This window comes from Virgibacillus sp. FSP13 (assembly GCF_054048505.1).
Map to the genome: position 1 here is coordinate 173,015 of NZ_JBSVKG010000001.1, position 57,671 is coordinate 230,685.

Consider the following 57,671-nt stretch of genomic DNA (forward strand, 5'->3'; position numbering starts at 1 on the left):
AAAAAAATCAGTTAGAAATACCTAACGATAAATGATATTATATTTTCGATAAATACTTACATAATAAATGAAAAACTAACATTAATTTTACTATGAAAAAGCTAATACGTAAATTAAAATTTGATTACAATTATGAAAGAAATGTATAAAAAGCTGAAAAAGGTACACTTCATGTATACTTAGAAAGGTTGCCGAAGATAATGAAGACTCGTAATACTGTAACAATAATGGATATCCCTTTTTTAAATACGACAAAAAGTGACTTTTTAAATCATTACCTTTTACCTGGATTAGCCGACAAGCACAATAGCTTTGTTGTAACAGCAAATCCAGAAATTGTCATGCGAGCAAGGGAAGACGCAGCCTATAAAAAGGCTATTCAATCAGCTGATTATGTGATACCGGATGGATCTGGCATATTAATGGCGGCAAAATATAAAAAAGAGCCACTTCAGGAAAGGGTTACCGGATATGATCTCATGCTGGATTTGCTGGAACGTGCTGAAGAAATGGGTTATAGCTGTTTTTTTCTTGGCGCTAAGGAAGCGGTAAATGAAAAAGTTGTTGACTCGGTGAAAAAACAATATCCTGGGCTAAAAATTGCGGGACACCATCATGGCTTTTTTGATATCGATGATCCGGAAATTGTTGAAAAAGTAGAGCGTACAAATCCTGATCTAATTTTCGTTGCATTGGGACTGCCCAGACAGGAGCTGTGGATTGCAAAACATCGCCACCAATTTTCCAAAGGCTTGTTTATTGGAATTGGAGGGAGCTTCGATGTCATCGCAGGGGAGGTACCACGTGCACCACAGGTATGGATTAACTTAAACCTGGAGTGGTTATATCGACTTATTAAACAGCCTACACGCTTTAAACGAATTTTGAAAGTATTTGAATTTATGGGACGGGTTATTTTAAAGAAGGATAAAGGCTAGTGTAGCGGGACATGGGGACAGGTTTGTTGTCCCGGTGTCTAGATAGGGCGGAAGTGGCGGAGTATAGCCTTTTGTCCCCGAATTTAGAGTGGGACAAGGGACCTGTCCCCATGTCCCGACTCCTACCATTTACCTACTATTCTTCCATTTTCTATCTTGGAAAAGATGGGGAATAGTTGTATTATAGATTAGGAGATTATAAGTCTATCATGATAAGGGGATACGGTATGAGTAGAAGGTCAGTTGTCATCTTTGTAGTAGTTTGCATGATGTGTTTTATGTCGATTCCACCACATTTCTCGGCGCAGGCAGGTAGTGGGGATTCGGATGTGGAAGCAGAGAAGAGCGAGAATGCTGAAACTAGTAAAGAAGAAATAGAATCAGAGGAAGAAGAGGAATACAATGAGTTAGGCATTAAAAAAGGCACAGAGGTTTATGGTGTGGATATTAGTAAATTTTCCGAGGAAGAACTTCAGTACGTACCAGAAGGTTGGCGAGATGGGGTTATTGAAAATGAACAGCATCACGCTATCCCTAAGGCCAGAAGTTTGATGCGGGCACAGAAAGCCTATCCGAACGTAAATGATTACATATTATCTCATAATCTACCAACTGCAGCAGTTGAATACGATCATATAAGCAAGTTACCACAGTTTGGTTATCGGTATGGTAGACCTGAGGGAGTTGTTGCTCATGAAACAGCGAATAACTCTTCAACTATTACACAAGAGATTACCTACATGAAGAGAAACTATCAAAATGCATTTGTTCATGCCTATGTAGATAATTCACGGGTTATTGAAGTGCACCCTACCAAATACGCTTCCTGGGGTGCAGGACCTTATGCAAATGAACGTTTCATCCATGTAGAATTGGTGCGCGTACATAGTTTTGATAAGTTTGCCCGTTCTATTAACAATTACGCTAATTATATTGCCTCGCTATTGGATAAATATGGATTACAAGTAATTAGTGCAGAGGATAACAATGGAAAAGGGACACTATGGTCGCATAGAGCGGTAACCCATTATCTAGGTGGTACCTGGCATGTTGATCCACATGGTTATTTTGCACAGTGGGGCTACAATTGGAGCGATTTTGTCGAGCTGGTTACCATGAAATATAATGCATTAACAATTCAAAAACAATCTACAAGCAAAGTAGGACATATCAAGTCAGAAAAAGATTTCATTTACAATGATCTTGCTGAATTGCAGGACTATAAACTAGCAGGTTCTGAGTATACAGACAGGGTTTTTTATATCAAACAACAAGCCAAAATGAACGGTCAAACGTATTATTTAATCAGCGAAAAACCAAGTAGCACAAAAGGAACAATTGGCTGGGTTAACAGCAATGATATAAAAGTATATTCCCATACAAGCGTTGATCGCAAGCAGAAGACCTTAACACTGTCAGGTTCTGGCGTTGCATACAACAGGGCCTGGGGCGACAAAAAGAATATCGTATATCCAGAGCTATCCCAATATGCCGGGGAAACGTTTGACGTTAATCTAACGGAAAAGGTAGGAGACAATGTTTGGTATCGTGGTCATCTGCATGGCAAACAAGTCTGGATACATGAAAATCATTTCGAAATTAAATTTACGGATGTTCCAAAAGGCTCATCACATTATGAGAGCATCTACGCGCTCGCTAACATGGAGGCTATCCGCGGGTATAGGTTAGATGATGGATCTTATATCTATCGTCCGGGAAAAGAACTGTCACGCTCTCATGCAGCGGTTATGTTTACCAAAGCGCTTAAGTTGCCAGTTCCAAATGATGTAGCAGGGGTTTTGGAAAATTTCAGTGACATCGATACTTCTCACCTATACGCCGAAGAAATCGCCGCAACGTATCAGGCAGGAATTTTCCAAGGCAGCGAGGGAAAATTTATGGACAAGGCCCTTACACGCGAACAAATGGCTACAGTAATCGCAGAAGCATTTGATTTACAAGAGACAGGAGTAGATACAGGAGTCAGATTAGATAATGTATCTCCTGCCCATCAGGATAGTGTGTCTCTTCTTGCACAGCATGGAATAACGGTTGAACTAGATAATTACCGTCCATTTGAAACTGTGACAAGAGGACAATTTGCAACGTTTTTGTATAAGGCGATGCAAGAATCGAATAAGTAGTATGAGCCGAGGGCGGGCGATTGAGGAGTGAGAGTCGCGATGTTCAGCTAGAAGTCGCGCTCTCCGGCATGGAAGACGCGGATCTTGGCGGAAAGTCGCACAACTCGGTCCGAAAGCCGCCGGACAAACGGTGAAAGTCGCCGGACGGAGCGGAAAAGTCGCCGGACAAAGCGAGAAAGTCGCCGGACGGAGCGGAAAAGTCGCCGGACAAATGCGGGAGGTCGCCGGACAAAGGGGAGAAGTTGCCGGACAAAAGCGAGAAGTCGCCGGACAAACGCGGGAAGTCGCCGGACAACCACAAAAAGCCGCACCAGAATCCGTGCACCCAGGCGAAGAAGTCACGCGCGCCAGACCAGAATCCGTGCCCCTCGCTACCCTGCGCACCCGGCATCCCCTGCGCACCCGGCACCCCGCATCCCCTCCACGCCCTCATCCCAAAACAAAAACAACCGCACGGACCACCTCCGTGCGGTTGTTCATTCCACCACATCCCCCAACTCAACAAACTCATCCCCAGATTCATTCACAGCCTGCATGATATCAACGAAACTCTCATCATATTGATATCCCACAAGAGAGCGGTACTGAAAATAAACGCCTGCTGCATGGTTAGGTGTGATGCGGTGGGTAAATGCTTGCAATGATTCGATGTCTGCAAAATATGGTCGAAAATGTACTTTGATAAACTGTATGTCTGGGCGTAGGTAGCGGGCGTGGTAATCTTCTAATGCCACGATACTACCTGTTGGAATCTCCTCATACGTCTGCTGCACCTGTTCGACTGTTTCTTCGTATGTCAGCCCAGTACTTTGCATCGCCTCATAGGAGCTAAAGCCAATATTGTGCAAAAAGGCAATCACAAGCACTATTGTTAAAAAGTCTTGCCAGCGTACCCAATTCCGTTTGTCCAGTTGTGCGATCCAGCTGCAAATGAAGAACCAGATCATGAATGTAGCTGGTCCGAGCAGGCGAAAGTTAAATGGGTCAAAATAGGCTGACCAGCGCATATAAACAATTGCGATAAAATAGACTAGGCCAACAAACAGGAACATTCCTGGGAGCAGAAGTTGATCTTTCCTCAGCTGGAATAGTGCTTTAACCTGTTTTGGACGAATGAACAATACCAATCCGACAAGCAGTACGATAATGGTTGCAGTCGGGAAATCATGGCTTGTATTGGAAAACAGGTTGAATTCTGTTGTCAATCCTTCCCATAGCATCGTCATAAATTCGGATGCTGTTTCGACTCTTGGAATACGTTCCATTCCTGTTAATTGGCCAGTTTTTAGATAATTGACGACCAGGTACATACCTGCGATCAAGATGGTTAGGCTCCCGGTTGCCCAGCAGATGATCATAGGTTTCCATTGTTTCCTGAACAGATAATAAAAGCCGACTAAGCCGATAATGCCGGCACCGATCAGTCCGATATAACGCATGAAAAAGAGAAATAAAGACGCAATCAATAGATGAATGACATAGCCAATTTTATTTGTTTCTACATACCTTACCAATCCAAATACAAGCCAGAGCATCCCTAATAAAAAAGGTACTTCAGACCATGTATAGACGAAAAGGTTTGTAAAAGTACTTACAAAAAACAGCATGGAAACAAGTACTGCGCGCTTCTTGAATAATCGTTTGATCAGAATAAAACAAGCTCCAAGACAAAGAATATTAACAAGCTTGGAGGCCCAAAAAACGCCTAGCCCGGAAACGAACGACATGAGCGCAATTAGGACAGGGTAGCCGACTGGCCAAGTGGCGAAATAGGTGCTCATGCCATTAACGTAATTCGCCGTGGTCATCCCATCCCCGTTAAGGAAGTTCTGGGCTAACTGCAAATAGTGGGCGGAGTCGGATGACAAAAAACCATTCTCGTCCAGCTTGGATTGAAAAATAATGAACATGCTGTATACCAAAAAGATAACAAGCAGCCATAAGTTGGTTGACTTTAATAACCGTTTGCTCATCCTATAGCCACCCCCACCAGGAAAATAGCATGAACAGTGCACCACTTGTGATAAAGCCGACAACCAAACCGCCGAGTATTTCGAAAAGCGTATGTCCCATGCTTTCCCGTAATGGTTGGTAATCAGCGGTTTCGGTGTTCATTTGGTTTACCACTGTCGCTTGTTTGCCAACTGCCATGCGTAACCCGGTCGCATCGATAATGACGATGAAAAGAAATGCTACTGCCAGCCCAAAAACTGGTGTAAACCATCCCTCGCCAAAGCCAATTAGAAAGACGGTAGATGAAACAGTTGATGTATGTGTACTCGGGAATCCACCATTTCCTACATATTGACGGGCATTTTCGCCGTATTTAAATTTATTTATCAAATATTTTAAACAACCTGATGCAAGCCATCCTACAAAAGGTGCTAAGAAATATGGCAATGGACAACACTCCTTGCTTTAGATGTTGAAAAATGAATCGGCGACTTTACCGCTGTTTTGGAAAAAAAGACTTCCTCTTCACCAGAAAAACGATAATCCCTAAAATAACCCCAAACCACAGGGTAACAAACCGAATAATTAACGAAATCGTTACCGCCAAGCTTCCAGCGACACCAAAATGGATCAGCAATCCTGTAATACTTCCTTCAGCGGCACCAAGCCCACCAGGTATCATGGATAGCGCCCCAGCAATTGTTCCAAGGCTAAATGTTAAGATACTTGCAACAAGCGAAACATCTACAGAAGCGGCCTTGATAATCATGTATAAACTAACACATTCCAGTAGCCAAGCCATGACACTGACCAAAAAGGCAAAGCTTAGTTTACGAAATCGCATGAAGAACAGTGTTTGGCGGTAAAACTGGTGTAACGATTCACGAAACCGATGCAATTTTTTGGGCTTCGTCACCCAATTAATAGCTTTATTGATAAACGAGCGTCGTTGCACCAAAATAAAAAAGATTACGAGCAACACTGCTAACAGAACTAATGATGTAAGGCCAAAAGGATAGACTAACAACCCGATACCCACTAGCGCCATCATCGCCAGTAAATCCGTAAAGCGATCATAGATGACAATGGGCAGAGATTCTGCATATGGAACGTTTGCCTTCTTTTGCAATAGATAGGATTTGATCAATTCCCCAGCCTTAACGGGGGTGATCGACATCATTAATCCGATAAAGAAAATAGCGGCATTGTCCTTCAACCCAATGGAAAAGTTCGACCATTTGGAAAATGCCTGCCACTTCCATAGGCGTAATAAATAACTACCACACGTAAAAAGAAACGCCAGCAACAAGTAATGTACTGGCATTTCGACAATCGCATTCATCACTTTTTTTAGATCTGCAAGCAATAAAAAGCAAGCCATCACAATAACGCCAAGAATAATTCCAATAAATAGCTTTTGGATAATAGTTTCTGGTGTTTTTCGATCTGAAGCTTCCATTAGATATCTGTCCGTTTGAAAACTTTTTCAGGAATTAATTTAATGATGAACATAATCACAATCCAAAACCATGGTGTATAGACGACATTCCGACGTTTCGCAAGCCCTTTCGTGATATCAGTTGCTACTTTTTCCGGATCGGCTAGTAGTGGGGAATCCTTCACAACGCCATAGGTCATTTTCGTATCCACCATACCAGGCTTAATCGTCAGTACTTGTACACCTGATTGATGTAGGCGATTGCGTAGTCCCTCCATATAGACACTTAAGCCAGCTTTGGTAGAGCCGTAAATATAATTGCTTTTGCGTCCGCGATCACCAGCTACAGATGAAACTGCGCAAATGAACCCGCGCTTTTCCTTTTCAAAATAATTGGCAGCGATATTCAAGATGGATACTGCTGATGTATAATTGACATCAATCATATTCCGGGAAAGGGAGAAAGATTGCTCCGCTTCTTTCTGATCGGCCATTGCCCCATACATAAGGAGCACGCCATCAATGCCTTGATTTTCATCCACGACTTCGGAAAAGAATCTTTCATGATGATCAAAATCAAGGGCATCGAATGCTTTTACCTGAATATCGACACCATACCGGATCTCTAAATCACTCTTAATTGTTACTAGCTCATCTGTTCTTCTGCCTGTTAAGATCAAGTTCATCTTTCGTTCAGCGAGCTTATGAATCGTTTTTTGTGCAATGGTTGAACCAGCACCTAAGACTAAAACCGTACTCATAAAAAACACCTCATATCGTATCGTTTATTTTACGTCAACCCGAGCCTTCGAGACATGGAAGAAGAAAACCGGCCATCGGGATCTAGTTGTTGTTTTACCTCCATGAATTTCTTCCAATTTGGATACATGCTTCTGAACGTCTCCGGGTTGATTGTAGAGTCTTTGGCTAAGTAAACACGTCCACCGTGAGCCAGAACAATGTCATCCAATTCCTTTAAAAATGAAAACAAACTGTTGTTCTTAATCGGGATATCAAGCGCTAGCGTATATCCCTCCATTGGGAAAGAAAGCAATCCATTATTGGCTTGTCCAGAACTTTTTAGTACGGCTAAGAACGATGAACGTTTTTCACTGCTTAATCGTTCCAGCAATTTGCGGATTCCTTCTTTTGGCTGATTCGCCTTTGGAAAAACAGCCTGGTATTGGACGAACCCGTTTTTTCCATAAAGTTTATTCCAGTCCGTAATCGCATCTAACGGATGGAAAAAGGAAGTCTGATCAACAATTTTCGTTTCGTCTTTATAAGAAGCATAATACAAGTTATTAAATGCAGAAATACTCCAGTAATTCAACGCAAAAGATGGAGCATTGATTGGCATTTTTAAGTGTAACTTCCGTGAGTTGGGAAAAGGGTCATGGATTTTAGCAGGTAAATCAAGTTTATTCGCGTGCTCTCCCCGCATTAACACGGATCTACCGAGGGAATCTCCTGAACTCAGGCAATCAATCCACGCCACCGAGTACTTAAAGTTTGCATCATTTTCCGAGAACTTATCAAACGCCTCATCCAAATTTTTTGCTTTTTCATACGTTGCTTTTATATAGGAACTTTCAACGGGAATTAGTTGGATAGTGGCTTGCAAAATGATACCCGTTAGCCCGATGCCACCAACTGTAGCCCAAAATACTTCTGAATGCTGATCCCGGCTGCACGTTATGACCTCACCTGAAGCAAGTAGCAAGTCAAAACAAACAACAAATTCGGAAAAGCAGCCGTCCACATGATGGTTTTTCCCATGGACGTCATTGGCAATTGCGCCACCAACCGTAACAAATTTGGTTCCCGGGGTGACAGGCAAGAAATAGCCCCGTGGTAAAAACACATCGATAATGTCTGCTAAAGAAACGCCAGCCTCACAAGTTAATGTTCGTGTTTCTTCATTAAATGCTAGCATATGGTTCAATTTATCAAAGCGGATGACAGCCGCATCTTTATTCAGAGCTGTATCCCCATAACTTCGTCCAAGTCCGTATGCGATCTGGCTGTGTGCGTTATCTTCCTTTAAAATGGCTTGAATATCCCGACTGGTTTCCGGTTGATACACAAAGCATGATTCCCTTGGGAAGTTCCCCCAACCAGAGATCACTTTTTTCATTGGCTTTACCAAGAACATCACGTCCAATCTAAATTAATCAAAAGGCGGTAAGAATGATGACAATACTAACGACATACAAGATGACTGTAATCAAGATGTGCCGATCCTCAAATAAAACTTTCTCAGGCGCGCCACCTTGTTTTTTAATATGAATCAAATATAAATAACGAAACATGCCATAAATAACGAACGGAATGGTCCACATCAGATGGATGGAGTCACCAGCAGTAAAGGTAAATACCGCATAACTAACAATAGTTGCCGATGTTACGATACTCGTTAGTTGATCTAAAAACGGCAATGAATAGTCATCCAACACTTTTCGGTGCGAGCTGTCGCTTTCCAATGCTAATGTCAGCTCATGCCGACGTTTGCCAATCGCAAGAAATAAGGATAATAGCATCGCACATAACAGGAACCAAGGCGTAAACGGCACATTAATAATAACTGCCCCGCCAACCGCCCGCAGTACAAAACCAAAAGCAATGACCATCATGTCCACAATCACGATATGTTTCAGGTAATAACTGTACAATACGTTTGTAACGAAATAAATCAACAAGATAAGAAAAAATATTTTATTTATTAAATAGGAAAGAACTAGTGATAAACCAAGTAACACAACACCCGTGGTAATTGCTAAGGCAGGATTTAATAACCCCGATGCCATTGGCCGATACTTCTTCGTTGGGTGGTTACGGTCAGCTTCCCTATCTTTATAATCATTTAGGATATAAATACTACTTGCAGTAAAACTGAATGTAATGAATCCGAAAATGGATAGCAATACAGCGTCAAAATTTGACAATTGAAATGAAAATAATAAAGCAGCAAACACAAGGAAATTCTTCGCCCATTGCCTTGATCGTACCTGCTTCCACAGTAAATGAATGATTGAATTGCTTCCCAAGAGATATCTCCTCACCTACATAAAAATTCCTCATTTATTATAGCACATCAAATCAACATTTCACTAACGCAATTCATTTTCATGGTCTAGATTAAAATTTGCCACATATAATGGAAATTGTGTGATAAATAATGATGGAGTCTTTGGTACCAGAAAGAGTCTTTTTTTGCGGAATGACAAAGATGTATCGTAGAATTTAATTTAGGTGATTATCGGAGTAATTTATTTTATTTATTCTAGTCTTATTATACTTGTGAATCAACAAACGATTTAGTATAATATACTTATCTAGTAAGTTGTAGTTTTTATCTATCTATTATTCTATTTATTGCTGTTGACAATCATCACACCAGTAACTATACTAGATAAAGAAACTATGTGTTTAGTAGGTTCTCATCTTGATTTCCAGGCCTCATGTAATCATTTCTATACATATTGGGACGTAGGAAAAAAAGATGAAAATATAGACAACCTTAAGGAGGATAAAGTTTTATGCAAAACAAAAAAACTTATCGCAAGTACGCTGTTTCGACAATGGCAGCAGCTGCTGCAGTTGCAGGTGTAGCTCCTGTCGCATCTGCAGCTGAATCGACAAACTTCCCTGATGTGACTCAGGAATCTGTTCCAGACCATTATGATGCAATTATGGAGTTGGCTGATCAAGGTGTCATTAAAGGATTTGAGGACGGAACTTTCGGTCCTTGGCAAAATGTTAGCCGTGCACAGGTTGCAGCTATGTTGACAAAGGCTATGGATCTTAATGTACCTAGCGACTTAGGAGAAGCTTTAAATGACTACAAGGACATTAGCGCAACTCATCAGTATGCAGAACAAATTGCAGCTGTAACAAATGCTGGTATTTTCAAAGGAAACCTACAAGGAAACTTCCAACCATACACAGACATTACTCGTGAGCAAATGGCTACAGTACTTGTTGAAGGTTTAAACCTTGATGAATATGAAGCTGAAAAAGTTGACATTAATCTTGATAATGTGACTCCAGACCATGCTGATAATATTCAAGTTCTTGCTAACTTGGGAATCACAGTAGAAACTGAAGATTTCCGCCCATTTGAAAAAATTACTCGTGCTGCTTTCTCTACAATGATGGTTAAAGCGATGGATGTTATTGCACCATCAATTGAAAGCTTGGGATCTGTATCCGATGTTACAGTTGACCAAGGAACAGCTGTTGAAGATGTAGAACTTCCTGAAACAGTTGAAGCTACTTATGACGATGGTTCAACTGCTGATGTTGCTGTAGATTGGGATACTTCTAAAGTAGATACTTCTGAAGTAGGAACATATGCAGTTACTGGTTCAGTTGAAGGTACTGATGAAACTGTATCTGCTAACGTTATTGTTAGAGCAACAGAAGTGACAGTTGAATCGGTAAGTGCGATTAATGCTGAAGAGATTCTAGTAACGTTCTCAGATGATGTTACAGAGACGGCGGCTAATCAAGCTAATTATGAAATCTCTAAAAACGGTACTAAATTAACAAGCGACAAAATCGCTGATATCAAAGTTAATGGTAATACAGCATTGCTACGTTTGAAAGATTCCGCTAAAACAGGCGACCGTTATGTTGTACAGACTAATGACTCTATCATCTCTAAAGATGGCAAACCTGTAGAGAAGTTTGCATCTGAAGAGTATGTTTATGCGGATGGTCCAGCACCATCATTAGAAAACACTAGCGTTGTTCAAGGCGAAGACAGTGTTAAACTACGTTTACAGTTTGACCGTCCTGTACAAAAAATTGACAACGACCAAGGTGAAGAAGGTACTAAAACACTTATTAAAGTAGATGATGTAGAAATCGATAGTAATGACCTAACTGAATCTGTTTTCGCAGGAGAAGCGGGCAACTACTTCTACGACGTTGATATCAATAATGAAAAAGCTCAAGAACTAGCTGTTAAAGAAGGTAAACATAAAGTTGTTATTTTTGACATCCAGGATACTGCGGCAGAAAACCCAGTTGTAAGCAGTGTTCTAAAAGGATCATACGAAATTACTAAAGACGCTACAGTTCCTGAAGTAGCAGGAATTCAAGTGTTGAACGGTAATAAGTTCTTCATCAAAACTAACCGTCCGGTAGAAGTGGGAGATGGCGGGCTGAAGGTTGAAAAAGGCGTCCATCAATTTATTGAAGGAGATTTATCTTCCTCATCTAGCCTAGTATATGAAGAAGGTAGCTTACCAGACGGAACACCTGGTGTATACGTAGTTATTACAGACTCAGCTGACGATGACGCCAACCCATTGTATAAAAACAATGAAACATCTGTTGATTTAAAAGTTACACTGGAAAACTATAAGGCTGAGGGAAGTGACCTAGTAGGAACTCCTGTTACGGAAGATGTAACGGTAAGCAAAGACGACACTAAACCATCAGTTAAGACAACAACAATAGCTGAAAATGGTAATATTAATGTTACGTTTAATGGAACCATTGATGAAAAACCAGAGGCAAATGACCTTGTTATTAAAGATAAAGATGGTGTAGTTAAGTCTGTTGATGATGAGAATATCACCCTTGCGGATTCTTCACAAAACAAAGTAGATGACGTAGTTACAATTTCAGGTGACTTCAACGAAGATGCACCGTACACAGTTGAATTCAAAGATGGCGCATTACGTTATGAAGGTAATAGTAGCTCAGTTTCAGCTTACGACGTACCAAGCAAGAAAAATGATGCTATCACAGTAACTGCTGAACCGGCAGAAGGATTTAAATATGTTGCGTTTGGTGATCTAACAGATGCAACAATTGATTACGTGGAAAAAAATGTCATTAAAGTAAATTATGAAACTGAAATGACAGACTCTGCACGTGAAGTATCCAACTACAAACTTGATGATGAAGAATTGCCAGAAGGAACAAAAGTTGAATTTGTCGGTGATAAAGAGACTGTTCATATTACAATTCCAGAAGGTACTGTTAAATACGATGACAACAGCTACAAACTTGCTATCTCAAGTGACGTTACTACAAAAGATAACAAGCATGTTGTTAAGAACCTTCAAACTAAAGGTGATTACGACCAGAACGTTACTCTTTACGACAATGTGAAACCTGAACTTGAAAAAGCGGTTTACCTTGTTGAGTCCGACGATGCAGAGTCAAGTGAATATATCAAGCTGACATTTACGGAAGGTGTTGAAGTTAAAGATGATCAGTTAGATGCTGATGATAACTTTACAGTTGTTGTAAATGGATCTACACAAACTGCTTCTGTAGCAGATGATGTGACTCCTGAAGATAATGAGCTTGTTCTGAAGCTCGGCTCTGAAGTATCTGTATCACAAGAAGCTACAATAACACTTGTTGAAGATTCAAAAGGTAATATGAATATTACTGATGTTTCTGATCTGAAAAACGAGGCTAAAGTAGATTCTTTTGTTAAAGCATCAACGACAAAAGTTGATAAAACCCTTGAAGAAAACTAAACGAAATGTTACTTTATAAGCTAGTTTACTAGTGAAAGAAGTTGGAGAAACACCCTCATGTTTGACTGTGAGGTCGAACATGAGGTGTTTCTTCAAACTATTGTTTTACCATTTTGTGGGTGAAATTCCCACACTTGCTAAATAGTTATAAGCAAGTGCCTAATCCTCCTGCATCCAGTGAGGTTCTTACCAACCGAAGGGATGAAGTCAGGTAAAGTCGTACTCATGAAATTGAGGCGGGGTTCCATAAAAGGTGACTATGGTTAGGAGACGAATCCATGCTTAGGCAGGGTGAGGTAGTGAATGCTAAGAATTGCTAGGGGTTTAGTATTCACTCTTTCATTTGAAATAGTGGAATGGGGATCAACCAATTAACTATTAAACTGGTCTTTCTCATACCTGAATAGTGGAGATCTAAGGTTATCAAAAAGAGGGATGGAGACAATGGAACGTTTGAAGTCTTATTAGAAGAGGTGGGTTAGCACCAGTGAAGCTAGTAAGATGGCAGCGGGTTCATAGTAGTGTTGATAGCTAGCCGCTTGGACTTGTATGGTAACATACGAGAAGGATAAACCTAGTAGGAGCGAAGGAACCCAGTCAGTAGCAGATTCTTATACGACTTATTTCCCCAAAAGTAAGATCGTTGGAAGTAAATAAGCCAATCGCTAGAAACGATTGGTCTTATTTACACCATACATATAGGTAAAAAGAATCAAATTGTTATTGATGGCACGCCGTATGCGGTGAAAGCCGCTTGTACGGTGTAGGCCCGAATCGAAAGCTGCTGAGAGAGTGGTATAAGACGGGAATAGCGAAGAAGAAGTAGCAAAGGGTAATGTTACAGAAGCCATCACAGACCTAAATTTAGGTAATAATGTTCAGGTTCCATCTTTAACATTTGAGGATACAGGAGCAAATTCTGATCAAATTCAAAAGGTAGCAGATGAGATTAAAGATGCTAAAACTGCTTTAACAGCTAACGGAATGGCTAGCGCGATTAATAGTTATGCTAAGGATGAAGCAACATTAAAACGACATCTTCAATCACTATTGGATAATAACACTACAATTCCAAATGAATATAAGTCGCTTGTTGATGCTTTAAATGCTGCTTATGGTCTTACTGCAAATACAAATAGTTAATAAGGGAAGTGGGGCATGTTCCTCATCCCACACTATTTTGTAAATGAAAATTAGAGAGAACTTTCCTTTTTGGGTTGGTTCTCTCTTTTGCGAAACACGGGGACGGTTCTCTTGTTTCATCAAGAAAGTCTCGTTGAGCAGAAATGCTTTGCGAGGCTTTTCTTTTTTCGTTTTATTCTCTTCAAGTTCCCTCCAAGTAAACTTATTTCATAGCATTCCCGCTTCATGAAACAAGGGGGGAATGCGAGAACCGTCCCCGTGTTTTTCTAGAGCATTCTAATTCCTTAGTTTAAGCTTTTAGTTCAGAAAGTTGTTGCCAAATTGGTATATCATTATCGAATAAGATAATGTACCCATGGTTCGGATAATCTTTTTTAATTGCTTGAAGATAATCCTGGTACTTCGGCATGACCTTTTCAAAGATAATAGTACAAGATATAAACGATGCATTACTTCCTCTTTTAATATTTTCTAAACGAAATAAGTCTTGTGCAAGGTTGTTACTTCCGTATTTTTGTTTAAGTGACTGACAATATTCCGATTCCTTTTCGTGTTTTTGCCATGTTGTTCCGCCAATTTCATTTTTAATTGAAAATCCAGTAACTATCTTAGGTTGGTTTAAACCAGGAACCCAGTTATCAGAATCAACAAACGCGATATCCACTTCATTCTCCCGACCATTTTCCCCTCTTCTTCTTGCATTGTTTTCTATATTAAAAGGTAGGTCTCTTTCAATTTTATAACGAGTAAGATACATAGTTACCAGCAATTCTGTAATTCCAGTAAGATTTTTTGAATGTCCCATGAACTCAACACTTTTTTCATAGAATCCATTTTTTAATTCGTACAACTCCATTCCTGTAAGCGTATGTAAATTTGAACCGATATATTGATATAAATCGTCTAACAAATTTCTAAACATATTTCATCCCCCCTTAAATTATTTTTATTTTACCATGAATATTCTAAATATACTATATATAACAAAAGAAACACAGGGGGATCAACACGGGGACGGTTCTCATGCTTCATTATTGGCAAAATAACTGTTACTTTTAGGTGTTGAGTAAATAACAGGAAAGGACTGGCCTTCGGGTTGGTTCTTTCTTTTTTATTTAGTAGAATGGGGGGAGAGGGTTGGAGGTGAAATGGATGAATTCTTAAGAATTAAAAGTTGCTAAAAGGCTTGTTGCAGCAATGCCTTTAAACCAAGTCATGGAGCTAAAAGAAATTTATGGTTCAAGCTGGACCAATATTTCCTCTCCTAATACTTTTGGCAAGGATTTTAAAGCGGAGTACGACAATTATTTTAAATTGCAACCATTAATCAACTTTTTTTAATGTAAATTTAGCTTAATAATGTGAATGGGCGCTTAATCTTATTAGATTAAAGCACCCGATTGCGTTATAGGTATGGGACCAATATTCTCTAAAATGACCCACCATTTTTTTATTGTACAACGAATCAAAAATAGATTTATTAATCATTGCATATCCCCCCAAGCCAAGCGTTTTGCAACAAAATGGTTATACAGAAAAATAGCCTACCACTCAGTATGGCAGGCCATTACAAATATTCACTCTTACCAATTAGTTTGGAAGTTGTGTTAGAGTATTAGTCACAGAAATCAATGTAACAACTATGGCGAAAATTATCCCTCCTAAATAAGGGTTCAAGCTTGCTCTGAAAATTTTCCTTGAAATTATCGCAGCCACAGGTAAGATGACTAGGAAACTAATTAGCCAAATGCCTACGATAGCCGATACAGTTTCAAAAAATACATGTCCCGTAATAAAGAATGTGATATATTGAATGGCGAGTACTACTATTGGCCCAAGTGTGTTAAAAAGAGCTAGTAAAGCCGTATTAATCCATTCTTTTTTTCCATTCCTGTAATAATTAAAACTGTTTATCACTACGGAATTGGCTACAAAGTATATTAAGAAAAATGGAAGGTATTTTAACGCGATAATAAGTTTATCGGGCGTAAAGTCCGTAACCGCTATAAACCAGATTCGAAAGTCTGTATTAAACAAATAGTCGCTGATAAAAACCAAACCAAAGGCAGCTGCACTTACAATGACAGCCAAAAGCACCGTTTTTCCAAGTGCTTTGAGGCTAATGGATACACCTATATCTTTCAACGTTGATTTATGCTCACTATCCGTAAATTTACGGGATAGGAACACTAACAGTATAGCAAATAACCCATTTAATGCAGCCCATGTTCCAACATAAAATGTATATGCCTGTGGAAAGAAATCCGGACGATTCACCATCACCCAGTTAAATAAGGCGATGTAGGAAACTCCTGAAAAGATAGCACTTGCCACAAGTCCTCCCCAAAACCACCCTTTTTGCTTATTCGTTGCGAATTCAGCTGGTGACGGGTCTTGTGGTGCACGGAGCCCTGCAAATGGCCGGGTAAATAGCAATACCTTTGTAAAACTTACAAGAAACATCCCAAAACCGATAAGGCCTAATAAGTTAAAGAACTCTTTGAATTGCCATACTTGATTATCTGCTGGTATAGGCTCTGGATTTCCTAGTGTTTCGTCAAAAAAGTTTATACTCTGGGTTGCTACATGACCGGAAAAGTGATTCCACGGATGTGTTTGAGCCGGATTGTAAATCACGCGTATAGCTGATTCTCCATTTATTTTTTCTTCATACATCTCATAACTAGAGCGAGTTGATTCAATATTGTCAGGTGATTCACCAAAATGGAGAAACGATTGTGCATTATCCGTGCTCATAAAATCTCTTGGTGCAGTCATTGTACCGTCCGGATTTTTAGTTCGGAAAAAGAATTCATCATATTGGGCTGCTACAATTCCGACGTCTCTGTTTCCGTATTTATTATAGTATTCTCCAGTATCCGGGTTTATATAGTCCGCATCATTTGCTACCAATAGTACCGAATCTATCAATGGATTCTCTTTTTCATTGTCCACATCAATAGACCAGTTGGCAGCTCGAGCACCATTAGAATGACCTGTTATTCCAATCCTTGAAGTGTCTACATATGGGAGATCAGCCATTAATTCAACAGCATCATACATACCTGTTCCTCGTTCTTGCCACTCATCGGGCCTAACAGCTTCGGACTCCCCATGTCCATACATGTCTATTGACATAACAACATAGCCTCTTCTGGAATATTCAACGAAATTCATATCCTGCATTTCCTTGTTATTATACCAGCCATGACTAGTAACTATGCCCGGCGCAGGGTTATCTTCGGACACACCATCAGGTACAAATAAAAACGCACTCATCATATGGCCAGATGGAGTCTCCCATTGCATTTCTTTGACCTCTACTTCACCACCAGAAGTCTGAACCAAAGATGCACCAATCATACTAACAACAACTAATATTAATGATATTATTAAATATAGCTTAGATTTCCTTTTCCCCTTTTCCATGTTTTCCCTTTTCCTCCTTATTTGTAACTTAGTCTATATGGTCCTCACCGGGATCCGCCACCTGCTAAAACTTCGGACGTGCGCAACCCCTCCTTCACTTAATTTTTATTAAACAAACAATTATGTGAAAAGACAAAAACCCACACCGAAATAGACGCACTTCAAGAAAGAAGTACTATTACAGTATGGGTCTCCATAACTCCACCATTACTTTAACTTGTTGAATTTATTATAGCCTTTGATGCAAACGCTGTCAATTCCTTCTTTTCACGTGAAACAGGCGGAAACACGGGGACGGTTCTCTTGTTTCATTTTGAAAACTTTTATATTTTTTTATCTTTAAAGAAGGATTTTCTATTATTTTGTCGAAATATAAATTATAGAAGCTAAATGGTAGTGTTTTCTTCTTGTCTTATTCTTTTTATGCCTTTTTCCTTCTTTGCATGTGATGTCTAAAATCTAAATACAGCATCTACTCTTTAAGCTTTGTTTTATTCATTGCAATCATCCTGTTTACAGTAAGTTCAGATCCCCTGTGTTTGAGATGTTCCTACAGTTTTTCTTAATAATTGGTTCTTCATTTTTCGGCTTTCCTAACAAGTGTGCAGTAATAACTAAATAAAACTTCTATAAGAGTGGTGATGTCATGCCTCGTAAAGCTAGAGTGAAAAGTAATAATGGTATTTATCATGTCATGCTTAGAGGTGCGAACAGGCAGGAAATATTTCATGATGAGGAAGACAACGTGCGATTTCTAGATACAATAATGAAATACAAAAAGAAATCGGGAATAAAAATTTATGCATGGTGCCTAATGAGTAATCATGTCCATTTGCTATTAAGGGAAGGAAGTGAAGGGCTTTCTGTAACAATGAAGCGGATTGGTGTAAGTTTTGCTCAATACTATAATTGGAAGTACAGGACGACATGTCATCTGTTTCAAGATCGCTTTAAAAGTGAAAATGTTGAAACAAAGAGGTATTTACTGACTGTTGTCAGGTATATTCACCAGAATCCAGTGAAAGCAGGAATTGTCAAACTAGTGGATGAATGGAAGTGGAGTAGTTGTCTTGGTTACTATGGTAGGGAAAACGATTATGGAGATTTACTTGATGGAGATTTCATTTTAGTTATGTTTTCTAATGATTTGAACGTTGCAATGAATAGATTTAAAGAATTTAATGAGAGGAAAAATAATGATCAATGCTTAGATGATCAAGTGAATAGGAAGAGATTAACAGATGAAGAAGCAAGAGAAAAGATTAGACAGGTGCTTGGTCCATTTGAGATTGCACAAGTAAAAAGTTTACCGAGGTTACCAAGAAACGAGCTGCTGCGAAGCGTGAAAAAGATAGGTGGCTTATCACAACGTCAAGCTGCAAGAATTCTAGGAGTTTCGCTTAGTCTTATACATCGAGCATGAACTACCCCTTATTTCATCTTCAAATTCCCTTGTTTTAGATCAGAGACAGTAAAATTCATCCCACGGTTGATCCACCGATTTATGAAGTGTATTACATTTCTTTTCACAAACTTTCCATTTCCCATTCTTACTCCAAACAAATAATATTTCCCCTAAAATTTCATTAAAAACAAGAACAAGGAGGGCATTCATTTGACAGTAAAAGTTTCAAGTATTGGTCTGAAAGGTTTAGAAGGTTACACTGTTCAAGTTGAAGTTCAAATTTCACAAGGAACAGAGTCTATGGTGATTGTTGGACTTCCAGATGCTTCAGTAAAGGAATCAAAAGAGCGCGTGTTATCTGCCATAAAAACATTAGACTGTGATGTCACGGATCAAAAAATTGTGGTTAATTTATCCCCATCAGAGCAAAAGAAAAATGGCCCATTATTTGATTTGGCAATGGCAATTGGTGTATTGAAGGAAAGAAAACATATGAAAGAGGAAATTCCGCTAGATACGGCGTTTTTTGGAGCGCTATCTCTTGATGGAACAACAGTGGTGAAAGTGGAAGGGATGCTGCCAGCTTTGATTGCAGCTAAGGAGTTAGGGTTTAAGCGTATTTTTCTTCCATATGATCCACTGATTCCTATTGATATGTTAGAAGGCATCGAGTGTATGATTGTTCACCACATTAATGATGTATTGCAATTGCTAAGTGGACAAGCTACTCTGCCATTACATGAGGTAAAACCAAATGTTGAAGTAACAGAAACTCATGATGAATTCCAGAAAGATTTCATGCATATTATTGGTCATGAACAAGCAAAAGAAGCATTGGAAATAGCAGCTGCTGGTGGTCATAACCTGCTAATGAGCGGTCCTCCTGGCTGTGGCAAAAGCTTGCTTGCCGAAACATTTCCATCAATTTTGCCTTCATTAACTAATCAGGCACAGTTAGATGTTATGAGCCTGTATCAGCTTGCACAAGAAAGACTACTGACCCCGAAAATTCCTCCATACAGGTATCCACATCACTCCGCTTCTTCTGTCTCTATTATCGGTGGTGGAACGCATCCTAAACCAGGTGAAATATCCCTAGCACATCATGGAGTCTTGTTTTTAGATGAGATGGCTGAATTCACTAAAAAGACGTTAGATATGTTAAGACAGCCTCTTGAATCAGGAAAAGTAACGATTAGTCGGGTGCAGTCTACTGTCACTTATCCAGCTTCTTTTATTCTTATCGGTGCGATGAACCCTTGTCCTTGCGGGTATCTTGGTTCTAATTCACGCTATTGTACATGCACACCCAAACAGATTCAAACCTATCGGAATCGAGTGTCAGGCCCTGTTTATGACCGGATGGATATTCTACTCTCATTAAAATCAGTAAATTTGGATCAGCCTTCCAAGAACAGAGAGACATCTTTAGAGGTCAGACAGAGAGTGGAAAAAGCAAGAGAACAACAATATACTCGCTATCAGGCTGAAATCTGTAATGCTAAAGTTCCTTTTGAACAATTAAGTGCTGCAAGTCCATTAACAGAGAGTCAGCAAAAAATGATTACACAAGTTTCTTCCAAGCAACAATGGAGTAGCCGTGTACAAATAAAAATAGTGCGTCTAGCAAGAACTATATCTGATTTAGCGGGCGAGAGGAACATAATAGATGAAAGTATTTGGCAAGCAATTACCTTAAGACGAATGCATTACCAAAAAACGCAATTGAAAGCGAAGGGGAACTAGTGCTTCGTTTGATAAGAATCTGTCCTAAACGGGGACGATGCTTGCGTTCCCTCCTTGTTTCATGAAGCGTGAATGCTATGAAATAAGTTTACTTGGAGGGAACTTAAAGAGAATAGAACGAAAAAAAGAAAAGCCTCGCAAAGCATTTCTGCTCCACGAGACTTTCTTGATGAAACAAGGGAACCGCCCCGTGTTCCCTTATGAAGCCTGGTAGTGAGTCATACTAATTCCTCCCTCAAATAAAAATAGCCCTAACTCCTTGAAAGGAATTAGGGCTTAGGATATCTTTATCATAAAAATAATATATATTTGTTATTCTATTTAATTCAATTACTAGCAAAAAGAAAAGCCCTACAGAGATTTCTTTAAAGTGGACCCCATGTCAAGGACACTTTGAAAAAAACCACTAACTTTTTTTGTTTCTACCTCTTATGCTTTTTCCATAGGAGGAGTGGTGACATGTCAAAGCACACGCTCAAAACTTAGAGTGTGTGCTTTTGTCATCCAATAGAATGATGAATGATTTTAAAAGTTTAAAGACACTAGAGTTCTCCATTTTCCGGGAAGAGCACAGATTTGGAGTTTACCCTAATTGGATGGTAAGATATTTTGAATCTCTAACGGAAAAAAAACAATGGAATTACTTTGTCTCATATCGAAAAGTTGCCGATCAAATGCTATCCGAATCATACCTTATCGATCAATTAAAATGGATATTAAAGCATCCATCCGTTGAATTAGAGTATGATCTATATGTACAGGCCCTATTCGATCCTGATTTCTACGAGGGCGACGTATTTCGACCAGGGAAATGGGACAAACTACATGAAAAATATGCAACACGGTTCCAACAAGAAATTATTCTTGTAGAGGAACAACAACAGAAATATCTGGCGTCTTCACAAGAGGGGCCAAAGGATACACTCCCGTTTTAAGGAATTCCGCATATTGATTGGGGGATAACTTCGCGAGATTCCACTGATAACGATCGTTGTTGTAGTAATCCATATAGTCATCGATTTTAATAGATAGAGCTGCAAAAGTAAGTACGCCGCTCAGATTCCCTAGCTCGTCTTTCATGTGGCCAAAGAAAGATTCTTGCGGTGCATTGTCCCAACAATTCCCGCGACGTGACATGGATTGCCGTAATTCTTTATTATTCAGTAATGATTGAAATTGCATACTGGTATAATGTACGCCCTGGTCGGAATGGATCAGGGTTTTCTGTTTTTTAGGGATTGCATGATTCTTAACTAATTGTTCGATTGTTTCCAATACAAAATCCACTTCCAACGATTCACTCAGTGCATAAGAAAGAATTTGATTGGTAAACGCATCTTTGATTGTAGCTAAATAGGCTTTCTGACCCCGCCCAAAGTAGAGATAGGTAATATCCGTAAGTAGGACTGTTTTAGGACCATGGGCTTTAAATTGGCGTTTTAAATGATTAGGTTTCGTTGCATGTTCTTGTCTGGCTTTAGCCATTCGTTTGTAAGGATTCGGTTTTCTAATTGGACATACGAGGTTGTATTTATTCATCAGTCGCTGAATCTTTTTGCGGTTCATCACGATTCCTGTTTGAAGCAAACGCATATAGATGCTTCTGGATCCCTTGGCATATCCACGATATTGATAGACTGCTAGAATCAATTCAAAATCAGTACGATCTTGTTTCTCTCGTTCCTTACGCTTCTCTTCCTGCCCTAGCCATACATAATAGCCTGAACGGGAAACCTGAGCAATGTCACAGAGCCACTTGATATTCAAGAGGTTATGGTCTCTTTCCGTTAATGTTTGGATGAGTTGATATTTTTCTTGGGCAAAGCTTTGGCTATTTTGCGATTGATAAAATTCATTTTTTTTAAAGCATCAATTTGTTGTTTTTGTAAAGCGACTTGATGTTTGAGATAGGCGATTTCTTCATCAGTTGTGCGCTCTTTCGTTTGGGGGCGTCCAGAATGTTGCGTACGTAAATCCGTAAAACCTTCTATTCTATCCGCCATTTTTCGTATCCTGCGAGAAAAACTCTTGATTCTTTCTTTCCCTACTACTTGTGTATCAAACCCTACCTCTCTAAAGATTTGTGTTGGAAACTTCCCGTGATTTAGTTCATCAATGAAATGTTGCTTAAAGACTTCAGAATACGTAATAGCTTTGTTGGAGACCTTATCCACATAAGGATTCTTTCTTAGTTCTTCTACCTGTTCATCCGAAAAATAATGCACACCCATGTAATCAACTCCCGCTTCTAATCATTATAAAATAAGTATACGACAAAGAACCCTATAAAGTAGGACGGATAAGTAGTTTTTTATCCGTGTCTATTTTATAGGGTCCAGTTTACTTCTCCACAGAGCCTTTCCTTGTAATGAAACGTTAGAACCGTCCCCGTGTTTTCCACCCGTGTTTCCCAGAGTGAATTTCGAAAGGATTGGGGGAGTGACCCAAAAGAAAATAGAAAAGCCCTGTAGAGGTTTTTCTCCACAGGACTATCTTCTTGTCAAGAACTTTCGTTCGACATAATTCGGGAAGTGATAGTCGCAACGAGTCTTAAACTAGTACCTTAGTTGATACTACGTTGGATATTATAAGCAGCATCAAGCGCTCTAATCAGATCAGTAACCTCAGTTCCTACCATTGACTCTAGACTTGAATAACTTGTACTAGAAACACTTTCTAGATGATTTTTAAGTTCCATTTCCGATAACTTTTCATCTTCTCCAGTGTTTATATTACCTATCCATGATTTAACATCATCCATCTTTTGAGCAGTTACCACTTCGTCTAGTGATTTAGAAATATTCTCAGCCACGGAAGGTTCTGCTTCTCCAAAAGTAAAGCTTTCAGCATCTATTTTTGGGCTATCACCAACAACACTTTGCAATTTTTCAACCGCTTTTTCTACTTCACTATTCCCGTCTTATACCACTACCACAGTGGCTTTCGGTTCGGGCCTACACCGTACAAGCGGCTTTCACAGCATACGGCGTGCCATCAATAACTTCGTGATTCTTATGACTTAAATCCTTATACCTAGATGCCGGTTGTAAATAAGCCAATCGCTTCTTACGATTGGCTTATTTACTTATGCAACACCATTTTTAGATAAAATAGTCGTTTAAGAATCTGCTACTGACTGGGTTCCTTCGCTCCTGCTAGGTTTATCCTTCTCGTATGTTACCATACAAGTCCAAGCGGCTAGCTATCAACACTACTATGAACCCGCTGCCATCTTACTAGCTTCACTGGTGCTAACCCACCTCTTCTAATAAGACTTCAAACGTTCCATTGTCTCCATCCCTCTTTTTGATAACCTTAGATCTCCACTATTCAGGTATGAGAAAGACCAGTTTAACAGTTAATTGGTTGATCCCCATTCCACTATTTCAAATGAAAGAATGAATACTAAACCCCTAGCGATTCTTAGTATTCACTACCTCACCCTGCCTAAACATGGATTCGTCTCCTAATCATAGTCACCTTTTATGGAACCCCGCCTCAATTTTTTGAGTACGACTTCACCTGACTTCATCCCTTTGGTTGGTAAGAACCTCACTGGATGCAGGAGGATTAGGCACTTGCCTATAACTATTTAGCAAGTGTGGGAATTTCGCCCACAAATTGGTAGGACAATAGTTTGAAGAAATACCCCATGAGTGAACTATAGTACAAACATGAGGTTATTTCTCAACTTCTTTCGCTAGTTTTCTAGCTTATAAAGTAACGTTTCGTTTAGTTTTATTGAGGAGTAATAATTTCTGTTGCAGATTCAGCTATTAATGCTTTTCCGCCAGCAACTAATTCATTGCCTTTTCCATCTGTAACATACATTTTTCCTTCATCATCTTTTACAACTGTAACAGTTGCAGATTGGTCAACGTTTACACCATCACCTACTAATGTGATGATTAATTCGTTATCTTCTAATTTGTTATTGTCAGAACTATCAGCTACACTAGCAACTTTCTGGTTACCTTCACCGACTTCTACATTAAAGTTTACCTCTGCTCCTTCAGCATCTCCAGTGACATCTGTTACTTCAACTGATTCAGAGAAAGTAAGCTTGATTTTATTTGTGATTTCTGCATCTTTATCATCGATAACATATACTGCTCCACTTTCCAGTTCTGGTGCAACGTTATCTTTTAAAGTGATAACCTCTTCATAAGGTTTCTGTGTAACAATATCTTTCACCACATGTAACCCAGATACTGTCTTGACAGCTGTGTCAATTGTGAATTTATATTCCTCTTCTGATTGGACAGTACCGTCTGGTAAAGTAATACGAACTTTCTTTTTATTATCATAAAAGTCCACTTCTGTTCCTTCAGGTAATGCTTCACCATCCAATTTATAATTAGCTACGTCAATGGCGGAGTCATCCATTTTACGTTCATAGTTAATTTCAATTATGTTTTCATCTGCTTTTGAATAATCAATTTCACCTTTTTCATCAGCACCAAATGCAACATATTTAAATTTGTCTTGATCTGCAGATTTAATTGTTACAGTCAACTTGTCATTTTTTGCGCCAACTAATTGATATTCTTTAACTGTACCATTTGTCTTAGAAGCATACTGGAACTTTTCTGCTTTCAATTCAACTGTGAATGGTTCGTTATTTTTAACGTAATCCTCAAGATCTTGGCCAGTGAATTTAACTTGTAAACGTCCGTCAGTCACAACAACATTTTCCTCTGAATCTTTAATATCTACAATAGACAAATTGTAATCTTCAGAAGGAATCACTACACCTTCTTTATCACGGACTACGACATCACTCTTATCTAAACCTTCTACTGGTTTAATGGATTTTTCAAAATCAACATACAATTCATTAAGGTCAGTATTTAAAGACGTATCGTCGATTTCTGGCTTATCAGCTGCTTTATTCAATGTAACTGAGCCAGTATAAGTTTTACCAACTAGTTTGTCAGCATCCTTATAGTTCTTAAGAGTTACATCTAACTTAGCTGATGTTTGATTCTTACTATAAAGCGGATTTTCGCTTTCATCACTATAATTGTCTGTTATAGCAACATAGTATCCATATTTACCATTCCATGTGTCCTTTTGATAGAATACTGATGAAGCTGCTGTGCCAATACTGCTATCACCGCTAATAGTAGTAAATACATGATTACCTTGTGAAACAACAAGTGAGGCAGCACTATCTAAGTCTGCTGGTTTATTCAATTCAACAAAAAACTTGTTACCGTTTAATGCATGTAAACCAACAACTTCAGGGGCTACTTTAGCATTATCAACAGTGTAAGTAGCGTTCACAACACTTGCAACTGCTGGATTAGTAGTTGATGTTTCAGCAACGTCAAATAAAGTTACTTCATGATTTCCTTCTTTTGAAACAGCATCTGTTTCATCATCACCTGTTAGTTGTACATTGTATGTGTAATTTCCAGCTACATCACCTCTAATGCTTGGATCACCAGTGAAAACTAGATCTTTATTATCTATTGAAGTGCCATCCACTTTTACAAGTCCAACTGTTTCATCAACTGGCTTATCGAAAGTCAATTGTACAGTAGATCCATCAAAAGCAGCATTTTCTACTTTCGGTGCAGCTACATCACCAAATACCATTGTTGACGTTGCATATGCTTCTAATTTCATGCCATCTGTAGATTTAACAGCATCTTTGACCTCAACTGCAAACTTATCAGATGGATTGAATGCCTCATCAACTCGAAGCAAAGCAGTATTACCTTCAACAAGTACATCTTTAACATCTACTTTCTCATCACCAGATGCACCAGTATTTTTCTTAATGTTATAGTTTGCTTTGTCGCCTGCAGTTTGTGCATCAACATCTGTGTTATATGTTACTAGGATTTCAGAAGCATTAATCGCACTTACCCCCATATCTTACCTCAACGTATACCGATCACCCCTAATGCAAACAATAAATGTTGAAACGAAGGGGGAGTGAAAAGACATGGATTCAAGTAAATACAATTTTTCTGAATGCAGATTCAAATTCCTTGCACATTTAAATAGAATGGAATACTCATTCGAAACAATTAAAGGCTATGAAAAGGATTTGCAATTTTTTCAAGAATACATAGCTTGTGATAAGGGATGGACAGATTTTGTAATGGAGGAGGTCTCCAAGAGTGATTTGATAGCGTTTATAGATTATGGGAAGGAAAAGGGACATAAGCCAAATACGATAGCTAGAAGATTATCAACTATAAAATCTTTCTATAAGTTTATGGTCAACGAGCTGGACTATCCTATTGATGTTGCCGCAAGGGTTAGACTTCCCAAGGTATATATTCCTCTACTAGATATACTAAATAAATACGAAATAAAGCTGTTATTGAATCAGGCAGCGAAGATGGATGCTTTTTATCACATGTTGTTCAGTCTTATCTATTATACGGGATCACGATTGACACCAGTTCGCACATTGGAAAAGAAAAATGTGCGTTTGGAAGATAGAGTTTTATATTTTCCAAGGGTTAAGGGTGGGAGGGATTTATATTTGCCCCTGCATGATAAGTTAGTTCATTTGTTAACACAGCATTTCAATTGTGACTTTATATGTGATAATCGTTACGTGTTTCCCTCTAGAAAGTTCCCAAACCAACCAATAAGCGCTGCAGATGTTCGTTTGAAACTAAAATTGATCACTGATCAAGCAGGGATTAGCAAAAGGGTAACACCTCATCAAATAAGGCATTGTACGGCGACACATTTAACAATAAATAAGGTTGATCAAAGAAGGATAGCAAATATTCTTGGCCATACAGATCTTCGTTCAACCGCAAGATATCAGCATTTATCGATTGAGCATTTGAGGGAGCCGATTAATGTATTGGAGTGAGGTGGTAATATTGGTTGATTGATTACTATTCTTATACGTCTTTAAGATATGACAAAAGGCAAAAGGTCATGTGAGTTCCGTTATATTAGGTATAGAAGCAGAAAAAAAGGAGGTTGGAAAATGCTAAAACATACATATATTGTTGAAATTGAAAATAACAGTATTTGGCAAGAATTATTTTCAGAGGAAATTCCAATTGTGGATTATGAAAATAAGCGCCAGACCCATAGGAAAATACTAGTTCCTTTTTATGAAAGTCATCATTGGTCGGAATCGGTTATCAAGTGGGCGATGAAGTTTAATAATCGTCCGATTCGTATAACAAAAGTTATTGGAGATGATACAAATTCTTTTTTCTTTTTCACAGAGGTTTGTTGCACATTGGTTAATTGGATGATAGATGAGGATGGAATTAAAGGAGCGACAAATCTAGCATGAAGAAAGTGCAGCATCAATATAGGTAATTCTAATACGTTCGATTGCTTGTACCATTCCTTAGACGTTGATCGCTTAAAGGAATGTATTAATTATGATGCAGGGACCTAGGATGGTTCTTTTGTTCTCCGGGTTGGCAGATTTACAGCGAGACAAAAGAACCAGGTGTTCCTGTTAATCCTCAATTTGATTTGCGTCGATTTTATTCAAATAAATTATTCAAATACCGTATGATTCCTATCAGCTTCCCATCTTTTCGCTACCCGCATCCACTATGCTAAAAGTCATACAATTACTACTAAGGTAGTGCACTTTTTTGTAATAATCTTACTACCTAGGTAGTATACTGTTCCAGGAGGTGAAAAATATAGAAGAAATTATTAGTACCTTAAAGGAATTAGGCCTAACAGAATATGAGTCCAAAATTTACGTTTCACTTATACAAAATAATCCAGCCAATGGTAATACCATCGCTAATTTATCGGGAGTTCCAGCACCAAAGGTATATGAAGCCCTACGAAAAATGAAGAAACAGGGATTGGTATCTACTGTGGCAGGGGGGAATAAGGGAAAACAGGTTCGTTACTTTCCTATTCCTTATAAGGAACTACTGAAAACAAAACAAGAAGCATTCATGGATAACATGAATTTCCTTAATGAATCCCTTGCTGAAATTACTTCGCATAGTGATACCGATTGGTCAGAATTGTTTGTTATACAGGGGTACTCAGCCTCAATCGAAGTTGTTCAAGCTGCTATAGATGAAAGCAAATCTGAAATCGTTATTAGTTGCTGGAAGAAGGAGTTAAAGGAACTTAAAGAATTGCTTGTAAAGGCTCACCAACGTGGGGTTAAGATTATAACTATGATATTCGACGAAAGAAAAGTTGATGTTCCTTGGACTAACTTTAGCCATTATAAAGAAGAACTCGCGCTTGGGCGTCATACAGGAGAACTTTCTCTTGTTATAGATAACAAAAAAACAATTTTACTTTACTCGTTAGACGAGTTACCCCATTCAGTAGTATCCAGTCATCCAGTTATGATATCAACAACCCGAAATTATATTAACCATGATATTTACGTAAATAGGATTATCTATGATTTTGAAGAAGAAATGATAAAGCATTATGGCAGTAGGTTAGAAGGACTAATTAATGATTTTTAACTTATCATTTAAAAAGTAACAGATACAAGAAATTGTTGTGAGAGAAATTATAGGAATATTTAAATAAATATTGTGGGGGGGATAAGATGGAAAAATTAATTATTACAATAGCAACAACGGGTGCAGTAACAACAAAGGGAAATACACCTTACTTGCCTACGACACCAACTGAAATAGCTGAGGAAGTATACGAATCATGGAAAGCTGGAGCATCAATTGCACACATTCATATACGTGATGATGATGGTAACCCTTCAATGAACTATGAAAAATTTAAGGAAACCGTTAAATTAATCAAAGAGAGATGCGACATTATTATTAATTGGATTTCCATTCAACATACAAAACGGGCTTATCCATATTCCTAACGGTGCCTGTCACTACCCGAATTTTGTCGAATGAAATTTATTGACAAGATGGAAGCCTTGTAGAGAAAAATCTCTATAGGGCTTTTTTTAATAATAAGCAGAGGTGGGACATGGGGACAGGTTCCTTGTCCCACCCAAAAACCCTGTGTTTTCAGGCAAAGTCAGCTGGGACAACTAACCTGTCCCCACGTCCCAGAGATTTTCTCCCCACAGTCATTCCGAATTTCACTCGTGGTTCATAAAACAAAACTATTATCCCTTTAGTATTTCTGTTATTTTTTCTTCAAAAACTGGTCCAAAGCTTTCTGAATACGTATTTGTCATATGATTGCTATCCCGATAAATGATAATATTACCGATAATGGGTTGAAATTTTCCGTTGACTTTAAAGTAGTCTGTTAAGTCAATTTTATGCAATGTCTCGTTTTCTTTTTCGAATTGCCTCCAAAAACTTTCATCATTTTGATTATCTTCCTCTAAATTCATCTTTCTAGTAGTTTCATCAACACCATTAATTTCTAACGATTCCAGTACATTAAAACTATATCTTGGATTATCACGTACAGCTAATACTTCAATATCATAAACATTTTTCACATACTGCAACTGATCAATTATTTGTTGATGTACTTTTTTAGTTGGAGAATGAGAAGCTGTGGCTTGAGAAATGACAAGATCCACATCAGCATCTTCTAGATAATCCAATACATTATTCACCCAGATACCATACAAATCATCATCTGGATAAGCTGTTGTAAAGCGTGTTCCAGAGCGTGTTATATTCAATACACGATATTTATAATCCTTTGTTGCTTCTAAAATTGCTCCTAACCATTGCTCTGAATGGGAACTGCCTACCAGTGCAATAGTAGCATCATAATTTTCCATTTCACCATATTCACCAATTTTCAAATCACTTTTCTTTAGTCCTTGATTACTACCGTCTAGATGAGCAAGTGGTAAGTCGTCAAAAACCTTTGAAAGTGCTGGTATTGGTTCCAAATCAGGGATGTCAATTTCTGTATTTGCAGCTAATGCACCGGGATAATCTGTATCAGTTATCTTATTTTCTAGCTTATCTTGTTCTGTGTGTATCCCAAACAAAAGGGCCCCCATTAAGACTAGATTTAAACCACTTATCATCCCAAGTCTCTTAAATGAATAACTATTATTATCTGAACTTCGAATTGGTTTTTCTATAAAACGTGTCGTTAAAAAGGATAGAATGATAGATACGATAATAATAAGCACTCCAACGGCGATACCTGGGGTTTCTTGGACATTGTAACGATAGAACTCCAGTATTACCCAATGCCATAAATAAATAGCAAAGGAAATTCCGCCTAGTTTTACCATTATTGGCGAACCTAGAAAGCGTTTGACACCGTATTTTGTATCACGCGTTCCAGCTAAAACAATGAACAATGCACAAACCATTGGCCATATGGCGATGTATCCTGGAAACATTTCGGATACATTAAAAACTATTCCTGTTAAAATTAAGCCAACTAATCCAAGCCAGCCAACCACTGTGGCAAAGATTTTATTCACTTTAATATATGATAAATTAACACAAAGCAATCCACCTAACGCAAACTCCCAAACACGTGTGAACGTAATGAAGTAAGCCCATGGTTGGTTTACAGCAGTTAAATAAATGGAGTATATAAAAGAAGAAACAAATAATAGTCCTAATACAACATTGATTAATTTTCTAGCATTCCTCAATTTATATTTTTTTATCATAAGTAAAATGAAAGAGAATACTAAGAACCAGATGATATAAAACTGTCCTTGAATTGACAGAGCCCAAAAGTGTTCAACGGGTGTTTTCATTTGGCTGGCATCTAAATAATCAGTGCTTGAAATAGCTAATTGCCAGTTCTGATAATAAAACATGGAAGCAAATACTTCCCGTATTGTTTTACCCAAGATTGATTGTGGCAATAAAAATACACTTGCAATTAGAATGACTCCAAGAATGAAAAATGTAGATGGAAGTAATCTTTTCATTAACTTTGAAATGTATGGCCAAAAACGATATTCACCTGTTCGATTAATGGTGGAAATAATAGAAGTGGTGATAAGAAAGCCTGAAATTACAAAGAACACATCAACCCCACCGGAGACACGATTAAACCATATATGATAAATCGCTACAAGTAGTGCTGCAACAACACGAAGTCCTTCAATTTCTGGCCTGAATTTACGCTCAATATTGATTATCTGTTCGTTCATTTGATTTTATCCCCTAGATGTTAGTAGTACCATGGGGAATTATAACACCGGGGTAGAGTGCCTGTCACTACCCGAATTTTGTCGAAAAAACAAATAGAAAAGCTATCTTAGGCAATCTCCTGTAGTGACAAATTGAGTAATATAAACCAAGACAATTGGGCTATTATACCGATTGAAATTATTAGAATTTTACTATAATATTAATGAACCTAGATTTTAGCTTACTAGAATAGAACGTCAACTAGGTTCAAACAAAACTAGCACATTGCTTAAAAAAGGAGGAAGGATTGTATGTTAAACAAGAAATCTCACTGTAAGCTTCTCACATCGTCATTGGTTGCAACTGCTGCGGTTGTTGTAGTTGCTCCTGTTGCATCAGCGGCGGAAAACGTAGAATATGACGATGTAAAACCGGGTGATGTCCATTACGATGGAATTATGGCTTTAACGGAACAGGGTGTAGTCAAGGGTTATGAAGATGGTTCGTTTGGTGTGTATGATGATGTGACACGCAGGCAAACGGCGGTAATGCTTGCTAAGGCATTAGATCTTGATATCCCTGCTGATGTTGATGACGTCTTAAAAGAGGCATACAGCGATGTTGATGGAAATAGTCTATATGCAGAACAAATTGCTGCTGTGACAGAGGCGGGGGTATTTAAAGGTAGTGATGGCGCATTTGAGCCAGGTGGTCACCTTACACGAGAACAAATGGCAACACTACTAGTTAAAGGGCTAGGGCTAAAGAATTACAATACAAAAGATGATGTGAAGGTTAACTTAGATAATGTTAGCGATTCACATAAAGAAAATGTTCAAATTCTAGCAAATCTTGAACTTACAAATCAATTAGACGACTTCCGACCATATGAAGGTATTTCCCGCGGTGCCTTTTCAACCATGTTAAATGATTCACTTCAAGTTGTTAAGTCTAATGATAAAAATTTTGAACTCTCTATCATGCACACGAATGACACACATGCACATTTAGACAATGTAGCAAAACGTGTTACCGCAGTTAAAGAAGTGAGAGCGGAAAAGCCGGATGCACTATTAATTGACGCTGGGGATGTTTTTTCCGGGACGTTGTATTTTAATGAATTTAAAGGACAAGCTGACATTGAGTTTATGAATCTAATGAACTATGATGTGATGACTTTTGGCAACCATGAATTTGACCTGGGATCAAGTGAGGAAGGACACAAAGCTTTAGCTGATTTCGTTCGTGCTGCTAAGTTCCCGTTTGTTAGTGCGAACGTGGATTTTTCAAAAGATGCTAATATGGGTGATTTGTTTAACGATAAACTATCTGAACACCCGGAGAACGGTGAGGTATATAACGGTATTGTGAAAGAAGTTAATGGAGAAAAGGTCGGTATTTTTGGTTTGACTACGGAAGAAACAGTTGATATTTCAAGTCCAGGGGATGTTGCATTTAAAAACTACATAGAGGCGGCAGAAGATGCGGTAGAGGGCTTTGAAAAACAAGGAGTCAACAAAATCATCGCTGTTTCCCATATCGGATATGATGATAACCCTGGTTATGATAATGATCAGCTACTTGCGGAAGTAGATGGAATCGATATTATCGTTGGGGGACACAGTCATACAGAATTAGCGGAACCCGTGTTAATGGAAAATGAAACGAAAGATCCTACCATTATTGTCCAAGCCTTCCAATATGGTGATTTTCTTGGAACATTGGATGTTGAATTTGATGAAAATGGAGTTATCGTTGGACACGCCGGGGAATTAATTGAAATTGACGAGCAAGAAGAGGATGCAGAAGCTGCAGAAATTCTTGAAGAATATTCATCACAAATTGAGGCCATTAAAACGGAAAAAAGTGGCGGGGTTGCTGAAAAAGCATTACCAAATCCACGTTTAGGCGATGGTGATGAAGTAAGTGTTAGAAACAGCGAAACAGCATTAGGAAACTTAATTGCAGATGGAATGCTAGAAAAGGCGAAAGAATTTAATAAAAAAACTGTGGCAGCCATGCAAAATGGTGGCGGAATTCGTACTTCCATTGACAAGGGTGCAATTACACTAGGGGAAATCCTAACTGTCCTACCATTTGGTAACACGCTTGCGACAATGGAACTTACAGGTGAAGAAATTAAAACAGCTCTTGAACATAGTGTTGGTCAGGTACCGAAAGAAAATGGTGGATTTTTACACGTATCTGGCATGAAATTTACGTATGATAGTTCACAACCAGCTGGTGAAAGAGTTAAATCCGTTGAAGTAAAACAAGGTAAAAACTATGTTAGTGTGGCTGATGATAAGACATATATCATCGCAACAAACGCATTTACTGCTAAAGGTGGAGACGGTTACGATGTATTTGCAAAAGCTTACGAAGGGGGGCGAGTAACAGACCTAGGATTAGCTGACTGGGAAAATCTTCGTGACCATGTAGCAGATTTAGGCACAGTTAATCCGCAAATTGAAGGACGTATTATTGATATCGCTAATGAAAAAAATGATGGAAGTCAAGGCGGTAGTCATGGAGGTTCGGATTCGGGTGATAATCATGAAAGCCCCGGGGATGATGAACTGACTGTCGTTGAACCTGAAGATTTTAGTGATAAAACACACAACACGTCTGTCAAAGTAGATGTAACCGGAGCAGTGGAACTTAAAAATGCGACTATCAAGGGTGATCTAATTTTGATAGGATCTCCATCAGAAAATATGACGTATTCTAATATTACAGTTGAAGGAGATTTGGATCTTTCACAGTTAGAAGGGGAACAAATTACTCTTGATGGAATAACGGTTTCAGGGAATACAGCAATGTAATAGAGGGGTTCTACTAATTTTAGTTATAGTGTTAGATAAATCTAGATAGGAGAGGATGAAATGAAGCAAATGAACTGGAAAAAGCTTTTCAATATTGGTTTAATATTCATTTTAATCTTCAGCTTTTTTACTCCTATGACTGGCAGCATGGTGGAAGCGGCGGATGATGGCATTTCGGTGTCAGAAGCTATTGAAAATAATAGCGGAGAGGCGACAGTAAGGGGTTTTATTGTTGGGTATGCCAAAAGTAAAACGAATGTCGTAACAACAGCGAATGGTGACACAAATATTGTTATTGCTGAAAGCCCAGATGAAACGGATACATCTAAAATGCTTTTTGTGAAGTTACCAAGTGAATTACGAGCTAAATGGGGACTTGCCTCAAACCCAGATAACATGGCTTTAGAAATTGAAGTGACAGGTAATTTAGAGGCCTATTTCGGCGCACCTGGACTAAAATCTACTAGTAATATAACTGCGGTAGATGATTCTATCACGGTGTTAGAAGCCATTGAAAATAATAGCGGGAAAGCAACCGTAAAAGGTTACATTGTAGGACATGTTAAGAGCGAAAACAATGTAACTGATACAGCAAATGATGATTATAATTTTGCAATTGCGGATACTGTCGATGAAACAGATACGACTAAAATGCTTTATATTAAGATCCCAAGTAGTTTACGTGCTGAATGGGGATTACAGACAAATCCATCTCTAATTGGAAAAGAAGTTAAAGTAACAGGTGATTTAAAAGAATATTTTGGCCCTCATCCAGGTCTAAAGGAAACGTCTCATATTGCATTTGTAGGTGAAGGGCAACCGGACGAACCGGGTGAACCAGGCGAAGTTATCCCAATTGCCGATGCCCGCACACAAGGAGACGGTGATGTAACGGTAAAAGGAACTGTTACAGCAACATTAAAAAATACGATTCATATTCAAGATAAAACAGCAGGGATAGCTGTACGCCCAACATCATTGAACGTTCAACTAGGTGACGAAATTACAGTAAGCGGAACATTAGATGAATATAGAGGTCTTTTGCAATTAAGTGGTGCAGATCTTGTGGGTGATCCTAAACAAGTGGGAGTACCTGATCCAGTAGAATTAACGGGAGATCAACTTAATGAAGATAATGAATCAAAGCTTGCTACTGTAAAAAATGTAACTTTGGAAAGCGTACACGAAGGTAATGGGTGGGCGAATTACACTGCTACCGACGGAACAACATTCATAGTACGTGATGAAACCGGGCAGCTTGGACTTTCTGAAAGTGCAACCTATGATTCTATTACAGGTATTGTTCAAGAGTTCGATGGCGAGTATCAAATAATCCCACGTGATGGAGCGGATATTGTTGCAGATGCATCTGTTGTCCAACCAGTAGTAGCAACACCTGAAGCAGGTACAATTGCATCGGGTACGGATGTTAAATTTTCAACAACTACTAAGGGAGCAAAGATATACTATACAACAAATGGACAAGACCCAGTGGATCATGGTCAATTGTATAGTGAGCCTATTACTGTTAATGCGGAAATGACGATTAAAGCATATGCAGATAAGGAAGGGCTTGAATCAAGTGAAGTAAAGGAATTTTCTTATACAGTATATGATGCAGAAGAGGGAATAAAAATTCATCATATTCAAGGTGAATCACATGAATCACCATTAAATGGAACATTCGTGAATGATGTTGAGGGCGTTGTCACATATGTTTATGAGTTAAATGGCGGAAACTACTTTCATTTTCAAACACCAGATGACATGAAAGATGATAATCCAAATACGGCAGAGGGTCTTGTTGTCTATACAGGAAGTAAGGCAGCGGATGTAAGTGTTGGTGATTTAGTTAAAGTAACGGGAAAAGTTAATGAATACCAGATTGATGGTTATTCCGATCGATTTGATACAGATTTACCTGTAACCCAAATCAATGCACGTGATGACCAAGGTGGAGAGGTAAAGATGTTGGAGTCGAATGTCAAGCTTCCAGAACCAATCGTTATCTCGGACAACCTTCCAACAGATGTGATTGATAACGATGCATTCGCGGAATTTGATCCTGAAGAAGATGCTATTGATTTCTGGGAAAGCCTTGAAGGCATGCGTGTCAAAGTTGGAAACACAAAAGCAGTCGCACCTCAGGAACATGGTGATCTCGTTGTTGTTCCTGAAGACGCGGAAACAGAGACAATTCATGGTGGAATTCGATTTACAGAAGATGATAAAAACGCGGAACGAATTCAATTCAAACTTCAACCTAACGGACCAGCAAGAGATTTTGCGGTGAAAACAGGAGACAAATTTAATGGGCCAATTACTGGGGTAGTAAACTATGGGTACCAAAATTTTAAAATCTATGCTGATTTAGAAGACTTAGAGGATGCAGTTGTGGCAGGTAAAGCAGAACCAGAAACAACAACGATCGAAAAGAATAAAGAGGAGTTAACCATTGCTTCCTATAATCTTGAAAATTTCTCAAACAATAGGGCTAGCGATGAATCACCAGATGAAAAGGCAGAGAAACTGGCCCGTGCGTTAGCAACTGATATGGAAAGCCCTGACATTATTGGTGTAACAGAAGTTCAAGATAATAATGGACAGAATTCAGGTCCCGATGATGCGGATGCATCGGAAAGTTATGAAAGATTGATTGATGCTATCGTGGAAACCGGCGGGGTTAAGTACAAGTACGTTAATATTAATCCGGAATATAATCAAGATGGTGGAGCACCGGATGCGAACATTCGAGTAGGTTTTCTATACAATCCTGATCGGGTGTCGCTTACGGAAGGGGCAGAGCCTGGCACTGCAACACAAGCGGTTGGATTTGAAGACGGCAAACTAACACTAAACCCAGGAAGAATTGATCCAACAAATGAAGCGTTTGATGACAGTCGTAAGCCATTAGCTGCACAGTTTGATTTTAAAGGGGAAAGTGTTGTTGTTGTAGCAAACCACTTTAATTCAAAATCAGGAGATACAGCATTATTCGGATCAACACAGCCACCTAAGTTAGGCAGTGAAGACCAACGCATGGAAATTGCAAAAGCTGTAAATGGATTTGTAAAAGATGTGTTGGCGGATGATGAAAATGCGAATGTAGTCGTTCTTGGCGATCTAAACGATTATGAATTTTCCAATCCAATTCAGACCCTTAAAGGTAACGAACTGACAAATATGATTGATGAAGTACCTACTGAAGATCGTTACACTTATGTATATCAAGGTAACTCACAAGTACTTGATCATATTTTAGTAACAGATAACTTAGCTAGTGCAACGGAGGTTGATATTCTTCATATCAATGCTGATTTCACAGATATGCATGGACGTGCAAGTGATCATGATCCAGTACTAGTTCAAATTGATTTAGCCGGTGATGATGAAGCATCCATCATACCAGAAAAATCATATGACCTTACAAACTTTACGACAAATAAGCTTGTAATTAAGTCACCGAGCGTGTCCATTAGCCTTGATGATTCATCAGAAATAAACGAAGGTATTCTGTTGGCAGGGGATTACGCTGAATTAGATGGAGAAGGTTTGGCAAACACAAAAGTTATGATTGAACCTAAAAATGCTGGTGCGATAGTTGATTTTAAAGGTAATGAAGTATCGGATGTGGTCATTGACGGAGAAAATGTTAATGAAATCAGAGGTGCTGAAGGTATCCAAAATGTTACGTACAAAAACGGTGCAAGCTCTGACTCGATTAAGTTTACAGATTCAAAAGGAGACTTAATTAGCTCTCCTACTTTCCCGCTCAATCGTAAACCTATTGTAGAAAAGGAGTTTACCGATCAAACAGTTAATGATGGAGAAACGATTTCACTTACTTTATCGGATTATTTTTCAGATCCTGATCATGATAAGCTAACCTTTACATCTACGCTTGGTACTATTGAGGGTACAACACTTACACTTCAACTTGGTGAAGGGAGTCATATCGTTGGTGTGACTGCTTCTGATGGAGAAAAGAGTGTTACGACCAGCTTCAGCATAACGGTGAACACTGGTGAATCACCGGTTGACCCTTATTATGAGGATGCATATGGTAAAGAAGGACAAGGATTGAAATCAGCGTTGCACGAGATAATAAGTGAACAAGAGGTACTTTCCTATAGCGAGGTATGGGAAGCTTTAAAGGAGACAGATGAGGATCCGAATAATCCAGACAATGTCATCCTATTTTACTCTGGAGATCCACGTTCAGAAGATAAAAACGGGGGTCAGACAGGTGATTGGAACCGGGAACATGTTTGGGCCAAATCACACGGGGACTTTGGCACACGTAAAGGACCTGGTACAGACATTCATCATTTACGCCCAACAGATGTCCAAGTAAACAGTTCAAGAGGTAATTTAGATTTTGATAATGGTGGAAGTCCTGTTAAAAATTGCGATGAATGTAAACGTGCTAATAATTCATGGGAGCCACCCAATGATGTAAAAGGTGATGTTGCTAGAATGCTGTTTTACATGGCTGTCCGCTATGAGGGTGAGGATTATGTGGATTTAGAGTTGAATAATCATTTAAATAACGGTAGTAATCCTTACCATGGTAAACTCTCAACTCTATTAGAATGGCATGAACAAGACCCAGTAGATGAATTTGAATCAAATCGCAATAATGTTATCGAAGAATGGCAAGGAAACCGCAACCCATTTATTGATCACCCTGAATGGGTGGAGGATATTTGGTAGAAGTGGTGTCCGGTGGGTGCCTGTCACTCCCCGATATTTGTCGAATGGAAGTCCTGATTAAAGTAAGTCCTATGGAACAAGATCTTTGTAGCGCTTATTTTTTATAAAACTTGGACACCAGGCAGCTACACAATTCTAAAAATAAAATTATATTAAACCAATAATAGGCTCTGCTAGTTAGAAAATCTTCTGCGGGGCCTTTTTTTTTTTAAATTTGAGCATTTTATATTTTGGTCAACAAGATTATTCTTGAATTATTCAAATCAACAACCAATTCAATAAGCAGAAAGGTGAATTAACTAAGTCAGTTCGGAGTTTGCTCATGGTTTTAAACCCTCCAATAACTTGGTCAAAGTTTCTAGTTGAAGATCGACTATATGAAAAATCTGAGGATGGGGAAAACTTGGATCACTGAAGATCGCAGCTTATTGTAATAGAGCTTAATGCTCAATAAGGTAGGTTTCTAGGGTCAGACCTCCACTTCTGAAGGGGAGGATTCATTTTACTTTTTTAAGCTAACAAAGGCTTGGAGTATTACAAAAACAATCAAGTTATATTTCCGCAAGGACGCATGGGGGAGAATCATTCCCGTGTTTCACTCGTGTCAATACACCATATGCTTGGATCGTCTATTAACAAAAGACCCAGCGATGCCGATATATAAAAGGGATTGATTAATGCCTTGTCTCAATACGCATAACCTTATACTGCCATTATTTCGGACGGTAAAACTAATATTATAGAAAGGAGGTAAACAAAGAGGCTAGTGAATCAATTTCATAATAAAATTTGAAGGGAATAACATCATGATAAAGAGAAATTATAGTTGGCTATTTATTGCGCTTATTTTACTAAGCACCTCCTTTTTTCCTTTACAAACTGTCAGTGCAAGTACAGATGCATTAACATTCGGTGAAGAGGTATCCGGGAACATAACTGAGGAAACACCGACTAAAACGTATAAATTTGTAATAGACCAGACTGGTAAAATTGATTTAGCGGTTTCTTCTTATATGAGATCTTTGAACGTTGAAGTAGTTGATGAAGACGGCAATAAGGCGATTGGGAAAAGAGTTTCAGGTGGAGATAGTAATACCCCCAGCAAATGGTCTGGCATTCAGTATCTAGAGGCTGGTACATATTATGTAAATGTATTTGATAGTTTTTATCACGATACAGGGAATTATAAGTTTACGATTAACTATACAAATACTAAAAATACAGAAGTAGAATCCAATAATGGTACTGTTATTGCCGAATCATTAGCCTTTGATCAGCTTGTTCAGGGGCAACTTAGCTTTAATGATAATCAAGATGTTTTTAAATTAACGGTACCTTCTACTGGAAAAATCAATATTGACTTATCTTCTTATATGAGATCATTAGAACTTGAAGTAGTCGATAAAGATGGGAAAGTCGCTATTGATAAGCGAGTTCATGGGGGGGATAGCACTACCCCTAAGCAATGGAGTGGAACACAATATCTAGAAGCGGGTACGTATTACGTAAAAGTATATGACGATTTTTATCATGATACTGGGCTATATACGGTTAGTGTAGGTTTTACGGATACGAATAACACGGAAATGGAACCGAATAGTGGTACGGAGATTGCTCAGAAGCTAGATTTCAACAAACTTATCCAAGGACAACTTAGCTTTAACGATAATCAAGATGTTTTTAAAATAACGGTACCTTCTGCTGGAAAAATCGATATTGATTTTTCTTCTTATATGAGGTCATTAGAACTTGAAGTAGTCGATGAAGATGGGAAAGTCGCTATTGATAAGCGAGTTCATGGGGGGATAGTACTACCCCTGAAAAATGGAATGGAACACAATATCTAGAAGCTGGTACGTATTACGTAAAAGTATATGACGACTTTTATCATGATACAGGGCTATATACGGTCAGTATAGGTTTTACGGATACAAATAACACGGAGACAGAGCCGAACAATGGTACTAAAACTGCGCAGCCTATAAACCTAAATCAGTTTATGGAAGGGCAAATTAGTTTTAATGATGCTCAAGATGTTTATGTTGTCAAACTAGCAAAAGCCCAAAAAGTTACGTTCAATCTTTCATCCTATTTCCGATCACTAAATATTGAATTAGTTGACAGCAATGGAAAAACTGTTATGAAAGAAAGAGTTACTGGTGGAGAGAGCAACACACCAGAGAAGTGGAATACGACTGAAACTCTAGAAGCTGGTACTTATTATGTTAAAATCAATGACAGTTGGTATCACGATACAGGTCTATATTCTTTTGGCCTAATGACCAACTTAAATTTTTCTGATGTGAAAATTGGCGACTTTTACTATAATCAACTTGCGGAACTGTATTTTAGAAATATAATTCATGGCTATCCTGATGGAACATTTAAACCATATCAAAAACTGTTGCGTCAGCATGCAATTGTTTTGTTATATAACGCACTGGATTTAGAAGCCCCATCGAATTATAAAGAAATAGCAAACAAATTCTCTGATGTAGGGGAAAATCATCAATATGCAAAACAAGTTGCAGCCTTATATGAGGAAGGAATTTTTCACGGTAAACCAAATGGTAAAATGGGATTGAATGATAATTTAACGCGTGAACAGATGGCAACTGTATTAGTTAATGCATTTAAGTTAAAGGACACGGGGAACGATATTGATGTATATTTAGATAATGTATCTGAATCACATAAAAATAATGTTTATATCCTTGCTCAATACAATGTTACCAATCAATTGGATAATTTCCGTCCACAAGAAAGTGTAACTCGATCTCAATTTGTAGTATTTTTGCATAAGGTACTATGATTTTTGCTGTCGCTTGCTGAATTACTGAGAGAATATGTCGAAAACTCTGTAGAGAAGAAATTCTTTGCAGAGTTTTTTTTTGGGTGCGCCCGGCATGGGCTATGATTTGGTGGTTCGGGAGATCAATTGGAAAAGAGGAGAAAGTATAGGGATTTTGTACTCGGGGTGCCTGTCACTTCCTGAAATCGAACGAATATGGATAAAACGGTGCGTCTTTTGTTATATAGCTTTAATCTTTTTCAAAATTCCTTGTTACAATGAATCTAAGGGGGTGAAAAAATGCCTTGTAACATTGTTTCCCTCTTATAATTAATTCTAACGGGTTATTCGCTGCTCTACGTATAACAAGCATTGTGCATCTCCTCCTAACTAAAAGAGCTTTAGTCCTTGGTTTTGCGCCCTTCATACAATAAGTTTGTCATTATCAATAAACCATATAACTGGTTCAAATGAATTGTGTTTATTCACCTATTTTATCAACGGAAGTAGCAAGCTATAAAGTACTTTCCAATCCTGATATTGTTCCATATTCGTCCCAGAATCTTTGAGGAAGGTTGTTGTATAAAAACCATAACCCCTGTGTTAACTATTTCTAATCGTATATTCCTTGCATCCGGATTTAGTATTTTTGTCGCACTCTATACTTTATAAAGCAATCTGGCGCAATTGCTGAAGAACAAAGGCCTGATTTCAAGCTAACAGGAGGAGGAATGAGGCCTTTTTATCTTTCATTAGTTTAAATATTACCCTAATGTGGTGGCCAACAAGTGGTAAGTTTTGGGTGAGAAAAAGTGTTAGACCTCCACTGTTTCTGTTCACTTTTTTTCTTCCATCGGACAAAGGTTCACATTAATCTGCGAGCCACAGCGAGGGCAGATCGATCCAACAATCGTGACATTTGGGATCTAGTATAAAGAACGATTAGAAACGCGTACCTCATTACCGCTCCAAATTTATACACCCCCCTTCAATATAAAAATATGTTAAACTAAGTTTAATAACTAATGCCATCGGCTAAGAAGGAGATATTCTCATGCCATTGAATTTGAAATATGATCAAGGCCGTATTCGAAAATACCATTACTTTATGTTGCTAAGCCTCATTCAAAAACATAAAAAAATCTCTAGATCTCAGCTTGCTCAATTAACGAAAATGAGTAATACAAGTGTGGGAAAAATAATTAAGGAGCTTATTAATGATGAACTAGTTGTTGAAGTCGGACAGACTGAGGGAGAGGTTGGAAGACGCGCGACACTCTTGGAAATAAATCCAACTGGGTCGTTTATCGTTGGTGTAGAACTTGATAAGAGTGGTATTCAAATAGCAGTTGTTACTTTAACAGGTGAAGTCATCGAAAAAAGGCAACTAGCTTTTGATATAGATAAATCTGCCTACACTATACTAGATGAGCTTGCAGAGGAAATCTTAATATTACTGGACCAAGTGGGGAGTGATATCAAGGAAAAAATCATAGCGATTGGTGTAAGTATTCCTGGACTTATTACATGGCCGGAGGGAAGAGTGTTACGGGTTCCGCAATTTCATTGGGAGAATATTGATGTTAAGGCTTATTTGGAAAGAAAGCTGGACTATGTAGTATATGTGGATAATCATGTCAGAACTGTTCTTTTAGCGGAAAGTTTATATGGAAGTATGAAAGATTTCAATGATTCCGTTTGTATTTATGTTGGTAGTGGGGTAGGCGGTGCAGCGATGTTGAATGGTGAAATTTTACGTGGACATCGCAATATGCTAGGAGAAATCGGCCATATGACATTAGATCCTCAAGGGGTGATGTGTGATTGTGGTAGGCTTGGATGCTTGCAGACGTTTGTTTGTTCATCGGAAATAGAAAAGCAGGTACAACAACCAATACAAGAGGTGTTTGCCGCATTTGAAAGGCAAGAGGATTGGGCAGTAAGGATGATTAGCAGAGCACGGACTTATCTTGGGCTGGCTATTTCAAACGTCATTTGTATTTATAATCCTGAGGCAGTGTTACTTGCAGGACCCATGATACAAGAATTCCCTTCTCTAGTTCAAGATGTGGCCATAGAATCAGATAAGTACGTTTGGAATCCTTTTAAGAATTCCTTTCATTTAATTTATCCTGAGATTGGCAAGGACAGTGGAGTAATTGGTGCCAGTGCGCTTGTACTTAATGAATTTTTAAGGTTTTCCAATGATGAGATTTAATGCTAGAAATGAAAATGTTAAGGATATGGGTAAGTTTCTATTTTAACTTGATTGTTAAACATCATTCAATAAATATTCATGGTATGGATCTGCTTGCCAATCGTACTTTTTAAACAAAATAAACAGAATGCAAGTTGTTTGTAATGATAAAAATCTAGTGCTAGGTATTGCGTCTTCATTTAGTTGGTGCTATACTTTAATCAATTATTAAATTAAGTTTAACAATTAATTGGGTGAATATGATAATCACGTATTTTTGTGTTGTCTTAATCAGTATTTTTTTATCAATAAATAAACTTAGTTTAACTATAGTCAATGAAAATATATTAAAACAAAGGTGGGGTAATGATGGAAATTATTCAAACTAAAGATTATCAAGCATTGTCTCAAAAAGCATTCGAAGTTCTTGCTGATACTATTAAACAAAATGAAAACGCTGTAGTCAATACTACTACGGGGGCCAGTTATGATGGTCTATTTGATTTGCTTGTCCAAGCAATCAATAACGATGAATTACCAATTGAAAATACTGTCATGCTGAATCTGGATGAATATATAGCCGATAGAGATAAGAAGTTTACTGTTCATACCTATATGCATGAAAAGTTATATGACTTAATCAAAAAACAGCCAAAAGTAGTAGAATTGCTTGATGGTAGTCTTGCAGATTTAGATTCGGAAATAGAACGATATAATAAGGTTCTTAAAGAATATCCACGCGATTTACAGATTCTGGGGTTAGGAGTGAATGGTCACCTGGGAGCTAACGAACCGGGAACACCTTTTGATTCACGACTATTTCTTGCGGATAGTGATGAATCAACCATTCAAAGCACCATGGGATACCAAAATCTAACACGAGACGAAGCACCAACGCAAATGCTGACACTAGGTTTGGCAGATATGATGGATGCTAAAAAAATTCTGCTTGTAGCTTCAGGGACAAGAAAAGCAGAAGCTGTTAAAGCGACAATTGAAGGTCCAATTAATGAAGATTGCCCGGCTTCTATTTTGAGAAACCATCCGAATGCAATCTTTATCATTGACGATGCAGCGGCATCTCTTCTTGATAAAAAATATTAATCGATTGGGTTTATTTTTTGGATAATAGGATTACTCCCAAAAAGGAATGCCAGAAGATGTTCCTTTTTGGGCTTTTCCTAACTAGGAAGGGGAAGTTTTTTCTGTGGAAGATTTGATTATTGGCTTGGATATTGGCGGGACCTCGACGAAAGCAGGTCTGCTAAATGTGAGTGGTGAAGTGATTCATAAGTGGGAAATCCCGACAGATAAAAAAGATCATGGTAGCCGTATCATTGAATATATATGGGAGTCTATTACGAAAGCATTAAAGGAGTTACAGATAGACAATCAAATTTTAGGTATTGGAGTAGGTGCACCAGGCTTCGTTGATAAAGAAACAGGTATGGTCTACGAGGCTGTTAATATAGGTTGGAAGAATTTCGATTTGGGTAATAGGCTAAAGAATTTGTCCAATTTACCGGTCTTTGTTGAAAACGATGCCAATTTGGCTGCATTGGGTGAAAACAAAAAAGGAAGCGGTAGCAATGCGAAAGATCTTATAGCAATTACTCTGGGTACAGGAGTTGGCAGTGGAATTATTGCAAACGGTGAAATATTAAGTGGAATGAATGGAACAGCAGCAGAGATCGGCCATATCATTGCCGACCCTAATGGTTATCCATGTAATTGCGGAAGGAAAGGTTGTTTGGATACAATTGCTTCGGCAACAGGGATTGTGCATCAAGCAATGGATTATATTACAGAAAACCCGGATAGCCCATTAGCTTTATACTATAGAATGCATGGAGCACTGGATGCTAGGGATGTGTTTGAATTGGCAAGGGATGGCGGTGAAGCAAGTGAACATATTATTGATCATACAACAGATGTTCTCGGTTTTATGGTAGCGAGTGCGGCGACTATCATCAATCCTTCTACTATTATCGTTGGTGGAGGGCTTTCAAAAGCTGGAAATCTATTGCTTGATAAAATAACCCATTATTTTAGAAAATATGCTTTGCCAAGGATTAGTGAGAACTGTGAAATAAAGCTTGCTCAATTGGGAAATGATGCGGGGATGATTGGTGCAGCTTATTTGGTCAAAAGTGGACTGAAACAAGTACTAGCCTGAATTTGTGAAATTCGCCATGAATGAAGGCGGTTAATTTATTAATAATGTAAGCGGTTTAAACTTTGTACCAGAAATTAAGGGAGTGAATGAATTGGGTCTAGCCGTTAGGGAAGAAAATGCAAAATTGCCGAAATTAACTCTAAAGGAAAAGATAAGCTATGGTTATGGGGACGTTGCTTCCAACTTTGTTTGGGGAATGGTCAACAGTTACTTACTATTTTTTTACACCGATGTCTTTGGGATAACTGCTGCTGCTGCAGGGACACTATTTTTGATCACGCGTATTTTTGATGCAGTAAATGATCCATTGATGGGGATCATTGTTGATAAAACAAAAAGTAAACATGGAAAAACAAGACCATATTTATTATATATTGCGGTTCCATTTGGTATATTGAGTGTCATCACTTTTATTACTCCTGACTTGTCTATGACTGGGAAGGTAATTTATGCCTATATCACCTATGGACTGCTTGGTATTGTTTACACGATGATTAATATTCCATATGGTGCGCTTATGCCACTGATGTCAAGGAATTCTAAAGAAAAAGGCGAATTGAATAGTTACCGAGCTATAGGAAGATCTGTAGGTGCGATTATTGTGGCCTCCCTTACTTTACCGCTTGTGAATTATTTAGGAGGGGGTAATCAACAGCTTGGATTTCCAATAGTAATGGGAATCTATTCTGTAATCGGTATCATTTTCTTTTGGTTGACATTTAAGAATTGTCATGAAAGGGTAGTGACTCCGAAAGAGCAAAAGGATACTGAAATCAAAAAGTCGCTTGCCCAAATGTTTAAGAATAAATACTGGCTTCTCGTATCTGCCAATTCATTCCTTTGGTTCGTCAGGATGGGGATCATGAATGGTGTGCTCATTTACTACGTTAAATACGTATTGGAGCAACCAGGCATGGCACCGTTTTATTTGACACTATTAAATATAGCAAATTTAGTGGGTGGGTTTTTTGCTTTATCCATTTTACGTAAATATAGTAGTCGTAATTCAAGTATGCTCATGTTTACCATAGCTGTTGTTTTGCTTGCCTCTCTATTCCTTGTTGAAGGACAATCAATGATCTTGTTTTCTATTATTTTCTTTGTAGCTAATGTATTGATTGGTTATGGTGACCCGGCTACATTGACTATGTTAGGGGATACAATCGACTATCAAGAATGGAAGTTTGGTACTCGCCCAGAAGGCTTGCTCGTATCGAGTTATAGTTTTTCGACAAAGTTTGGGGTTGCGATAGGTTCGAGTTTACTCGGATATGCGCTTAGCTGGGCAGGTTATGATCCGTCGGCTGTTACAGAAGGTGCCAAAACGATGATCCGCACCTTGATGCTTAGCTTGCCAATAGTGTTGACCGTTTTACAAGTAATTATTTTGTATTTCTATAAATTGGATAAGCATCACGCAGATATTGTCAAAGATTTAAATTATTAGTTCATGGGGGAATTTACAATGAAAATTATTACTGGTTGTTTATATCATGAAACAAATACATTTAATTCATTTCCTACATCTGTAGAAGATTTTGTTCTGGTTGAGGGAAATGAAGTGGAAAAACGTCTTGCCAGCACAGAAGTATTTAAAGATAATGGGGTGGAAATTGTACCGAGCATCTACGCGACCGCATTGTCATCAGGTACTGTGAAAAAGGAAGCGTACAGATATTTTGCTGATAAATTCTTATCTGTTCTTGAAAAAAATAAGGATATCGATGGTATTTGGTTACATTTGCATGGTTCAATGGTTGTTGAAGAGATTGGTTCTGGGGAATTGGCATTATTGAAAGAAATCAGAGCATGTATCGGATATGATATTCCAATTTCGTTAACACTGGATATCCATGGTAACCTAGCGGAGGATTTCCACCAATATGTCAACATTGTATATTCGTATCGTACAGTACCACATGTGGATCAACCGGAAGTGGAACGTATTTCAGCCCAGCTATTGGTAAATGCAATTAAAAGCAATGCCAAGATTAGACCATCTTTTAAGGGCTTACCAATGATTATTCCTGGTGAAAAAGCTGTTGCTGCAAGTGAGCCTCTACGTTCGATACTTGATAAGTTGAAAGAATTCGAACAAAGAAAAGGGATTATCAGCGCTAACTTCTTTATTTGCCATGCATGGAATGATACGGAAAATACGAGATCTTCCATCTTTGTAGTCCCTGAATCTGAAGAATATAAAGCGCTTGCTGATGAAGTTACGGAAGAATTGGCGAACTATGTATATGATAGGCGCCATGAATTCGAATTTAACGCAACGGTTCTTGAACCACAAGAAGCTATCGAACAGGCGCTTGATGAACCATCCAAGCCTGTCTTCATTTCTGATTCAGGGGATAACTCAACTGCCGGCGCACCGGGGATGAGTACCTTGCTATTAAAATCGTTGAAAGATAGAGATTTGCAGGATAAGAAAGTATTGATTTCCGCTATATATGATCCGGATGCCTTCCAACAGTTGAATTCACATGAAGTGGGAGATCAAGTAGCTATCAAAGTTGGGACGAATATTGACAAATATAGTACGCCTGTTGAATTGGAAGGAACACTTAAAGCAAAAGGGGACCTGCTTGGATACTTGAATGCAACGAATGATAAAGTAGGGGAAACATGCACGCTGTCTATTGGAAACTTGGATGTGATTATTGCAAACCGTGGTGATTCGTTTATCACGATTAACCATTTCACCCGTGCAGGTGTCGATGTTAACGATTATGATGTGATTGTAGTTAAGCAAGGCTATCTATTTGATGAGTTAAGTGCCATTTCTAAATTGGATATTCTTGCAATGACACCCGGTGCGACTTATCAGCGGATTGAGAAAGTTGAGTATGAGAATATTCCTAGGCCTATCTTTCCGATGGATATGGAATAAACTTTAGGATTTAGGGTCAGAACCCCACCGCAGTAAAGCATTTAAAGTAAGCATTATTGTAGAATTTGATTTAAAATTATTTTAGCTTTACCGAGAGATCATTATTTTTTTATACTGGAAATTGATTTTCTTGTTAGCAGAAATCGAAATTCTGTAACTTCTTTTATTAAATTACAATTTCTGTAAAAGATATTGCAAACGAACTTTCATGACTTCCTTTCTCGTTGGGGATTATTTAACCAATAGAGATTAGTAAAATTATAAAAGAAAAACCCTGTCATCTATTCAAATTTTAGTTTGGATCAATGGCAGGTTTCTTGGCTTTAATATTATATTGATACTGATGCATTACATAAATTAGAAATAGTTAATAACCAATCTTCTACTTCTTTTTCATTATCTAATGCAGATAATTGTTCATAAGTCATTTTATTGTCTTTTATCTTTAATAGCATCCTTACATACCGTTTTACTTCCTTTGGAAAAATAAATATCAAGTTTTAAAAGCAAAAATAATCTCATAGTATTAAATTTATATACCTAATGATGTTTGCGGTGTACTATTTAGTTAATTTTACGTATAATTATATATAAAGGTATATAAAATGAATACTAAATGATTTGGAGGTGTAGTGATGAGTGAGACAAAAAGGATAATAGGTGAAAATATAAAGAATTATTTAGAAGCTAAAGGTGTTAAACATAGCTGGGTTATTGACCGATTAGGTATTAGTAAAGGTGCTTTCTATAATTTCCTAAGAGGTGAAGGAAATGTAGATCAATTTGAGCAGAAAATTTTGAAGCTATTTAGAATTAAAGATCCATTTTATTTTCATCGTAAAGAAATTGAATTACCTAAGAGTATAAAGGAGAAAAATGAAGAGCAAAATTTTATGGACTTTGCTGCCCTGTCATTTCATGGTGCGGACAGTGAGGATTTTAAAGAAGGTATGAGAGCTTTTCGGGATATTGTGGAATTGATTGATGTTCTTAAACCTTTATCTAATCCACCTGTAATGTTGGAGGGTGATAAATTTGATCAATAAGGATAATTTAGAACAAATTATTTCTTTTAACAAAGGATATTTGACCAAAATTAAATCAAATATAGAGTTATTAAAGTCCTCGGCTGATCCACTTATTGCTTCAAAACCCTTAGAATACATGAAAACGTATTTATATGAAAACGCACACGTTATTGAATTTCCAGTGAAGAATTTAGATTATGGTGGATTGGTCTTTTATTATAATAAGAATTTCTATATACAGATTAACTCTGCCCAACCAAAGATTTATGAAAACTTTATGTGGGCCCATGAGTTTTACCACTTTTATTTTGACAAGGAAAGAATTATGAAGAAGGAAGAAAACTTCATTTTAGTCGATAGTATTTTTGATGAAAAGGAACGTTTGCCCAACCTTTTTGCTAGCGAATTTCTAGTTAATGATTTCATATTGGAGCGTAAATTTAACGCCTTTAAAAAAGAAGATAATCTAAGTTTGGTTGATATTGCAATTCGATTAATACCTGTGTTTGAATTACCTTATAAAGCAATGGTGATTAAATTGGCACAGAATGAGTTAATTGGCAATCAGGAAGCAAAAGAGATTATTGATTACGATTATAAAAATAATTTACCGGATGAAATTGATCGGACACTATTTTCAGCTAGCTGTAAAATTAAACTCGATAATTATCAAAACCTACTTACAAATGCATCATATAATATGAATGATGATGATTATCAATCCATTATAAAAAAACATGACAACGTATATAACTTACTATTAGAATGGCGTGAAGATTTAAGCGGAGGAAGTAAAAATGATAATTATCGAAAATCCTAAATTAAATTCGATAGCGCCTTTCCTAAAGTTTAGACCGGATGACCTGAAAAATGCCCTTACCGATAACCAAAGCTTGTATATAATCGATAACATGATGCTCACAAAGATAAGGAAAGATTTTGTGCATAATCCGACAATGGCCAGGGCTTTATCATTTTCGAATCTAATTATTATTCCTGACATAATCCTAGAAGAGGCATCAAAGAATTTACCCAATGAAGAATCCTTCAGAAGATACTACTATGATTTATTTCGGATTCTGTCTGAAGAGAATGAAATATATGTTGTGAATTTAGAGACATTATTAGAATTATTACAGAGCATGGCTGGGAAGAAAAGTGCTATTACGTTATTAAAGAATATATCCCTAGAAGCGGTTAGGATTAATCAAACGATTTTCGAATTAATAAAAGGTATTGACGTTAACTCCGCAACTGCATTAGAAGAATTTAACAATAAGATTATCCATAATGGAAAAAATGCTGGAGAACGGTTTATAACTATTTTTGCACTTGTTTTATTGAGTATGTATTATAGTCCGGTTTACATTTTTAGTGAGGATGTAAAGGGGATTTATGGTGCCTTTAGAACTTTTATTAATAATGAAAGATTAATGGATTTGATAAACATTAACGATACGGTGGAGCTTATTGAACAGTACAGATTTCTGTCTTGCGAATCCTTGATACAGTCTGTTTATTTTGAGGAAACTTTGAGTGAAGACGAATTGCTGGATTTAATTACAAAAAGTAGTAGAAACCAATCGAGGATTATATTGTATAGTTTGGATGGACATTCTTGCTATACATCGATATCCAATGAAAGTTTAGCTACGTGGATTAGTCAAGGAAGAATCAAAATTCAATTTTAAAATTCACACGAATAGTTTAACCTATACTTTTATAGTCTATCTAACTACTGCATAGTCATTCTTGTTTGGGAAATCTGTAAAGTACTTAATCAAAAACAGTAAGCGAAGAAGCAGGCATGTGCATATAAAGAATATAAAGACACCCCTCAAAAAATACTAAGAGGGGTGTCTTTCCATTTAAGAATATGGATATGCACGTTTGGTATGCTGAATGGAAATCCATTTTGTTGTAGTAAATGCATCTAAGCTCCATTCTCCATTTAGTCGTCCGATTCCGGAGTTTTTGACGCCACCAAAGGCAACGTTAGGTTCATCATTAATCGTCCCATCGTTGATATGGATCATACCAGTGTCCATTTGTTTCGCAAGCTCGGCACCGCGTTCCACGTCTTTTGTATGGATAGCTCCGCTTAAATAAATAAAGATTTGCACCTTGTCACCTTCAAAAGGTATATCCGGACTCGAAGTAGGTAGATATTTGTTCGACATATTCCGAGGAGTGACAGGCACCACTCCGCCCAATTCCGGATAGGGACGTGGGGACAGGTTAGGTGTCCCGGCCTGTATCCCTTGTCATACGTGGGTTTTGTCTTGGGACAAGAAACCTGTCCCCATGTCTCGCTGCTATATCCCGCTGCAAATATGTCACCAAAATGTCGAAATTTGGCCCTTTTATGATATTTGTTGTTTTTAGTGACATAAAACGACATGCTTCACCAATATTTTCTATTGTTCAATAAAATACGAGTTGTTTTGCTATGGATTTCGTGTAGTTTCGTCAAATAAAACACACCTTTCCATAAACTTGTCGCCTTGACACTGTTTGCGATAATAGAAGTAGAATAGCTATTACTTTTGCAAAAAGCCGGCTTTTTAGAAAGAGGCTGCTGATGAATCCAGCAATTAGATTATCCTTTGAAGAAATTGTTAACCAACATGAGGGGAGAATTTACTACTATATCCACAAACTAAACATCAACGATCCTCACAAAGAATTTTATCAAGAAGGCCTTTGTGCATTGTGGAGCGCCTGTGAGACGTATCAGCCTGAAAAATGTTTGCTTGATACATACCTCAATTACACCATCCGCAATCGTTTAGTCGATTTGCTACGGAAAAAGCAACGAGAGCAGAAAAGCGATGAATATTTTTACCAAGAAGAAACGAAAATGATCGAAAGCGGGAATCGGTGCAATCAGATGAACCTGCCCGTTGATAAGGATCCACCAATGCCTAACGAAAATTTGGAACTATGGGGGCAGGTAAAGGCACAGCTAACGGTAAATCAATGGAAATGGATTGATTTCTATATATTGCGGGATTTGTCTATCAAGGAAATTGCCGAGCAGGAAGGTGTCACCGTTGATGCTGTTAAAGGCTGGGCGCGGCAAGCTAAGCGTAAATTGAAAAACAATCGGATTAGAAAGATGCTGCTACATTGTCTCCATTGCGATGATATTGATCGTATAATAGCCGTTTAATAGGGAGGTGTCCGTTCTTGTGAGTCTGTTTCCACAGGGGCGGATGATCCCCTTTTTTATTGTTCACAAATTTGTCACAGAAAATTGTTACTTTTTTAACAAAAGATGACACCTAACTAGGTACTTCGTTCGATTATAGGAGTAGAGGGGATACTGAAAATAGTTCAAAAGTCACTTTGAAATATGGAGATGTTTTTTATGTAAGCGATTTATAGTCGTTGCTCCTTCCCTAAGGATTTCTTCTACACCGTTAATTGAATTTGTTCGTTCTTTTACCACGTACGACAAACATAGCCTCATTTACGTCTTAGTTTTATTCGGCTAATGAACTATGGCAATAATCGGTGTGGAAAATATTCTAGTATCATTTGAAAGCGGGCTTTTGAGAAAAGAGGAGAAAATTGAATAAGGATAACAAGGTAACATTTGAAGAAATTTTCAAGCAAAATGAGCGACGGATTCATTATCAGATTCACAAGTTACGTATTCAGGATCCGCATCGGGAATTTTACGTAGAAGGGCTATATGCCATGTGGTTGGCTTACAAAAAATATAAACCTGATCAGGGATTGATGTCCACCTATTTCAATTACACGATACGGAACCGTTTAATTGATATGATCCGCAAGAAAACGAGAGAACAAGACAACAATGAATTTTTTACCCAAGAGGAAGAGCGAAAAGCAGGAAATGGTAATCGTTCGCGCAAGGATCATCTTCCTCTTGTGGATACTTCCGGTATTACGGTGAAGGATGATGCGCTGTGGCAAGAGATAAAAGCGGTGCTGACGGAAAATCAGTGGAAGTGGGTAAAATGCTATGTCATTGACGGCATGCCATTAAAGGAAATTGCCGAACAAGAAGACGTCACGATCGATGCAGTGAAAAGCTGGAGTAGAGAAGCTAGAAAAAAGCTGAGGAACGCGGGAGTAAAAGAAGCACTGATGTGAGGGTGGGCCGGTGGGACGTGGGGACAGGTTAGGTGTCCCAGGCAAATTTGGCGCTAGGCATGGCTCGGCGGGTGGGACAAGGGACCTGTCCCCATGTCCCACGAACGGGACAATAGCCCCCACGTCCCAATATTTTGAAGGGATGGATAAGGATGAATTATATTAAAGAGATTAATGCGTTTTATGATCGGGTGGAACGTACTCCGTTATCAGCATCGGCAATTGTTTTGTGGTATACCTTGATGCATATTAACAATAAGGCGATGTGGATAGAGGAATTTACGGTAGCTGCACCTGTATTGCGTTTGAAATCAGGTTTAACGGAAAGTTCGTTCAAGCGGGCGAGAGCGGAATTGAAGGAGAAAGGCTATATCACTTATACGTCACGTGGCCGGAATCAAGCACCAGCTTATCGGATGATTCGACTGGATTTGGCTGGAGCTGGTTGTGGTGCAGGGATGGTGAACACTGATGGACGGGATGGGAGCTGCTTGAAGGCCGAGCAGGTGGCCGGGAGCGCGGACTTAGTTACGGATAGTGGGACAGGCCAAGTTGCGACAGGGAAGGCGGACCAGAATATGGACGTTGGGCTGGACCAGGTTGTGGATGGAGAGGCGAACCAGAACGTGAACCGGGAGATGAACCAGAACGCGGACCACTTCACGGACCACCAAGCGAACCGAACTGCGAGCACATTAATTAAACATAAACAAAACGTAAATAAAACGAAACAAGACGAAACAACTGCTGCTGAAGACGCGTTTGTTTTTTACCAAGAAAACTTTGGCGTGATTAGCCCATTTGTATCGGATTCGTTGTTGAATTGGGTAAATGACAGTGGGGAATCATTGGTTATGGAAGCAATGAAACGTGCGGTGGAGCGTAATAAATTGAGCTGGCGATATGTGAAAAGCATTTTGCAAGCATGGGATCGTAAAGGGATATCCAGTGTGGAAGATGCGAAGGCAGAGGAAGTGGCTTTTCAGAATGAACGGAAGCAGCAGGGACGTGGGAATGGAGGGCAGCAGAATGTGGAAGTAGTGCCGGATTGGTTCTGGGAGCGTCAACGAAAGGAGAAGTTAAAGGCGGAGAAAAGAGAACAGCAACAGTCTGAAGATGATCCAGAAACGGAGGCGGAAATAATGGCCTTGCTTGAGAAACATCGCAATATTGGGTATCAGGCGCCAGTGCCCGGAAGAGTGCCTGTCACTACCCGAATTTTGTCGAAAAAGATGGGACCTGTCCCCCTTGTCCCGGCCAAAAACCCAGTATTCTCAGGCAAAGTCAGCCGGGACAACAAACCTGTCCCCATGTCCCGCATTGAGTACTAGGCACTCGATGTAAACCTCCCAGCTTTCATATGTATTAATTATATTTATTTTGGAATTGATTTGGTGATTATAACCAATTATTGGGTCTATAGAACTAAACTTTCTCGAAAACTTGTCGATTATTAAAGTGGAGCCGTTTAATTGTAGATCAGAAATAAAGGGTGGATGTAGTGATTTAAATTGTCGTTCAACTTTTAGTCAAAAACAATGTCATTTTTGGCTGTAATTCTAAAAACGGTACATCACAAAAGTCCTGGAGGGTTAGCATTGACAAGAAAGCATATTTTTGGTTTTTTAATTCTTACATTTATTTTAATGGTTACATTTACGAGTGGAAGTACATCGGCATATGCAGCGTCTAAGCCTGTATACACGATTTCTCCGAGTGATAACACCTATCATAACAATATGATGAATTATTCAACCTACACTAATAAAACCAAACATTACTATTTAATTCGTTCATACTTGGAACAATTGGAGAAAACAGGTGGAGGAACACTGGTATTGACGAAAGGAACATATACCGTAACAAATGCGTTGTATGTACCTTCTAATGTAACGATAAAGCTGCAGGATGGGGTAAAGATTGTTAAGGGCACAGAGACAGGCACAAGTAAGATGAATGCAGCTAAATCCTTATTTCAGCTCATTCGACCATCCCAATCACAGAAAAAGGGTGTATACGGTGGCTATAGGGGAGACAAGAACATAAAAATTATCGGAAGTGGAACAGCGACGATTGATTTGAATTATGTTAAGAAAGCTATTGCTGTTGTTGCTGGGCATAACCAAAATATCACGATTCAAAATATCCATTTCAAGAATTCGAACAGTTCTCATTTTATAGAGATAGATGCTACAAAGAATGCGGTTATTAAAAACAACAAATTTACCGGTTCAAAACCTTCTAAAGGATTAAATGCAGAAGCGATAAATATTGATACACCAGATGCATTAACAAAAGGTTTTAACAGCATTTGGAGTAATATGGACAAAACTCCCAACGACAACATGAAAATTGTAAACAACACTTTTTATAACCTGGATAGGGCAATAGGTACACATCAATATTCAGGGGGGAAATATCACAATAAAATAGTTATTCGAAATAACAAAATAGAAAAAACCCGCTCGGATGCTATCCGTGTAATGAACTGGAGTAATTCCGTTATTGAAGGAAACACGTTTAAGGATGTCGCACCGGGGCCAAATAACGACAATCGCGGCATATTGGCTAGCGGCGCCATCAATCCAACATTCCAAAACAACATATTTGTCAGCATACCCCGCGCAATGCAATTTACCGTGTGGAAGAATAATGGAACGGGTTCACAATATGATGTGACTTATAATAAGCTAAGTGCGAAAAACAAGAACGCCCTCAAGACAAATACAATTGTTGATTACCAAGAGGATTTTATTCGTATCAATAAAGAATATCTCAAATATGATAAGCAGCACACTGATTTTATTGATATTAAAACATCCCGTTTTTCCGATTTAATCGAAGGGGATTCTGGATATGAGGAAACGATCGATCTTGTAGACAAGGGTATTATTAATGGGTATCCGAATTTCACATTCAAACCCTATCGTTCCATTACCCGTCAGCATGTGGCTCTCATGTTAGCAAAGACGCTTGATTTGACTCCAAAACAGGGTGTAGAAAATGTGCTGAAGGAGTACGAAGATGTAGACAGAAATCACCCATATGCCGAACAAATCGCTGCAGTTACAGAGGCGAAGGTTTTTAAAGGTAGTGATGGAAGGTTTAATCCAGATGAAAAGATTACCCGAGCTCAAATGGCTACTGTTTTGGTAAAAGCATTTGCGTTACAAGAAAAAGATATCGATGTG

40 protein-coding genes and 1 pseudogene (1 of these 41 cut by a window edge) are annotated in these 57,671 nt (G+C 38.3%); 26 read left to right on the forward strand and 15 right to left on the reverse strand.

Features of this window, described 5'->3' with window-relative positions:
- Positions 1-200: 200 nt before the first annotated feature.
- Complete coding sequence (locus ACW2QC_RS00830) at positions 201-938, forward strand: WecB/TagA/CpsF family glycosyltransferase (protein WP_457542077.1); 738 nt, start codon at positions 201-203, stop codon at positions 936-938.
- 227 nt (positions 939-1,165) lie between these two features.
- Complete coding sequence (locus ACW2QC_RS00835) at positions 1,166-3,082, forward strand: S-layer homology domain-containing protein (protein WP_457542078.1); 1,917 nt, start codon at positions 1,166-1,168, stop codon at positions 3,080-3,082.
- Positions 3,083-3,125: 43 nt separating this feature from the next.
- Here ACW2QC_RS00835 and ACW2QC_RS00840 read toward each other — a convergent pair whose 3' ends face one another.
- The 7 genes from ACW2QC_RS00840 to ACW2QC_RS00870 all read right to left on the reverse strand — a co-directional run bounded on the left by ACW2QC_RS00840 (position 3,126) and on the right by ACW2QC_RS00870 (position 9,535).
- Positions 3,126-3,383, reverse strand: coding sequence for a hypothetical protein (locus tag ACW2QC_RS00840; RefSeq protein ID WP_457542079.1), 258 nt, complete (start codon positions 3,381-3,383; stop codon positions 3,126-3,128).
- 175 nt (positions 3,384-3,558) lie between these two features.
- Positions 3,559-5,055, reverse strand: coding sequence for a hypothetical protein (locus ACW2QC_RS00845; protein WP_457542080.1), 1,497 nt, complete (start codon positions 5,053-5,055; stop codon positions 3,559-3,561).
- 1 nt (position 5,056) lies between these two features.
- On the reverse strand, positions 5,057-5,482 hold the full coding sequence (locus ACW2QC_RS00850) for a divergent PAP2 family protein (protein ID WP_457542081.1): 426 nt from the start codon (positions 5,480-5,482) through the stop codon (positions 5,057-5,059).
- A 46-nt stretch (positions 5,483-5,528) separates the two neighbouring features.
- Positions 5,529-6,494 carry a lysylphosphatidylglycerol synthase transmembrane domain-containing protein gene (locus tag ACW2QC_RS00855; RefSeq protein ID WP_457542082.1) on the reverse strand — a complete coding sequence of 322 codons (966 nt, stop codon included), beginning with the start codon at positions 6,492-6,494 and terminating at the stop codon, positions 5,529-5,531.
- Positions 6,494-7,234, reverse strand: a complete 741-nt coding sequence (locus tag ACW2QC_RS00860; protein ID WP_457542083.1) for an SDR family oxidoreductase — start codon at positions 7,232-7,234, stop codon at positions 6,494-6,496. Before ACW2QC_RS00860 ends, ACW2QC_RS00855 begins: the two co-directional genes overlap by 1 nt.
- A gap of 29 nt (positions 7,235-7,263) precedes the next feature.
- Positions 7,264-8,622: an FAD-binding protein gene (locus tag ACW2QC_RS00865; protein ID WP_457542084.1), complete on the reverse strand. Its 1,359-nt coding sequence runs from the start codon at positions 8,620-8,622 to the stop codon at positions 7,264-7,266.
- Positions 8,623-8,647: 25 nt separating this feature from the next.
- Positions 8,648-9,535: a decaprenyl-phosphate phosphoribosyltransferase gene (locus tag ACW2QC_RS00870; RefSeq protein WP_457542085.1), complete on the reverse strand. Its 888-nt coding sequence runs from the start codon at positions 9,533-9,535 to the stop codon at positions 8,648-8,650.
- Positions 9,536-10,012: 477 nt separating this feature from the next.
- Between ACW2QC_RS00870 and ACW2QC_RS00875 the strand changes: the two genes are divergently transcribed.
- Both ACW2QC_RS00875 and ACW2QC_RS00880 read left to right on the forward strand, forming a co-directional pair.
- Entirely contained in the window at positions 10,013-12,976 is a 2,964-nt protein-coding gene (locus ACW2QC_RS00875; RefSeq protein ID WP_457542086.1) for an S-layer homology domain-containing protein, read from the forward strand.
- A 984-nt stretch (positions 12,977-13,960) separates the two neighbouring features.
- On the forward strand, positions 13,961-14,119 hold the full coding sequence (locus tag ACW2QC_RS00880) for a hypothetical protein (RefSeq protein ID WP_457542087.1): 159 nt from the start codon (positions 13,961-13,963) through the stop codon (positions 14,117-14,119).
- Positions 14,120-14,408: 289 nt separating this feature from the next.
- On the opposite strand, the gene ACW2QC_RS00885 is transcribed toward ACW2QC_RS00880, so the two are convergent.
- Positions 14,409-15,041 carry a hypothetical protein gene (locus ACW2QC_RS00885; protein ID WP_457542088.1) on the reverse strand — a complete coding sequence of 211 codons (633 nt, stop codon included), beginning with the start codon at positions 15,039-15,041 and terminating at the stop codon, positions 14,409-14,411.
- 668 nt (positions 15,042-15,709) lie between these two features.
- Positions 15,710-17,548 carry a CocE/NonD family hydrolase gene (locus ACW2QC_RS00890; protein WP_457542089.1) on the reverse strand — a complete coding sequence of 613 codons (1,839 nt, stop codon included), beginning with the start codon at positions 17,546-17,548 and terminating at the stop codon, positions 15,710-15,712.
- A 646-nt stretch (positions 17,549-18,194) separates the two neighbouring features.
- On the opposite strand from ACW2QC_RS00890, the gene ACW2QC_RS00895 reads away from it, so the two are divergent.
- Entirely contained in the window at positions 18,195-18,971 is a 777-nt protein-coding gene (locus ACW2QC_RS00895; protein WP_457542090.1) for an REP-associated tyrosine transposase, read from the forward strand.
- A 192-nt stretch (positions 18,972-19,163) separates the two neighbouring features.
- The gene (locus ACW2QC_RS00900; RefSeq protein ID WP_457542091.1) at positions 19,164-20,699 is read left to right on the forward strand and encodes a YifB family Mg chelatase-like AAA ATPase; all 1,536 of its coding nucleotides are present in this window, start codon (positions 19,164-19,166) and stop codon (positions 20,697-20,699) included.
- Positions 20,700-21,557: 858 nt separating this feature from the next.
- On the opposite strand, the gene ACW2QC_RS00905 is transcribed toward ACW2QC_RS00900, so the two are convergent.
- The 4 genes from ACW2QC_RS00905 to ACW2QC_RS00920 form a co-directional block, all read right to left on the reverse strand.
- Positions 21,558-22,466, reverse strand: coding sequence for an IS3 family transposase (locus ACW2QC_RS00905; RefSeq protein ID WP_457542092.1), 909 nt, complete (start codon positions 22,464-22,466; stop codon positions 21,558-21,560).
- 20 nt (positions 22,467-22,486) lie between these two features.
- Positions 22,487-22,930, reverse strand: a complete 444-nt coding sequence (locus tag ACW2QC_RS00910) for an HTH domain-containing protein (RefSeq protein WP_457542093.1) — start codon at positions 22,928-22,930, stop codon at positions 22,487-22,489.
- A 332-nt stretch (positions 22,931-23,262) separates the two neighbouring features.
- Positions 23,263-23,583 (reverse strand): hypothetical protein, encoded by a 321-nt coding sequence (locus tag ACW2QC_RS00915; protein WP_457542094.1) that lies wholly within the window; start codon positions 23,581-23,583, stop codon positions 23,263-23,265.
- 854 nt (positions 23,584-24,437) lie between these two features.
- The gene (locus ACW2QC_RS00920) at positions 24,438-26,579 is read right to left on the reverse strand and encodes a hypothetical protein (protein WP_457542095.1); all 2,142 of its coding nucleotides are present in this window, start codon (positions 26,577-26,579) and stop codon (positions 24,438-24,440) included.
- Between the two features lie 73 nt (positions 26,580-26,652).
- Here ACW2QC_RS00920 and ACW2QC_RS00925 point away from each other — a divergent pair, with 73 nt between their 5' ends.
- From ACW2QC_RS00925 to ACW2QC_RS00940, 4 genes are all read left to right on the forward strand, one after another.
- Positions 26,653-27,543: a tyrosine-type recombinase/integrase gene (locus ACW2QC_RS00925; protein ID WP_457542096.1), complete on the forward strand. Its 891-nt coding sequence runs from the start codon at positions 26,653-26,655 to the stop codon at positions 27,541-27,543.
- Between the two features lie 120 nt (positions 27,544-27,663).
- Complete coding sequence (locus ACW2QC_RS00930; protein ID WP_457542097.1) at positions 27,664-27,981, forward strand: hypothetical protein; 318 nt, start codon at positions 27,664-27,666, stop codon at positions 27,979-27,981.
- Between the two features lie 355 nt (positions 27,982-28,336).
- Positions 28,337-29,146, forward strand: coding sequence for a TrmB family transcriptional regulator (locus ACW2QC_RS00935; protein WP_457542098.1), 810 nt, complete (start codon positions 28,337-28,339; stop codon positions 29,144-29,146).
- 86 nt (positions 29,147-29,232) lie between these two features.
- Entirely contained in the window at positions 29,233-29,514 is a 282-nt protein-coding gene (locus ACW2QC_RS00940; protein WP_457542099.1) for a 3-keto-5-aminohexanoate cleavage protein, read from the forward strand.
- Between the two features lie 252 nt (positions 29,515-29,766).
- Here ACW2QC_RS00940 and ACW2QC_RS00945 read toward each other — a convergent pair whose 3' ends face one another.
- On the reverse strand, positions 29,767-31,752 hold the full coding sequence (locus ACW2QC_RS00945) for an acyltransferase family protein (protein WP_457542100.1): 1,986 nt from the start codon (positions 31,750-31,752) through the stop codon (positions 29,767-29,769).
- A gap of 291 nt (positions 31,753-32,043) precedes the next feature.
- Here ACW2QC_RS00945 and ACW2QC_RS00950 point away from each other — a divergent pair, with 291 nt between their 5' ends.
- The 12 genes from ACW2QC_RS00950 to ACW2QC_RS01005 all read left to right on the forward strand — a co-directional run bounded on the left by ACW2QC_RS00950 (position 32,044) and on the right by ACW2QC_RS01005 (position 52,049).
- Entirely contained in the window at positions 32,044-34,557 is a 2,514-nt protein-coding gene (locus ACW2QC_RS00950) for a 5'-nucleotidase C-terminal domain-containing protein (RefSeq protein WP_457542101.1), read from the forward strand.
- 60 nt (positions 34,558-34,617) lie between these two features.
- A complete protein-coding gene (locus ACW2QC_RS00955; RefSeq protein WP_457542102.1) occupies positions 34,618-39,270 on the forward strand; it encodes a DUF6359 domain-containing protein in 4,653 nt (1,550 codons plus the stop codon).
- An 806-nt stretch (positions 39,271-40,076) separates the two neighbouring features.
- The gene (locus ACW2QC_RS00960) at positions 40,077-41,117 is read left to right on the forward strand and encodes a hypothetical protein (protein WP_457542103.1); all 1,041 of its coding nucleotides are present in this window, start codon (positions 40,077-40,079) and stop codon (positions 41,115-41,117) included.
- 152 nt (positions 41,118-41,269) lie between these two features.
- Positions 41,270-42,082 carry an S-layer homology domain-containing protein gene (locus ACW2QC_RS00965; RefSeq protein ID WP_457542104.1) on the forward strand — a complete coding sequence of 271 codons (813 nt, stop codon included), beginning with the start codon at positions 41,270-41,272 and terminating at the stop codon, positions 42,080-42,082.
- A 1,033-nt stretch (positions 42,083-43,115) separates the two neighbouring features.
- Positions 43,116-44,279, forward strand: a complete 1,164-nt coding sequence (locus tag ACW2QC_RS00970) for an ROK family protein (protein ID WP_457542105.1) — start codon at positions 43,116-43,118, stop codon at positions 44,277-44,279.
- Between the two features lie 348 nt (positions 44,280-44,627).
- Positions 44,628-45,362 carry a glucosamine-6-phosphate deaminase gene (locus ACW2QC_RS00975; RefSeq protein WP_457542273.1) on the forward strand — a complete coding sequence of 245 codons (735 nt, stop codon included), beginning with the start codon at positions 44,628-44,630 and terminating at the stop codon, positions 45,360-45,362.
- Positions 45,363-45,465: 103 nt separating this feature from the next.
- Positions 45,466-46,434, forward strand: coding sequence for an ROK family glucokinase (locus ACW2QC_RS00980; RefSeq protein ID WP_457542106.1), 969 nt, complete (start codon positions 45,466-45,468; stop codon positions 46,432-46,434).
- A 91-nt stretch (positions 46,435-46,525) separates the two neighbouring features.
- The gene (locus tag ACW2QC_RS00985) at positions 46,526-47,881 is read left to right on the forward strand and encodes a glycoside-pentoside-hexuronide (GPH):cation symporter (RefSeq protein WP_457542107.1); all 1,356 of its coding nucleotides are present in this window, start codon (positions 46,526-46,528) and stop codon (positions 47,879-47,881) included.
- 18 nt (positions 47,882-47,899) lie between these two features.
- The gene (locus ACW2QC_RS00990) at positions 47,900-49,330 is read left to right on the forward strand and encodes a M81 family metallopeptidase (protein ID WP_457542108.1); all 1,431 of its coding nucleotides are present in this window, start codon (positions 47,900-47,902) and stop codon (positions 49,328-49,330) included.
- A gap of 635 nt (positions 49,331-49,965) precedes the next feature.
- Positions 49,966-50,376 carry a hypothetical protein gene (locus ACW2QC_RS00995; protein WP_457542109.1) on the forward strand — a complete coding sequence of 137 codons (411 nt, stop codon included), beginning with the start codon at positions 49,966-49,968 and terminating at the stop codon, positions 50,374-50,376.
- On the forward strand, positions 50,357-51,178 hold the full coding sequence (locus ACW2QC_RS01000; protein WP_457542110.1) for an ImmA/IrrE family metallo-endopeptidase: 822 nt from the start codon (positions 50,357-50,359) through the stop codon (positions 51,176-51,178). The genes ACW2QC_RS00995 and ACW2QC_RS01000 overlap by 20 nt, the downstream gene beginning before the upstream one ends.
- Complete coding sequence (locus ACW2QC_RS01005) at positions 51,156-52,049, forward strand: hypothetical protein (protein ID WP_457542111.1); 894 nt, start codon at positions 51,156-51,158, stop codon at positions 52,047-52,049. Before ACW2QC_RS01000 ends, ACW2QC_RS01005 begins: the two co-directional genes overlap by 23 nt.
- 177 nt (positions 52,050-52,226) lie before the next feature.
- Here ACW2QC_RS01005 and ACW2QC_RS01010 read toward each other — a convergent pair.
- Positions 52,227-52,463 (reverse strand): annotated as a pseudogene (locus ACW2QC_RS01010) (aldehyde dehydrogenase family protein); the annotation flags it as partial.
- A gap of 476 nt (positions 52,464-52,939) precedes the next feature.
- On the opposite strand from ACW2QC_RS01010, the gene ACW2QC_RS01015 reads away from it, so the two are divergent.
- The 4 genes from ACW2QC_RS01015 to ACW2QC_RS01030 all read left to right on the forward strand — a co-directional run.
- Entirely contained in the window at positions 52,940-53,530 is a 591-nt protein-coding gene (locus ACW2QC_RS01015) for a sigma-70 family RNA polymerase sigma factor (RefSeq protein ID WP_457542112.1), read from the forward strand.
- Between the two features lie 401 nt (positions 53,531-53,931).
- Positions 53,932-54,480 carry a sigma-70 family RNA polymerase sigma factor gene (locus tag ACW2QC_RS01020; RefSeq protein WP_457542113.1) on the forward strand — a complete coding sequence of 183 codons (549 nt, stop codon included), beginning with the start codon at positions 53,932-53,934 and terminating at the stop codon, positions 54,478-54,480.
- A gap of 152 nt (positions 54,481-54,632) precedes the next feature.
- Entirely contained in the window at positions 54,633-55,811 is a 1,179-nt protein-coding gene (locus tag ACW2QC_RS01025) for a DnaD domain-containing protein (RefSeq protein WP_457542114.1), read from the forward strand.
- A gap of 267 nt (positions 55,812-56,078) precedes the next feature.
- Positions 56,079-57,671 carry the 5' portion of an S-layer homology domain-containing protein gene (locus ACW2QC_RS01030; protein WP_457542115.1) on the forward strand. Its footprint extends 174 nt past the window's final position, so only the first 1,593 of its 1,767 coding nucleotides appear in the window; the start codon lies at positions 56,079-56,081; the stop codon falls past the right edge of the window.

Excerpts from the sequence above, each read along its gene's own strand:
- ACW2QC_RS00830 (WP_457542077.1), top strand. The coding sequence starts at position 201 with ATGAAGACTCGTAATACTGTAACAATAATGGATATCCCTTTTTTAAAT.
- ACW2QC_RS00835 (WP_457542078.1), top strand. The coding sequence starts at position 1,166 with ATGAGTAGAAGGTCAGTTGTCATCTTTGTAGTAGTTTGCATGATGTGT.
- ACW2QC_RS00845 (WP_457542080.1), bottom strand. The coding sequence starts at position 5,055 with ATGAGCAAACGGTTATTAAAGTCAACCAACTTATGGCTGCTTGTTATC.
- ACW2QC_RS00855 (WP_457542082.1), bottom strand. The coding sequence starts at position 6,494 with ATGGAAGCTTCAGATCGAAAAACACCAGAAACTATTATCCAAAAGCTA.
- ACW2QC_RS00860 (WP_457542083.1), bottom strand. The coding sequence starts at position 7,234 with ATGAGTACGGTTTTAGTCTTAGGTGCTGGTTCAACCATTGCACAAAAA.
- ACW2QC_RS00875 (WP_457542086.1), top strand. The coding sequence starts at position 10,013 with ATGCAAAACAAAAAAACTTATCGCAAGTACGCTGTTTCGACAATGGCA.
- ACW2QC_RS00880 (WP_457542087.1), top strand. The coding sequence starts at position 13,961 with ATGGCTAGCGCGATTAATAGTTATGCTAAGGATGAAGCAACATTAAAA.
- ACW2QC_RS00885 (WP_457542088.1), bottom strand. The coding sequence starts at position 15,041 with ATGTTTAGAAATTTGTTAGACGATTTATATCAATATATCGGTTCAAAT.
- ACW2QC_RS00890 (WP_457542089.1), bottom strand. The coding sequence starts at position 17,548 with ATGGAAAAGGGGAAAAGGAAATCTAAGCTATATTTAATAATATCATTA.
- ACW2QC_RS00895 (WP_457542090.1), top strand. The coding sequence starts at position 18,195 with ATGCCTCGTAAAGCTAGAGTGAAAAGTAATAATGGTATTTATCATGTC.
- ACW2QC_RS00910 (WP_457542093.1), bottom strand. The coding sequence starts at position 22,930 with ATGGGTGTGCATTATTTTTCGGATGAACAGGTAGAAGAACTAAGAAAG.
- ACW2QC_RS00920 (WP_457542095.1), bottom strand. The coding sequence starts at position 26,579 with ATGGGGGTAAGTGCGATTAATGCTTCTGAAATCCTAGTAACATATAAC.
- ACW2QC_RS00925 (WP_457542096.1), top strand. The coding sequence starts at position 26,653 with ATGGATTCAAGTAAATACAATTTTTCTGAATGCAGATTCAAATTCCTT.
- ACW2QC_RS00930 (WP_457542097.1), top strand. The coding sequence starts at position 27,664 with ATGCTAAAACATACATATATTGTTGAAATTGAAAATAACAGTATTTGG.
- ACW2QC_RS00940 (WP_457542099.1), top strand. The coding sequence starts at position 29,233 with ATGGAAAAATTAATTATTACAATAGCAACAACGGGTGCAGTAACAACA.
- ACW2QC_RS00945 (WP_457542100.1), bottom strand. The coding sequence starts at position 31,752 with ATGAACGAACAGATAATCAATATTGAGCGTAAATTCAGGCCAGAAATT.
- ACW2QC_RS00950 (WP_457542101.1), top strand. The coding sequence starts at position 32,044 with ATGTTAAACAAGAAATCTCACTGTAAGCTTCTCACATCGTCATTGGTT.
- ACW2QC_RS00955 (WP_457542102.1), top strand. The coding sequence starts at position 34,618 with ATGAAGCAAATGAACTGGAAAAAGCTTTTCAATATTGGTTTAATATTC.
- ACW2QC_RS00960 (WP_457542103.1), top strand. The coding sequence starts at position 40,077 with ATGATAAAGAGAAATTATAGTTGGCTATTTATTGCGCTTATTTTACTA.
- ACW2QC_RS00965 (WP_457542104.1), top strand. The coding sequence starts at position 41,270 with ATGGAAGGGCAAATTAGTTTTAATGATGCTCAAGATGTTTATGTTGTC.
- ACW2QC_RS00970 (WP_457542105.1), top strand. The coding sequence starts at position 43,116 with ATGCCATTGAATTTGAAATATGATCAAGGCCGTATTCGAAAATACCAT.
- ACW2QC_RS00975 (WP_457542273.1), top strand. The coding sequence starts at position 44,628 with ATGGAAATTATTCAAACTAAAGATTATCAAGCATTGTCTCAAAAAGCA.
- ACW2QC_RS00990 (WP_457542108.1), top strand. The coding sequence starts at position 47,900 with ATGAAAATTATTACTGGTTGTTTATATCATGAAACAAATACATTTAAT.
- ACW2QC_RS00995 (WP_457542109.1), top strand. The coding sequence starts at position 49,966 with ATGAGTGAGACAAAAAGGATAATAGGTGAAAATATAAAGAATTATTTA.
- ACW2QC_RS01005 (WP_457542111.1), top strand. The coding sequence starts at position 51,156 with ATGATAATTATCGAAAATCCTAAATTAAATTCGATAGCGCCTTTCCTA.
- ACW2QC_RS01015 (WP_457542112.1), top strand. The coding sequence starts at position 52,940 with ATGAATCCAGCAATTAGATTATCCTTTGAAGAAATTGTTAACCAACAT.
- ACW2QC_RS01025 (WP_457542114.1), top strand. The coding sequence starts at position 54,633 with ATGAATTATATTAAAGAGATTAATGCGTTTTATGATCGGGTGGAACGT.